This is a genomic window from Methylobacterium sp. ap11 (genome assembly GCF_900110515.1).
GTDB classification, from domain to species: domain Bacteria; phylum Pseudomonadota; class Alphaproteobacteria; order Rhizobiales; family Beijerinckiaceae; genus Methylobacterium; species Methylobacterium ajmalii.
In genome coordinates, this window is the sequence record NZ_FOEB01000019.1 from 56,614 (window position 1) to 111,441 (window position 54,828).

General features: G+C 72.3%; 50 protein-coding genes, 1 other RNA gene and 1 pseudogene (2 of these 52 cut by a window edge). 30 read left to right on the forward strand and 22 right to left on the reverse strand.

Annotated features, from left to right (window positions below; translation table 11 throughout):
* The 6 genes from BMX97_RS22995 to BMX97_RS23020 form a co-directional block, all read left to right on the forward strand.
* Positions 1-1,155 carry the 3' portion of a S41 family peptidase gene (locus BMX97_RS22995; RefSeq protein ID WP_091753564.1) on the forward strand. The gene continues 189 nt to the left of window position 1, outside the view, so the window shows 1,155 of its 1,344 coding nt (coding positions 190-1,344); its start codon lies off the left edge, out of view; it ends in the stop codon at positions 1,153-1,155.
* 148 nt (positions 1,156-1,303) lie between these two features.
* Entirely contained in the window at positions 1,304-2,515 is a 1,212-nt protein-coding gene (locus BMX97_RS23000) for a divergent polysaccharide deacetylase family protein (RefSeq protein ID WP_091753565.1), read from the forward strand.
* A 114-nt stretch (positions 2,516-2,629) separates the two neighbouring features.
* On the forward strand, positions 2,630-3,163 hold the full coding sequence (locus tag BMX97_RS23005; protein ID WP_091753566.1) for an RNA pyrophosphohydrolase: 534 nt from the start codon (positions 2,630-2,632) through the stop codon (positions 3,161-3,163).
* Between the two features lie 52 nt (positions 3,164-3,215).
* Positions 3,216-3,920, forward strand: a complete 705-nt coding sequence (locus tag BMX97_RS23010) for a DUF2939 domain-containing protein (protein WP_091753567.1) — start codon at positions 3,216-3,218, stop codon at positions 3,918-3,920.
* 151 nt (positions 3,921-4,071) lie between these two features.
* A complete protein-coding gene (locus BMX97_RS23015; RefSeq protein WP_060848394.1) occupies positions 4,072-4,506 on the forward strand; it encodes an Hsp20 family protein in 435 nt (144 codons plus the stop codon).
* 91 nt (positions 4,507-4,597) lie between these two features.
* On the forward strand, positions 4,598-4,855 hold the full coding sequence (locus BMX97_RS23020) for a BQ00720 family protein (protein WP_060848395.1): 258 nt from the start codon (positions 4,598-4,600) through the stop codon (positions 4,853-4,855).
* Positions 4,856-5,001: 146 nt separating this feature from the next.
* Here BMX97_RS23020 and BMX97_RS23025 read toward each other — a convergent pair whose 3' ends face one another.
* Positions 5,002-5,757: an alpha/beta hydrolase gene (locus BMX97_RS23025; protein ID WP_091753568.1), complete on the reverse strand. Its 756-nt coding sequence runs from the start codon at positions 5,755-5,757 to the stop codon at positions 5,002-5,004.
* A gap of 291 nt (positions 5,758-6,048) precedes the next feature.
* Here BMX97_RS23025 and BMX97_RS23030 point away from each other — a divergent pair, with 291 nt between their 5' ends.
* Both BMX97_RS23030 and infC read left to right on the forward strand, forming a co-directional pair.
* Entirely contained in the window at positions 6,049-7,281 is a 1,233-nt protein-coding gene (locus BMX97_RS23030; protein ID WP_091753569.1) for a glycosyltransferase family 4 protein, read from the forward strand.
* A 202-nt stretch (positions 7,282-7,483) separates the two neighbouring features.
* The gene (infC, locus tag BMX97_RS23035; protein ID WP_048430889.1) at positions 7,484-8,005 is read left to right on the forward strand and encodes a translation initiation factor IF-3; all 522 of its coding nucleotides are present in this window, start codon (positions 7,484-7,486) and stop codon (positions 8,003-8,005) included.
* Between the two features lie 138 nt (positions 8,006-8,143).
* Here the strand turns inward: infC and BMX97_RS23040 are convergent, their stop codons facing one another.
* Together BMX97_RS23040 and BMX97_RS23045 are read right to left on the reverse strand one after the other, a co-directional pair.
* On the reverse strand, positions 8,144-10,408 hold the full coding sequence (locus BMX97_RS23040; protein ID WP_091753570.1) for an amylo-alpha-1,6-glucosidase: 2,265 nt from the start codon (positions 10,406-10,408) through the stop codon (positions 8,144-8,146).
* A 353-nt stretch (positions 10,409-10,761) separates the two neighbouring features.
* Positions 10,762-11,892 carry a glycosyltransferase family 4 protein gene (locus BMX97_RS23045; protein ID WP_091753571.1) on the reverse strand — a complete coding sequence of 377 codons (1,131 nt, stop codon included), beginning with the start codon at positions 11,890-11,892 and terminating at the stop codon, positions 10,762-10,764.
* 348 nt (positions 11,893-12,240) lie between these two features.
* Between BMX97_RS23045 and rpmI the strand changes: the two genes are divergently transcribed.
* From rpmI to BMX97_RS23080, 8 genes and pseudogenes are all read left to right on the forward strand, one after another.
* Positions 12,241-12,444 carry a 50S ribosomal protein L35 gene (gene rpmI / locus BMX97_RS23050; protein ID WP_007561407.1) on the forward strand — a complete coding sequence of 68 codons (204 nt, stop codon included), beginning with the start codon at positions 12,241-12,243 and terminating at the stop codon, positions 12,442-12,444.
* A gap of 66 nt (positions 12,445-12,510) precedes the next feature.
* The gene (rplT, locus tag BMX97_RS23055; protein WP_048428158.1) at positions 12,511-12,888 is read left to right on the forward strand and encodes a 50S ribosomal protein L20; all 378 of its coding nucleotides are present in this window, start codon (positions 12,511-12,513) and stop codon (positions 12,886-12,888) included.
* Between the two features lie 167 nt (positions 12,889-13,055).
* Complete coding sequence (gene pheS, locus BMX97_RS23060; protein ID WP_091753572.1) at positions 13,056-14,138, forward strand: phenylalanine--tRNA ligase subunit alpha; 1,083 nt, start codon at positions 13,056-13,058, stop codon at positions 14,136-14,138.
* Positions 14,139-14,175: 37 nt separating this feature from the next.
* Positions 14,176-14,502: a hypothetical protein gene (locus tag BMX97_RS23065; RefSeq protein ID WP_091753573.1), complete on the forward strand. Its 327-nt coding sequence runs from the start codon at positions 14,176-14,178 to the stop codon at positions 14,500-14,502.
* Complete coding sequence (locus BMX97_RS34240; RefSeq protein ID WP_280142811.1) at positions 14,499-14,624, forward strand: hypothetical protein; 126 nt, start codon at positions 14,499-14,501, stop codon at positions 14,622-14,624. The genes BMX97_RS23065 and BMX97_RS34240 overlap by 4 nt, the downstream gene beginning before the upstream one ends.
* An 18-nt stretch (positions 14,625-14,642) precedes the next feature.
* A complete protein-coding gene (pheT, locus tag BMX97_RS23070) occupies positions 14,643-17,066 on the forward strand; it encodes a phenylalanine--tRNA ligase subunit beta (protein ID WP_091753574.1) in 2,424 nt (807 codons plus the stop codon).
* An 853-nt stretch (positions 17,067-17,919) separates the two neighbouring features.
* Positions 17,920-18,057, forward strand: a pseudogene (locus BMX97_RS34365) (SEC-C metal-binding domain-containing protein); the annotation flags it as partial.
* Between the two features lie 385 nt (positions 18,058-18,442).
* A complete protein-coding gene (locus BMX97_RS23080; RefSeq protein WP_177202320.1) occupies positions 18,443-20,440 on the forward strand; it encodes a methyl-accepting chemotaxis protein in 1,998 nt (665 codons plus the stop codon).
* Positions 20,441-20,458: 18 nt separating this feature from the next.
* Here BMX97_RS23080 and moeB read toward each other — a convergent pair whose 3' ends face one another.
* Positions 20,459-21,238 (reverse strand): HesA/MoeB/ThiF family protein, encoded by a 780-nt coding sequence (gene moeB, locus BMX97_RS23085; RefSeq protein WP_091753576.1) that lies wholly within the window; start codon positions 21,236-21,238, stop codon positions 20,459-20,461.
* Between the two features lie 216 nt (positions 21,239-21,454).
* On the opposite strand from moeB, the gene dapE reads away from it, so the two are divergent.
* Complete coding sequence (gene dapE, locus BMX97_RS23090; RefSeq protein ID WP_091753577.1) at positions 21,455-22,657, forward strand: succinyl-diaminopimelate desuccinylase; 1,203 nt, start codon at positions 21,455-21,457, stop codon at positions 22,655-22,657.
* A 51-nt stretch (positions 22,658-22,708) separates the two neighbouring features.
* On the forward strand, positions 22,709-23,278 hold the full coding sequence (locus BMX97_RS23095) for a hypothetical protein (protein WP_091753578.1): 570 nt from the start codon (positions 22,709-22,711) through the stop codon (positions 23,276-23,278).
* A gap of 27 nt (positions 23,279-23,305) precedes the next feature.
* Here the strand turns inward: BMX97_RS23095 and BMX97_RS23100 are convergent, their stop codons facing one another.
* From BMX97_RS23100 to ffs, 8 genes are all read right to left on the reverse strand, one after another.
* Positions 23,306-23,731 (reverse strand): coiled-coil domain-containing protein, encoded by a 426-nt coding sequence (locus BMX97_RS23100; protein WP_091753579.1) that lies wholly within the window; start codon positions 23,729-23,731, stop codon positions 23,306-23,308.
* Between the two features lie 76 nt (positions 23,732-23,807).
* Positions 23,808-24,560, reverse strand: a complete 753-nt coding sequence (truA, locus tag BMX97_RS23105; RefSeq protein WP_091753580.1) for a tRNA pseudouridine(38-40) synthase TruA — start codon at positions 24,558-24,560, stop codon at positions 23,808-23,810.
* Positions 24,560-25,492, reverse strand: a complete 933-nt coding sequence (fmt, locus tag BMX97_RS23110) for a methionyl-tRNA formyltransferase (protein ID WP_091753581.1) — start codon at positions 25,490-25,492, stop codon at positions 24,560-24,562. Before fmt ends, truA begins: the two co-directional genes overlap by 1 nt.
* Position 25,493: 1 nt before the next feature.
* Positions 25,494-26,009, reverse strand: coding sequence for a peptide deformylase (def, locus tag BMX97_RS23115; RefSeq protein WP_048461565.1), 516 nt, complete (start codon positions 26,007-26,009; stop codon positions 25,494-25,496).
* A gap of 103 nt (positions 26,010-26,112) precedes the next feature.
* Positions 26,113-26,718, reverse strand: coding sequence for a recombination mediator RecR (recR, locus tag BMX97_RS23120; RefSeq protein ID WP_091753582.1), 606 nt, complete (start codon positions 26,716-26,718; stop codon positions 26,113-26,115).
* A 252-nt stretch (positions 26,719-26,970) separates the two neighbouring features.
* Entirely contained in the window at positions 26,971-27,291 is a 321-nt protein-coding gene (locus BMX97_RS23125; protein ID WP_048431602.1) for a YbaB/EbfC family nucleoid-associated protein, read from the reverse strand.
* Positions 27,292-27,358: 67 nt separating this feature from the next.
* The gene (locus BMX97_RS23130) at positions 27,359-29,314 is read right to left on the reverse strand and encodes a DNA polymerase III subunit gamma/tau (RefSeq protein ID WP_091753583.1); all 1,956 of its coding nucleotides are present in this window, start codon (positions 29,312-29,314) and stop codon (positions 27,359-27,361) included.
* Positions 29,315-29,377: 63 nt separating this feature from the next.
* Positions 29,378-29,474, reverse strand: an RNA gene (ffs, locus tag BMX97_RS23135) — signal recognition particle sRNA small type.
* Between the two features lie 113 nt (positions 29,475-29,587).
* Between ffs and BMX97_RS23140 the strand changes: the two genes are divergently transcribed.
* Positions 29,588-30,577 (forward strand): alpha/beta fold hydrolase, encoded by a 990-nt coding sequence (locus BMX97_RS23140; RefSeq protein ID WP_091753584.1) that lies wholly within the window; start codon positions 29,588-29,590, stop codon positions 30,575-30,577.
* Between the two features lie 11 nt (positions 30,578-30,588).
* Here the strand turns inward: BMX97_RS23140 and BMX97_RS23145 are convergent, their stop codons facing one another.
* The 3 genes from BMX97_RS23145 to zapE form a co-directional block, all read right to left on the reverse strand.
* Positions 30,589-31,176 carry an NUDIX domain-containing protein gene (locus BMX97_RS23145; RefSeq protein ID WP_091753585.1) on the reverse strand — a complete coding sequence of 196 codons (588 nt, stop codon included), beginning with the start codon at positions 31,174-31,176 and terminating at the stop codon, positions 30,589-30,591.
* A 91-nt stretch (positions 31,177-31,267) separates the two neighbouring features.
* Positions 31,268-32,404, reverse strand: a complete 1,137-nt coding sequence (locus tag BMX97_RS23150) for a M20 family metallopeptidase (protein WP_091753586.1) — start codon at positions 32,402-32,404, stop codon at positions 31,268-31,270.
* 84 nt (positions 32,405-32,488) lie between these two features.
* Positions 32,489-33,688, reverse strand: a complete 1,200-nt coding sequence (zapE, locus tag BMX97_RS23155; protein WP_091753587.1) for a cell division protein ZapE — start codon at positions 33,686-33,688, stop codon at positions 32,489-32,491.
* Positions 33,689-33,900: 212 nt separating this feature from the next.
* On the opposite strand from zapE, the gene BMX97_RS23160 reads away from it, so the two are divergent.
* A complete protein-coding gene (locus BMX97_RS23160) occupies positions 33,901-34,473 on the forward strand; it encodes a GNAT family N-acetyltransferase (protein ID WP_091753588.1) in 573 nt (190 codons plus the stop codon).
* Positions 34,474-34,607: 134 nt separating this feature from the next.
* Entirely contained in the window at positions 34,608-34,805 is a 198-nt protein-coding gene (locus tag BMX97_RS23165; RefSeq protein ID WP_060848418.1) for a hypothetical protein, read from the forward strand.
* A 42-nt stretch (positions 34,806-34,847) separates the two neighbouring features.
* On the opposite strand, the gene BMX97_RS23170 is transcribed toward BMX97_RS23165, so the two are convergent.
* Positions 34,848-35,906: a phosphotransferase gene (locus BMX97_RS23170; protein ID WP_091753589.1), complete on the reverse strand. Its 1,059-nt coding sequence runs from the start codon at positions 35,904-35,906 to the stop codon at positions 34,848-34,850.
* Positions 35,907-36,080: 174 nt separating this feature from the next.
* Between BMX97_RS23170 and BMX97_RS23175 the strand changes: the two genes are divergently transcribed.
* Positions 36,081-36,674: an invasion associated locus B family protein gene (locus BMX97_RS23175; RefSeq protein WP_091753590.1), complete on the forward strand. Its 594-nt coding sequence runs from the start codon at positions 36,081-36,083 to the stop codon at positions 36,672-36,674.
* A 773-nt stretch (positions 36,675-37,447) separates the two neighbouring features.
* On the opposite strand, the gene BMX97_RS23180 is transcribed toward BMX97_RS23175, so the two are convergent.
* Together BMX97_RS23180 and BMX97_RS23185 are read right to left on the reverse strand one after the other, a co-directional pair.
* Positions 37,448-38,563, reverse strand: a complete 1,116-nt coding sequence (locus tag BMX97_RS23180; RefSeq protein WP_091753591.1) for a D-alanine--D-alanine ligase family protein — start codon at positions 38,561-38,563, stop codon at positions 37,448-37,450.
* 110 nt (positions 38,564-38,673) lie between these two features.
* Positions 38,674-39,573, reverse strand: a complete 900-nt coding sequence (locus BMX97_RS23185; RefSeq protein WP_091753628.1) for a LysR family transcriptional regulator — start codon at positions 39,571-39,573, stop codon at positions 38,674-38,676.
* A 209-nt stretch (positions 39,574-39,782) separates the two neighbouring features.
* Here BMX97_RS23185 and BMX97_RS23190 point away from each other — a divergent pair, with 209 nt between their 5' ends.
* The 3 genes from BMX97_RS23190 (at position 39,783) to BMX97_RS23200 (ending at position 44,662) form a co-directional block, all read left to right on the forward strand.
* Positions 39,783-41,069: an allantoate amidohydrolase gene (locus tag BMX97_RS23190; protein WP_210187668.1), complete on the forward strand. Its 1,287-nt coding sequence runs from the start codon at positions 39,783-39,785 to the stop codon at positions 41,067-41,069.
* Between the two features lie 166 nt (positions 41,070-41,235).
* Complete coding sequence (locus BMX97_RS23195) at positions 41,236-41,649, forward strand: DUF3830 family protein (RefSeq protein WP_048450618.1); 414 nt, start codon at positions 41,236-41,238, stop codon at positions 41,647-41,649.
* A 178-nt stretch (positions 41,650-41,827) separates the two neighbouring features.
* On the forward strand, positions 41,828-44,662 hold the full coding sequence (locus tag BMX97_RS23200; RefSeq protein WP_091753592.1) for an ATP-binding protein: 2,835 nt from the start codon (positions 41,828-41,830) through the stop codon (positions 44,660-44,662).
* Positions 44,663-44,751: 89 nt separating this feature from the next.
* Here BMX97_RS23200 and BMX97_RS23205 read toward each other — a convergent pair whose 3' ends face one another.
* Entirely contained in the window at positions 44,752-45,633 is an 882-nt protein-coding gene (locus BMX97_RS23205) for a beta-keto acid cleavage family enzyme (RefSeq protein WP_091753593.1), read from the reverse strand.
* A gap of 164 nt (positions 45,634-45,797) precedes the next feature.
* Here BMX97_RS23205 and BMX97_RS23210 point away from each other — a divergent pair, with 164 nt between their 5' ends.
* Positions 45,798-46,418: a flavin reductase family protein gene (locus BMX97_RS23210; RefSeq protein WP_177202321.1), complete on the forward strand. Its 621-nt coding sequence runs from the start codon at positions 45,798-45,800 to the stop codon at positions 46,416-46,418.
* Here the strand turns inward: BMX97_RS23210 and BMX97_RS23215 are convergent.
* Positions 46,408-47,079 (reverse strand): RraA family protein, encoded by a 672-nt coding sequence (locus tag BMX97_RS23215; RefSeq protein WP_091753595.1) that lies wholly within the window; start codon positions 47,077-47,079, stop codon positions 46,408-46,410. The two genes, BMX97_RS23210 and BMX97_RS23215, sit on opposite strands and share 11 nt — an antisense overlap.
* Before the next feature lie 161 nt (positions 47,080-47,240).
* Here BMX97_RS23215 and BMX97_RS23220 point away from each other — a divergent pair, with 161 nt between their 5' ends.
* Entirely contained in the window at positions 47,241-48,059 is an 819-nt protein-coding gene (locus BMX97_RS23220; protein ID WP_060848425.1) for an SDR family NAD(P)-dependent oxidoreductase, read from the forward strand.
* Positions 48,056-48,835, forward strand: coding sequence for a 2-keto-4-pentenoate hydratase (locus BMX97_RS23225; RefSeq protein WP_091753596.1), 780 nt, complete (start codon positions 48,056-48,058; stop codon positions 48,833-48,835). Before BMX97_RS23220 ends, BMX97_RS23225 begins: the two co-directional genes overlap by 4 nt.
* A 189-nt stretch (positions 48,836-49,024) precedes the next feature.
* Here BMX97_RS23225 and BMX97_RS23230 read toward each other — a convergent pair whose 3' ends face one another.
* Complete coding sequence (locus BMX97_RS23230) at positions 49,025-51,406, reverse strand: methyl-accepting chemotaxis protein (RefSeq protein ID WP_091753597.1); 2,382 nt, start codon at positions 51,404-51,406, stop codon at positions 49,025-49,027.
* Positions 51,407-51,543: 137 nt separating this feature from the next.
* Entirely contained in the window at positions 51,544-52,605 is a 1,062-nt protein-coding gene (locus BMX97_RS23235; RefSeq protein ID WP_091753598.1) for an SDR family oxidoreductase, read from the reverse strand.
* 190 nt (positions 52,606-52,795) lie between these two features.
* Between BMX97_RS23235 and BMX97_RS23240 the strand changes: the two genes are divergently transcribed.
* Both BMX97_RS23240 and BMX97_RS23245 read left to right on the forward strand, forming a co-directional pair.
* Positions 52,796-53,023 (forward strand): hypothetical protein, encoded by a 228-nt coding sequence (locus BMX97_RS23240; RefSeq protein ID WP_091753599.1) that lies wholly within the window; start codon positions 52,796-52,798, stop codon positions 53,021-53,023.
* A gap of 186 nt (positions 53,024-53,209) precedes the next feature.
* A protein-coding gene (locus BMX97_RS23245) for a potassium transporter Kup (RefSeq protein ID WP_244538606.1) crosses the window boundary here: on the forward strand, positions 53,210-54,828 show its 5' portion. The gene runs 232 nt beyond the window's last position; the window shows 1,619 of its 1,851 coding nt (coding positions 1-1,619); it begins with the start codon at positions 53,210-53,212; its stop codon lies off the right edge, out of view.

Below are 54,828 nucleotides of genomic sequence, written 5' to 3' on the forward strand. Positions count from 1 at the left end.
GGGAAGCTGATCGAGGCGGCCGTCAACGGCATGCTGACCTCCCTCGACCCGCATTCGAGCTACATGGACGCCAAGAGCTTCCGTGACATGCAGGTGCAGACCAAGGGCGAGTTCGGCGGCCTCGGCATCGAGGTCACGATGGAGGACGGCCTGATCAAGGTCGTGACCCCGATCGACGACACGCCCGCCGCCCGCGCCGGCCTGCTCGCCAACGACGTCATCACCCAGATCGACGGCGACCAGGTGCAGGGCCTGACCCTCAACCAGGCCGTCGACAAGATGCGCGGGCCCGTCAACTCGCCGGTGAAGCTCAAGATCACCCGCAAGGAGGCCAAGGAGCCCCTCGAGGTCACGCTCAACCGCGACCTGATCCGCATCAAGCCGGTCCGCTCGCGCACCGAGGGCGGCGACATCGGCTACATTCGCCTGACCCAGTTCAACGAGCAGACCTACGACGGCCTGAAGGCCGCCGTCGACAAGCTCTCGACCGAGCTGCCGGGCGACAAGCTCAAGGGCTTCGTCATCGACCTGCGCAACAACCCGGGCGGCCTGCTCGACCAGGCGGTGATGGTCTCCGACGCGTTCCTCGACCGCGGCGAGATCGTCTCGACCCGCGGCCGCAACCCGGACGAGACCCAGCGCTTCTCGGCCAAGTCCGGCGACCTGACCAAGGGCAAGCCGATCGTGGTGCTGGTCAACGGCGGCTCGGCCTCGGCCTCCGAGATCGTCGCCGGCGCGCTCCAGGACCACAAGCGCGCGACCGTGCTCGGCACCCGCTCGTTCGGCAAGGGCTCGGTGCAGTCGATCATCCCGCTCGGCGGCAACGGCGCCCTGCGGCTGACCACCGCACGCTACTACACCCCGTCGGGCCGCTCGATCCAGGCCAAGGGCATCGAGCCCGACCAGGAGGTGCTGCAGGACGTGCCCGACGACCTGAAGGGCAAGGACGAGACCAAGGGCGAGGCCGGCCTGAAGGGCCACCTCAAGCAGAAGGACACCGAGGAGCGCGGCGGTTCCTCGGCCTACGTCCCGCCGGACCCGGCCAAGGACAAGCAGCTGATCGCGGCGGTCGACTTCCTGCACGGCGTGCAGAAGGGCGCGGCCAACACGGTCAAGTCCACGACGCCGGCCCCGGCCGCCCCGACCCAGAACTGATCGAAGCGATCGGGCGCGGGTTCGCCGCTCCGCCGCGCCCGTCTTAACGTCGCGTTTACCACGAAGGCCCGCAATACCGGTCGTAACGACCGGTGCTGCGGGCCTTCCGCTTCTCACGCAGCCGCCCGGTCGCGGGACTGTAACGCCTGTGCCGCTCGCGTCCGACACCATCCTGACCCGTCCCCTCGGGCTGCGGGACGAGGCGACCGCCCGCGCCGCGCGCTGGCGCGCCGCCCTCACGCCCCGCACGATCGCCGCCGCGCTCCTCGGTCTCGGCGGACTCGGCCTCGCCGCCTATCTCGTCCTCGGCGACGACCCTCTCGCCGGCGAGCCCTACGCGGTCGCGACGATCGAGGTCCGCGCCCCGGTCGCGCCCCCGCCCGAGCCCGTCGTCCCGGCCCGCCCCGACTCTTCTCGCCCCGATTCGGCGAGCCGCGGCGCCGACGAGGTCGAGCGTGCCTCCGGCGTCGTGGTGAGCCGGCCCGACGGCACGTCCGCGCCCGATTCGGTGGTGATCCGGGTGCCGGGCACCGGCCCGATCCAGCTCAAGCCCGCCCCCGACCCGCGCCTGAGCGAGCGCGGCCGCTACGGCGGCGTGCTGCCGAAGATCGGGCCCGACGGCGCCCGTGCCCTCGACGTCTATGCCCGCCCGGAGGCTGCCGGCCTGGAGCGGGGCGGGGCGGTGGCGGGCCGCATCGCGCTCGTGGTCTCGGGCCTCGGCATCGGCCAGGCGGCGACCCAGGACGCGGTGCAGCGGCTGCCGCCGGCGATCACGCTCGCCTTCGCGCCCTATGGCGCCGACGTCACGCGCCTGGCCGCCCGCGCCCGCGAGGCCGGCCACGAGGTGATGGTGCAGGCGCCGATGGAGCCCTTCGACTATCCCGACAACGATCCGGGTCCCCAGACCCTGCTGGCGGGGGCGAAACCCGCCGAGAACGTCGACCGCCTCGCCTTCGTGCTCGCCCGGGTGCCGGGCGCGATCGGGGTTATGAACTTCATGGGCGCGCGCCTCACCGGCGAGGCCGCCGCCCTCGATCCGGTGCTGCGCGAGATCGGTGGGCGCGGCCTCGGCTTCGTCGACGACGGCACCTCGCCCCGCTCCCTCGCCCGCGAGGTCGGCCGCAAGGCCAAGGTGCCGGTGGCCCGGGCCGAGATCGTCGTCGATTCCGTGCCGCGGCCCGACGCGATCGACCGCGAGCTCGCCCGCCTGGAGGAGGCCGCCCGCAAGTCCGGCTTCGTGCTCGGCTCCGCCACCGCCCTGCCGCTCTCGATCGACCGCATCGCCCGCTGGGCGCGGGACCTCGAATCCCGCGGCATCCTCCTCGTGCCGGCCAGCCGGGCCCTGCGCCAGCCGTCGTGACCGGCGGGCGGCCCCGGGGCCCGGCCCCGCGCATGCCTGCCCCGCCCGGGCAAACCTCGTAATTTCCGCGGGGGCACGGTCCACAGGGCGGCAAATTGCTCTAAGGTCGCTCCCATGGCACCGCTCCACCGCCCCGAGACCGCCCTCGCCGGGCTTCCCTACCGCCCGTGCGTCGGCATCGCCCTGTTCAACCGCGAGGGCCTGGTCTTCGCCGGGCACCGGCGGCACGACTCGGCCGATCTCGGCGCCCATGCCTGGCAGATGCCGCAGGGCGGCATCGACGAGGGCGAGGCCCCCCGGGAGGCCGCCCTGCGCGAGCTCTACGAGGAGACCAACGTCGCCGCCGGCTCGGTCCGCCTGCTGGCCGAGGCGCCGGGCTGGTACTCCTACGACCTGCCCACCTTCTCCTCCGGCAAGCCCTGGAAGGGGCGCTATCGCGGCCAGACCCAGAAGTGGTTCGCCTTCGCGTTCGAGGGCGACGAGCGCGAGATCGACATCCTGCGGCCCGGTGGCGGCGCCCACAAGGCGGAGTTCGACGGCTGGCGCTGGGAGCCGCTGGCGAACCTCGCCGAGCTGGTGATCCCGTTCAAGCGTCCGGTCTACGATCAGGTGATCGCCGCCTTCGCCCACCTCGCGCGTCCGGCGTGACGGGTCGCGTGCGCCCGACCGGCCGGTTTCCCCACCCCTCGGGCGGGCCGGCATGACGCGCTGGTGGCTCGCGGGCCTGGCGGCCCTGGTCCTGTGGATCGCCTACGGCATCTCGCCCTACGTCGCGCTCTACCGCCTGTCGCAGGCAGTGCAGGCGCACGACGCCCAGGCCGTGGCCCAGCGGGTGAACTTCCGCACCCTGCGGCTCTCCCTGACCCGGCAGGCGTCCGCGGCGGCCCTCGACGCCATCACGGCGCGGCGCGACCTCTCGGCCCGGGACCGCGCCATCCTGACCGAGGCAAGCGGGGCCCTGGCCGAGCCGCTGGTCGAATCCCTCGTCACGCCCGAGACCCTGATCGACCTCCTCGACGACGGCTGGCCGGTGCGCGCCGGCCTCGCGCGCCAGCCGGGCCCCGGCAAGCCCGCGCCCGACGCGCCGCCCGCCGGCGAGGCCGCGCCCGACCAGGCCGCCCACGACCCGGACGTGCCGGCGACGACCGGGGAGGCGGGGCGGCGCGGCGCGGGCCTCGGCCTGCACGCCTCGACCCTGTCGCAACTCTTCTCGCTCTTCCGCTCGTCCGAGCCGCGGGGATTTCGCGGGATGGTGGTGAGCTACCCGCCCGACCGGCCGCTCGAGAACCGCTTCCGCCTGCGGCTGCGCCTGCGCGGCTGGACCTGGCGCCTCGTCGACCTCGAGCTGCCTTCGGCCCTGCGCGAGCGCATCAGCCAGCGGCTCACCGGCGCGATGCAGCGCTGAGGCTCACGGCCGGCGCATGCCCTTGATGCGCCCCCCGCCCCTCCTCATATCTGATCCCGGGCCGGCGGAGTTGCGGTCGGCCTCGACGGGTGCTGCGCTGGCGGGCCCGGATTGACCGAAGTGCCTCTCGCAACAGGGCTTCGCCGAGACCATGACGCGTCCTTCGCCGTTCGGGCATCCGTTCCTCCTGGGCTTCGACGAGATCGAGCAGGCGCTCGACCGCGTCGCCAAGGCGGCCAACGACGGATACCCGCCCTACAACATCGAGCGCCTGCCCCGCACCGAGCGCGAGCCGGAGCGGCTCAGGATCACGCTCGCGGTGGCGGGCTTCACCCGCGACCAGCTCGACGTGACCCTTGAGGAGAGCCAGCTCATCGTCCGCGGCCGCCAGGCCGACGACAAGAGCCGCACCTTCCTGCACCGGGGCATCGCCGCCCGGCAGTTCCAGCGCGCCTTCCTGCTCGCCGACGGCATGGAGGTGCTGGGGGCCGACCTGTCGAACGGCCTCCTGTCGATCGACCTCGCCCGGCCCGAGCCCGAGCGCATCGTGCGACGGATCGACATCGGCGCGCGCGACGGCGACTAACCGTCCCCATATCGTCTTCATCGTACCGGCCAGCCGCTTCGGGGCTCTCTCGGCCGGTACCGTCCTGCTGCCTTTGAGAGGAGGGCGCATCATGTCCGACACCACCCTGAATCCCGACCTCGACCCGTCGGCCCTCGCGGCGCTCGGCGAGGGCCATGTCGCCTATGTCCGCGCCATGCGCTCGGAAGAGGTCAAGCGCCTCTTCCCCGAGGCGCCGGACCTCACCCCCGGCCTCGACCTGTTCGCCCTCCTCTCCGCGAGCGGCGCGCCGATCCTGCTCACCGACAGCCGCGACGCGGCCTTCGCCAATGCCTGGGCGCACGACCTCCAGGCGATGAGCGTCCATTAGCGAAGTCCGGGAGGCCGTCGCGGGCGCGACGGCCTCCCGCGCGGGCTGGAGAGCTTCACGATCGCGTTGCAGTCGCGAAGCTCTCTAGGTTTCGATTTTGCCGCATTTTCTTCGACGAACCGGAATCCACCTCGTCGGACAAGGCTCTAAGCGGTCCGCGGCGCGATCCCCTCGACCGCCGCGACCAGGCGGTCGAGGTCGGCCGGGCCGGAGAGGCGGTGGTCGCCCTCCTTGATCAGGGTCACCACCACGCCCGTCTCGGGCAGCCGCTCGACGAGGCGCATCGCGTGGGTCCAGGGCACGTCCGGGTCGGCCATGCCCTGCAGGATGTGGACCGGGCAGCCCGGGTCGATCGGCCGGTCCAGCATCAGGTGGCGCCGCCCGTCCTCGATCAGGGCGCGGGTCACCGGCGTCGGCTCGGGCGAGTATTGCGACTCGCGCTGCCACACCCCGTCCTCCATCACCTGCCGGCGGATCGCCTCGGGGAACTGCGCCCACATCAGCGCCTCGGTGAAGTCGGTGGCCGGCGCGATCAGCACCAGCCCGGACGGCTTCACCCGGGCGGCGGCGAGCAGCGCGATCCAGCCGCCCATCGAGGAGCCGACCAGGATCGGGCGCTCGGGCGCCAGGGCGGCGACGACGCCCTCGGCGTCGGCGAGCCAGTCCGAGATCGTGCAATCGGCGAAGGCGCCGTCCGACTCGCCGTGGCCGGTATAGTCGAAGCGCACGAGGGCCCGGCCCCGCGCCGCCGCCCAGGCGTCGAGCGCCTCGGCCTTGCTGGCGCGCATGTCCGAGCGGAACCCGCCGAGCCACACCACCGGCGGCCCGGCGCCGGGGCGCGCCAGGGTGGCGAGGCGGCGCCCCCGCACGCTCAGCATCGTGGCGGGGACGCGCGCCGGCATCCCGGGGGGCGCCTCCGACGTCGATCCCGGAATGGTTCCCGGCGCGGTTCCCGATTTGGCGTCCTGCATCGGCGTTATCCCCGTTATTCCGGCCGCCGCCCTGGTCACGGACGGGCGGCGCCCAAGGTTTACCGATCCGCAACGGGGTCGGGCGACTTTGACCCATCGTCCCGGTGCGGATCGTGTCCGGCGGCTTCTACACCGGCGGCCGTCGGCGCACCCTCACTTCCTGCGTGGAGCAGGCACCGTCATGCCGCGAGCGCTGCGATCAGAACCCTGACCCGGAGTCCCATGCCGTCGAGCCAGGCCACGCCGTTCCCGGCCGCGAGCCATCCGTTGGCCGGCCGCACCGTGCTGCAGATCATCCCGGAGCTCGACGCCGGCGGCGCCGAGCGCACCGCCGTCGACGTGGCGGCGGCCCTCGCCGCGGCGGGCGCCCGGGCGCTGGTCGCCACCGAGGGCGGCCGCCTCGTCGGCGAGCTGCAGGCCAAGGGCGGCGCCTGGGTGCCGTTCCCGGCCCGCAGCAAGAACCCGTTCGCGATGGCGCTCAATGTCGGACGGCTCGCCCGCATCTGCCGGGCGGAGGGGGTCGAGCTGATCCACGCCCGCTCCCGCGCCCCGGCCTGGGTCGCGCTCGGGGCGGCCCGGCGCCTCGGCCTGCCCTTCGTCACCACCTATCACGGCAGCTATGCCGGCCGCTCGCCGGCCAAGCTCCTCTACAACTCGGTGATGGCGCGGGGCGACGTGGTGATCGCCAACTCGCACTTCACCGCCGACGCGATCCGCCGGCTCTTCCCGCAGGTCGCCGGCGACCGGGTGCGGGTGATCCATCGCGGCACCGACCTGTCCGCCTTCACGCCCGGCCAGGTCGCGCCGCAGCGGGTCGAGGCCCTGCGCCGGGCCTGGGGCGTCGCCCCGCACGAGCGGGTGGTGCTGCTCGCCGCCCGGCTCACCGCCTGGAAGGGCCACCGCGTGCTGATCGAGGCCGCGGCGGCGCTCCGGGCCCAGGGCCTCGGCGACTTCACGGTGGTGCTCGCCGGCGATCCCCAGGGGCGCACCGGCTACCTGCGCGAGCTCGACGCGATGATCGCCGCCCACGGCCTCTCGGGCCAGGTCAGGCGCGTCGGCCATTGCAGCGACATGCCGGCGGCCTACCGGGCCGCCTCGGTGGTGGCGGTGCCCTCGACCGAGCCGGAGGCCTTCGGCCGTGCGGCGGTCGAGGCCCAGGCGCTCGGCACGCCGGTCGTGGTCTCGGATCTCGGCGCCGTGCCCGAGACCGTGCTCGCGCCCCCGGAGGTGCAGGCCTCCGAGCGCACCGGCTGGCGCGTGCCGGCCGGCGATGCCCAGGCGCTCGCCGGCGCCCTCGCGGATGCCCTGCGCCTCGGCGCCAGCGCCCGCGACGCCCTGGTGCGCCGCGCCCGCCGCCACGTCGAGGCGCATTTCTCGCTGGAAATGATGCTCGCCGACACCCTGGCGATCTACGCCGACCTCCTCGGCGCGACGCCGGCAGGGGAGGGGAGGTAACCGCGGTCGGCGGGGTACCGGGCCGCAACCAAGTCCGCCTGCCGCGAGTTGACAAACCGGGCGATCTCGCCAAGGTGGTAGTGTACACCCGAGTATGCCCGCGCGGTGGTTCGGGGCCGGCCCTCAAGGGTAAGCGGCCCGCGGGCCGCCGCCGGACGACGTGATTGAGGAGATTGAAGCCATTCGCAGACCTATGAGAGCCATGCCGGCCCCGCAGAAGGACGGGCCGCGCGCGAACCGGGACATCCGCGGCGTCCGCGAGGTGCAGCTCATCGACGACACCGGGCAGAACCGTGGCGTCATGGGCTTCTTCGAAGCGCTGCAGGTCGCCGAGGAAGCAGGCCTCGACCTCGTCGAGATCGCGCCGAACTCCGTGCCTCCGGTCTGCAAGCTTCTCGACTACGGCCGCTTCCGCTTCAACGAGCAGAAGAAGCAGGCCGAGGCGCGCAAGCGGCAGAAGACCGTCGAGGTCAAGGAGATCAAGCTCCGGCCCGGCATCGACAAGCACGACTACGAAGTCAAGATGAAGGCCGTGCAGCGGTTCTTCGAGGAAGGCGACAAGGTCAAGGTGACGCTCCGCTTCCGCGGTCGCGAGATGGCGCACCAGGACCTGGGTCTGCGCCTGCTCGAGCGCGTGAAGTCCGAGACGCAGGAGATCGCCAAGGTGGAGAGCGAGCCGCAGCTCGAAGGCCGCCAGATGATCATGATCCTGGCGCCGCGCTAGCCAGCGCACGGCGCCTCGCCGCGCGTCTCGCGCGGACGGGGTCGATTGACCGCTCCGGGCGCGGGCGTCTCCTCCGGAGAACCCGCGCGGGGAGCATCGAAGGGCCGGGCATGTCCCGGCCCATCGCTTTTTTGCGGGCTACTTCAGCAGGATCACCTGCGCGTCGCCGGTCCGGCGCACCACGTTGACGGTCACGTCCTGGCCGTGGCGGTGGATCAGCAGGTCGACGTGGCTGTCGCCGAGCTTCAGGTTGCGGATCAGCACGTCGTCGAGGAAGGCCGGCAGGATCGGGTCGCGGAAGCGGATCCGGTTGCGGTCGTGGCGCAGCTCCAGCCCGAGGCAGGCCGCCAGGAACGCGAAGGGTGCGGCCGCCGCCCAGGCCTGCGGGCTGCAGGCGACGGGATAGTTCGTCGGCCCGCGCTGCTTGCGCTGGATGAAGCCGCAGAACAGCTCCGGCAGGCGCCGTCCCTCCTGGTAGAGCGAGGCGCCGTGCTGGCCCTCGAACACCCGCGCGGCTTCCGCCTTCAGGCCGTAGCGGGCAAGGCCCAGCGCGACGAGCGCGTTGTCGTGCGGCCAGATCGAGCCGTTGTGGTACGACATCGGGTTGTAGCGCGCCTCGCCGACCGCGATGGTGCGCACGCCCCAGCCGTTGAACCCGTCCTTCGACATCAGCACCGCGGCGACGCTCTCGGCCCGCTCCGGGTAGGCGATGCCGGTGAACAGCGCGTGGCCGGCATTCGAGGAGCGCACCGCGCAGGGACGCTTCTCGCCGTCGAGCGCGATGGCGTAGGTGCCGATCTCCGGCAGCCAGAACTTCTCGTCGAAGGCCTTGCGCAGCCGCTCCGCCTCGCCCTTCAGCCGCTCGGAGAGCGCCTGGTCGCCCATCAGCGCCGCGAGCTTGGCCGCACCCTTCTTGGCGGCGTAGACGTAGCCCTGGACCTCGCACAGCGCGATCGGGCCCTGCGCCATCCGGCCGTCGGCGTGGAAGATCGAATCGTGGCTGTCCTTCCAGCCCTGGTTGGCCAGGCCCTTCTCGGTCTCGCGGGCGTATTCGACGAAGCCGTCCTTGTCCCGGTCGCCGTACTCGTCGATCCAGTTGAGCGCCGCCAGAAGGTTCGGCCAGATCGTCCGGATCGTCGCCTCGTCGCCGGTCTGCTCGTAGTACTGGCCGGCCAGCATCACGAAGAGCGGCGTCGCGTCGATGGTGCCGTAATAGAGCTTGAACGGCACCTCGCCGAGGATCGCCATCTCGCCGTTGCGGGTCTCGTGCAGGACCTTGCCGGGCTGGGCGTCGGCGGCCGGATCGATCGTGGTCGCCTGCGTCGCCGCGAGGTGGCGCAGCACGCCCTTGGCGATCTCGGGGTCGATCCACAGCGTCATCATGGCGGTGATGATGCCGTCGCGCCCGAAGACCGTGCTGTACCAGGGGATGCCCGCATAGGGGTAGACGCCGTTCGGCGTGCGGCTCAACAGCATGTAGAGGTCGGCCGTCGCCCGGCAGGCGGCCTCGTTGAACTGGTCGTTCGAGCTCTCGATCGTGGTGATGTTGGCGGTGGCCTTACGCAGGTCGCGCCGCGCGTCGCGGTAGGCGAGCGCGAAGGTCATGCCCTCGCCCTTCGGGTGGCCCTCCTCGCGGCGCGGGTTGGGGTAGGCCGCGTGGGTGAACGGCAGCGCGCTGCCGATCACCGCCTCGCCCTCGCGGCCGAGATCGACCGTGTCGCAGATCGCCCGCACGAAGATCGAGGCGCGCCCGCCCGGGGCGAGCCTGACCTCGAACTCGGCCTTGTTCGCCTCGAGCCGCGCGGGCTTGGGGCCGAATCTCAGGCGGGTGGTGCGCCGCCGCGCGTCGAGCCCGTCATAGGTGAACGTCACCTCGTTGGCGGCCGTCACCTCGACGCTGCGCTTGCCGCGATGCGCCCGGTCGCTGCCGCGGACCTCGAACAGATCGCGGAAATCGGCGTCGAAGCTCAGGGACACGCGCAGGTGGCGGGGCTTGGTGTCGTAGTTGCGCAGGCCGATGCGGTCGTAGCAGGTGCCGCGGAAGAGAAACTTGGTCCGCTCCAGCGCGATGATCTCGCGCGGGATGCTGGTCTCGTCGTTGGCGTCGAGCCGGATGTCCGGCGTCGTCAGGTCGACCGAGAGGGCGCCGTTGTCGTCCTGCACCACCGAGCCGAGCAGCATCGGCCGCTGGCCCTCGACCGTCAGCTCGAGGCGCGACAGGAAGCGGGTGTCCTGGAAGTACAGCCCCTCGGGGCCCGGGAAGACGCCGATGTCGCCGTAGCTGTCGAGCACCGCGAAGGCGTCGCCGTGCTTGAGCGAACGCAGCTGGCGCTCCACCAGCGAAGTCTGGGCCTCGATGTGGTATTGCGGCAGCGTCTCGTCGTCGGGGGCGGTCGCGACCATCGGCACGGCTTCACTCCTGGGGTCTTCGCTGCGCGACGCGGGGCGGGGCGGGGCGTCGCGGGGATCGGGGCGAGGTCTCGGGGCTCCGGGCGGAGCGCCCGGACGGCAGCGGGAGGCGGGACCCGCGGCGATTCGCGGGTTGGACCCCACGCTAGAGCGAATGTGGGCCATCGTGCGGCGGGCGCCAGGGGGATGCGGCCCGGGTTCGGCACGGATTTCGGGCAGCACGCTCCCGTCCCGGGCAGTCGTGCGGAAAACGCTCCGGCCGCATCGGCCGGCGATGCATCGCGCAAGACAAAGGCCCGGCCCCCTCGCGGGGACCGGGCCTCGTCGTCAGAATGCGGCCGGGCGGATCAGACCGCGCGCAGCACCGGGTGGGAGACGCCGTTGGTCGCCCCGTTGAGGGCCGCCGGCGCACCGATCGCCAGGCCCGGGATCTTGATCGCGTCGAGGTCGCCGGCGAGCAGCGACTCGTAGGCGGCGACGTAGGAGCGGGCCATGACGCTCGCGGTGAAGCGGGTCTCGAAGTAGCGGCGCACGCCCTCGCGGCTCATCGCCTTGCAGGTCTCGACCGCCGCGATGGCCTCGTCCATCGACTCGACCACGACGCCCGACACGCCGTCCTTGATGACCTCCGGCACGGAGCCGTTGCGCCACGCGATCACCGGGGTGCCGGCCGACATCGCCTCGATCATCACCAGGCCGAAGGGCTCCGGCCAGTCGATCGGGAAGGCGAGCGCCAGGGCGTTGCCGAGGAATTCGTGCTTCTGATCCTCGTTGATCTCGCCGATATACTCGATCAGCGGGTGATGGGTCATCGGCTCGATGACCTCATCCCAGTATTCCTGGTCGGCCTTGTCGACCTTGGCGGCGATCTTCAGCTTCACGCCGGAGGCCTTGGCGATCTCGATCGCGCGGTCGGGGCGCTTCTCGGGCGAGATGCGGCCGAGGAAGGCGAGGTAGCCGCCGTCCTTCGGGTTGGGCGAGAAGCGGCAGTTCTCCGCCGGCAGGCCGTGATGGATGGTCTGGAGCCAGTTGGCGTTCCCGGGCATCGGCCCGCGCTGGTGGTCGGAGATCGACACGAGCGGCATGCCCGTGAAGGTGCGGTAGACCGGCATGAAGTCCGGCACGTCGAGCCGCCCGTGCAGGGTGGTGACGCACTTGTGGTTGAACTCCTCGAACAACGGGTACTGCAGGAGGTCGATGTGGAAGTGGATGACGTCGAACTCGTCCGCGCGCCGGCGCAGGTGATAGAGCATGGCGAGGTGGCTGGCGACGTGGTCGCGGATGCCGGCGAGCCGCAGGCCCTCCGGGCAGCAGGCGACCAGCTTGGCGCTCGTCTCCGAGTCGCCGCTCGCGAACAGCGTGACGTCGTGGCCCTGGCGGACCAGCTCCTCGGTGAGCCACGAGACGACACGCTCGGTGCCGCCGTAGAACTTCGGCGGAACGGCCTCCGCGAGGGGGGCTACCTGGGCAATGCGCACGAGGAAATCTCCTGAGACGCCAAACGGGCGGATCAACGTTGGCGGGGACTAAGCAGGATGGGGCCTGAGCGGGACATGAACGAAACCGCGCACCCGAGCTTATTGTTCCGGTGCAGCGCACAACGCCAGGGCGAGCCGGGCTCTGTTCCCGCCACACACAGGAGACGATCGTCGCCGCTGCGACGATTGCGTGACGCCGCCGTCCCTGCTATGGCACGCGCCTCGCTGAACCGCCCGGCCGTGAGGGCTGCCGTGGCGGTTCGTGTCGCTCCACCATCGATCGTGACGATCGTCGGGATCCGCCCCGTGGCGGGACTCGGGAGGTGGAGTTCGCGTCAGGAGAGCAAAATGCCCAAGCTGAAGACCAAGTCGGGCGCCAAGAAGCGCTTCAAGATCACCGGGACCGGCAAGGTCATGTACGCCCAGGCCGGCAAGCGCCACGGCATGATCAAGCGGACCACGAAGCAGATCCGCAACCTGCGCGGCACGACCACCCTGTTCGAGGGCGACGCCGCCAACGTGAAGAAGTACTTCCTGCCGAACGCCCGCTAAGAACCGGCTTCGACCAAGAAGACGCTTCGTCCCGCATCTGTTTCGTAGACATCCCAGGAGATCACCATGGCCCGCGTCAAGCGCGGCGTGACCAGCCACGCCAAGCACAAGAAGGTTTTCAAGGCCGCCAAGGGCTATTACGGCCGGCGCAAGAACACGATCCGGATCGCCAAGCAGGCGGTCGAGAAGGGCATGCAGTATGCCTACCGCGATCGTAAGAACAAGAAGCGCAACTTCCGCGCCCTGTGGATCCAGCGCATCAACGCCGCGGTCCGTCCGCACGGCCTGACCTACTCGCGCTTCATCGACGGCTTGGCCAAGGCCGGTGTGCAGGTCGACCGCAAGGCGCTCTCCGAGCTCGCCATCCACGAGCCGGCGGCCTTCGTCGCCGTGGTCGAGAAGGCCAAGTCGGCCCTGCCGGCCGAGCTCGTCAAGGCGGCCTAACGCGGTCGCGTCCCGGGCCCGCACCCTCGCGCGGGCCCTTCGAAGAGACCACCATCACGGCCCGCCCGCGCGGGCCGTTTTGCGTTGCGCGGGCCGTTTCCGGCGCTCCGGGTTGACGGGGCGGGGCGGCGCGTTGCAGGGCATCCGCGAGCCCGATTGAGCAGACCATGACCGATCTCACCAGCCTCGAAACCGATCTCCTCGCCCAGGTGACTGGCGCCGCCGACGAGGCCGCGCTCGAGGGCGTGCGCGTCGCCGCCCTCGGCAAGAAGGGCGCCGTCTCCGAGCTGCTGAAGACTCTGGGCGCCATGTCGCCCGAGGCCCGCAAGGAGCAGGGCCCGCTGATCAACGGCCTGCGCGACCGGGTCCAGGGCGCGATCCAGTCGCGGCGCGAGACGCTGGCGGAGGCCGCGCTGACGGCACGGCTCTCCGCCGAGCGGATCGACGTGACGCTCCCGGTGCGCGAGGGCCCCGAGACGCGCGGGCGCATCCACCCGATCACCCAGGTGATGGACGAGATCACGGCGATCTTCGGCGACATGGGCTTCTCGATCGCGGAAGGGCCCGACGTCGAGACCGACGACCTCAACTTCACGGCGCTCAACTTCCCCGAGGGCCATCCGGCCCGGGAGATGCACGACACCTTCTTCCTGCGGCCCGACCGGGACGGGAAGCGCAAGCTCCTGCGCACCCACACCTCGCCGGTGCAGGTCCGCACCATGCGCTCCGTGCAGCCGCCGATCCGGGTGATCTGCCCGGGCCGCACCTACCGGCACGATTCCGACCAGACCCACACCCCGATGTTCCACCAGGTCGAGGGCCTGGTGATCGACAAGCAGGCCAACATCGCCCACCTGAAGTGGGTTCTGGAAGAATTCTGCAAGGCGTTCTTCGAGGTCGACAGCGTCAAGATGCGCTTCCGGCCATCCTTCTTCCCCTTCACCGAGCCGTCGGCCGAGGTCGACATCCAGTGCTCGCGAAAAGGCGGCGAGATCCGCTTCGGCGAGGGCGACGACTGGCTCGAGATCCTCGGCTGCGGCATGGTCCACCCGAACGTGCTGCGCAATTGCGGCCTCGACCCGGACTCGGTCCAGGGCTTCGCCTGGGGCATGGGCATCGACCGGATCGCGATGCTCAAATACGGCATGCCGGACCTGCGCCCGTTCTTCGAGGCGGATGTCCGCTGGCTCGATCATTACGGCTTCCGCCCCCTCGACATCCCGAGCCTGGTCGGCGGCCTGACCGGCTGAGAGACTCTCCCCGAGAGACGCTTGCGCGAGGCGCATCATGACCGTGGACGAGATCACGACGATCGCCGACGAGATCCTGACCCGGCATCTCGCAGCCTCCGGCTACGAGCGGGTCGAGGTTCGTCCGGGCTACAACCAGTCCGACGTGCCGTCGCTGTTCGTCCTCGCCCACATGAAGCCGGGCTCGGGCGTGACCGGGGGCAAGGAATCCAACGCTGCGAACGCGGCGCTCTGGCTCGCCCTGCGCGAGAAGGGGGAAGAACGTTTCCCCTATCTCGATTTCGATTACCCGGATGACGAGATCTTCGGCGACGACGAGGATGATCGAGAGTTGGGTGATCGCGACTCGGGATTAAGCGCGTGATGGCGCGTCTCGGCAATCCCCTCGTCTACGATCTTCTCGCCGTCGCCGACCTCGAATCTCTCGACGACGACCAGTGCCGCCGCCTGGCCGTCCTTCTCATCACCAAGTCCCGGCTCGCCTGAGCCGAGAGGTTTAGCCCCATGAAATTCACCCTCTCCTGGCTCAAGGACCACCTCGATACCGATGCCTCCCTCGACGTGATCGTCGAGACGCTGACCCGCATCGGGCTGGAGGTCGAGCGCGTCGAGGACAAGGCGGCGGCGCTCGCCGCCTACCGCATCGCCGCCGTGCTCACCGCCGAGCAGCACCCGAACGCCGACCGCCTGCGGGTCTGCACTGTCGATACCGGCGAGGGCGCGCCCGTGCAGGTGGTCTGCGGCGCTCCGAACGCGCGGGCCGGCATGAAGACCGTGTTCGCTCCTCCCGGCACCTACGTGCCGGGCAAGAACATCACCCTGTCGGTCGGCGTGATCCGCGGCGTCGAGAGCCGGGGCATGCTGTGCTCGGGCTCCGAGCTCGGCCTGTCGGACGACCACGACGGCATCCTCGACCTTCCGGCCGACGCGGCCGTCGGCCAGGCCTACGCGGCCTTCGCCGGGCTCGACGACCCGGTGATCGAGATCAACCTGACGCCGAACCGGCCCGACTGCACCGGCATCCACGGCATCGCCCGCGATCTCGCGGCGGCCGGCATCGGCACGCTCAAGCGCGGGCAGCTGGCGCCGGTCAAGGGGGAGGGGGCCTGCCCGGTCGCCGTCACCCGCGACTTCGCGCCGGAGGACGCGCATCTCTGCCCGCTCTTCGGCCTCCGGCTGGTCCGCGGCGTCAAGAACGGGCCGTCGCCCGAATGGATGCGCCGGCGCCTGACCGCGATCGGCCTGCGGCCGATCAATGCGCTCGTCGACATCACCAACTACGTCACCTTCGACCGCGGCCGGCCGCTCCACGTCTTCGACGCCGCCAAGGTGAAGGGCGCCCTCACCGTGCGGCGCGCCCGCGAGGCTGAAGAGATCGTGGCCCTCGACGGGCGGACCTATCGGCTCGACGACAACGCGATCGTCATCGCCGACGAGGCCGGCGTCGAGTCGATCGCCGGCATCATGGGCGGCGAGCATTCCGGCTGCGACGAGGGCACGACCGACGTGCTGATCGAGTCGGCCCTGTGGGACCCGCTCACCATCGCCCGCACCGGGCGGCGCCTCGGCATCGTGACCGACGCCCGCTACCGGTTCGAGCGCGGGGTCGATCCGGCCTTCGCCCTGCCGGGCCTCGACCTGGCGACCAAGCTCGTGCTCGACCTGTGCGGCGGCACCCCGAGCCAGGCCACCGTCTCGGGCGAGGTGCCCGACACCGACCGCATCATCGACTTCCCGTGGACGGAGGTGCGCCGGCTGTCCGGCCTCGACCTGCCGCGGCCGGAGATGAAGGTGACGCTGGAATCGCTCGGCTTCCACGTCGCCGGCTCGGGCGACCGGGCCAAGGTGCTCTCGCCGTCCTGGCGTCCCGACGTCGAGGGCAAGGCCGACCTCGTCGAGGAGATCGTGCGCATCGCCGGCCTCGACCGGATCGAGCCCAAGCCCCTGCCGCGGATCGAGGCGACGGTGATCCGCCCGGTGCTGACGGTGATGCAGAAGCGCACCCGGCAGGCCAAGCGCGAATTCGCCGCCCGCGGCCTCGTCGAGGCGGTGACCTGGTCGTTCATCGCCCATGACGACGCGACGCTGTTCGGCGGCGGCAAGCCGGAACTGGCGCTGGCCAACCCCATCGCCGCCGACCTCTCGGACATGCGCCCGAGCCTGGTGCCGGGCCTCGCCCGCGCCGCGCAGCGCAACGCCGACCGCGGCACCGGCGACGTCGCGCTGTTCGAGGTTGGGCAGTGCTTTTCCTCCGACCAGCCCGAGAGCCAGACCACCAAGGCGACGGCTCTGCGCCGCGGCTCCGCCCGCCACGGCGGCGCCGGCCGGCACTGGGACGGCGCGGTGAAGCCCGTCGACGCCTTCGAGGCCAAGGCCGACGCGCTGGCGCTGCTGACGAGCCTCGGCGTGCCGACCGGCGGCCTCCAGGTCGTGGCCGGCGGGCCGGACTGGCTGCATCCCGGCCGCTCCGGCACGCTCCAGTTCGGGCCGCGCAACCCCGTCGGGTTCTTCGGTGAGCTGCACCCGCGGGTGCTCAAGGCCCTCAACGTCAAGGGCCCGGTGGTGGTCTGCGAGATCACGCTGGACACCCTGCCGTTGCCCAAGCACCGGCCGACCAAGATGAAGCCGGCCGCCACCCTGCCGGACTTCCAGCCGCTCACCCGCGACTTCGCTTTCGTGGTCTCCCGGAGCGTGGCGGCGGGCGACATCCTCAAGGCGGCGCAAGCCGCCGAGCGCAATCTCGTGACGGGCATCGAGGTGTTCGACGTCTACGAGGGCGCGGGAATCGGCGAGGACCAGAAGTCCGTCGCCGTGGCGGTGCGGCTCCAGCCGACCGACCGCACCCTCACCGATGCCGAGATCGAGGCGGTGAGCCAGAAGATCGTCGCCGAGGTGACGCGCAAGACCGGCGCGACGCTGCGGAGCTGATCGCGATCAGCCCGGCGGCGCGCGCCCCGCGCCGCCGGGCGGCAGGAACGAGGAGACGGGCGTGGTGGACACCGATCTGGTCCGGGAGCTCTCGGCGGCGACCTACCTGCCGGAGAAGGCGATGGAGCGGGCGCTGGCGGCGCCCGGCTCGATCGCCGAGCCGGTCCTGGCGATCCTCGGCCGGGCCGCCGACGGCGAGGGCGAGGGCGAGGCGCTGACCGAGCCCGAGCGCAGCCTGCTGTTCTGGGGCATCCACGTCCTGGCCTCGGCCCGCGACACCCGGATCCATGCGCCGCTGATGCGCCTCCTGCGCCGCGACGACGACGCGATCGCGGCGGCGCTCGGCGGGGATTACCCGAACACCCTCGCGAGCCTCGTCATCGGCTCGTTCGAGGGCGACGCCGAGGGACTGCTGGCGGCGATCGGCGGCGAGGCGCCGGTCGGCATCGCCCGGATGCAGCTCTTCCACGCGCTGGCGCTGCTCACCTCCGACGGGCGCATCGACCGCGAGGCGGCCAAGGCCTTCCTGGTCCGGTTCGATACCGAGCGTCTGGCCCCGCCCGAGGCCGAGGAGGTCTGGCAGGGCTGGGAGGACGCGGTCTCGCTGATCGGCTTCGACGACCTCGTTCCCCGCCTCAAGGCGGCGCGCAAGGACGGCCGCAACACCGGCAACGTCATCGACTGGGAGACGGTGCAGGAGACCCTGAAGGAGGCCCGCCTGCGGCCGAAGAGCCGCGCGCGCTTCGACGACCTGCTGATCGGCCATCTCGACGATCCGATCGGGGCGCTCGCCCACACCCGCGAGGGCGCGCACGACCACCTGCCCGACCTCGACGAGGACGGTTTTCCGATCCCCGAGCGCAATCCCTACCGCGACGTCGGCCGCAACGATCCCTGTCCCTGCGGCAGCGGCAAGAAGTTCAAGAAGTGCTGCCTCGACAAGGTCGAGCAGGGATTCGCGGCCCTGCCGCCGCTGCCGCCGGGGCGCTGACCGCCGCCGGGTCCGAGCTGTCTTTACGCCCCGGCGGAACCCCGCCGGCGCCGCGCGACGCGGGCCGACCGGTCTTGCCATGTGACGACAACCGCTGCGGGAATGACTTGCTCCGGCGGCGGATCATATTTTATGCATTCTGCCCTGATACGAGGCAGGGCCGTGACTGGCGGATATCCGTTCTCATCCCGTAGATGCTCGGTCTCGCGCGCCGTGCCGGTCGCCTCGTCGGGCGAATTGATGTCGCAGCAGTCTTGCGCGATGATTTAGTCACGGGTTGAAACGTCTCTGCTCATTTGTTGCAACTTGCGACACATTTACGAAACGTTCCGGAATGTACCGTAACGTCCGTTCGATTGTAGTGGTCGATGGGACGGACGATCCGATGAGAATTCCCCTGCGTGCGCGACTGTACGGCGGTTTCGCGCTCCTGGCGGTGCTGGTCGCGGTGATGGGCGGCTTCTCGTACCGGCAGACCGACAGCCTCGACGACCTGTTCACGCAGAAGGCGCAGCTCGAGCAGGCGGCGCGCGAACTCTACACGCTGAACGGCCTGACCGACCGCTTCGCGGCCCAGAGCCTGAAGTACCGCACGACCCAGACCGACGAGATGGCGGCCGGGATGCAGGCGAGCCTGTCGGACGTCGTGCAGCTCGCCGAGGGGCTGATGCAGCGGGCGCTCTCGGAGGATCGGCGCGTCCTCTATGCCGGCCTGCGAGAGCAGGCGAGCCGCCTCGTCGCCGAGATGCCGCGGTTCGCCGCCCTCGGCGTGCAGATCCGCGAGAACAAGGCCGGCGTCTACACCTCTGGCGACGACCTGACCAAGGCCTCGGGCGCCCTCGTCGCCCAGCTGCGCGCGGGCGGCGACGATGCGGTCCTCGCCCAGGCGGTGGAGATCGAGCGGACCCTGCTGCTGTTCCGCGTGATGAACTGGCGCTTCCTCGCCACCACCGACCCGAAGACCCGCACGCTCTCGGCCGCGCAGTTCACCAGCGCCGAGGCGACGATCGCGAAGCTGAAGACCCTCGACCTCAGCCCGGCGCAGCGGCGCGACCTCGGCGCGGTGGAGGAGACGCTCCATCGCCTCAACCGCCACATCACCGCGGCGTCCGCGGCGATCCTCGAGAGCGAGGCGCTCTACGAGCGGACCCTGAAGCCCCAGGCCGAGGCGATCGCCGCTGCCGGCGCCGTCGTGCGCGGCAAGCTCGATGCCGCGCTCCAGGAGGTCGCGGCCCGCAGCAGCGAGACGATGGACTCCGCCAAGCGGGTGCAGGCCGGGCTCCTCGCCGTGATCCTGGCGATCAGCCTCGCGCTCGCGATCCTGATCGCCCGCGGCATCACCCGCCCGATCTCCGGCATGACCCGCGCGATGAGCCGCCTGGCCGCCGGCGAGACCGCCGTGGCGATCCCGTCCCGGGACGCGACCGACGAGATGGGCGAGATGGCCCGCGCCGTCGAGGTGTTTCGCCAGAACGCGATCGCGCGGCTCGCGCTCGAGGCCGACCAGGCGGCGCAGGCCTCCGCCCGCCAGCGCCGCGCCGACCGGGTCGACGCCCTCGTCGCCGCGTTCCAGCAGCGGGTCGCCGGCTCGCTCGGGATCGTGACCTCGGCCGCCACCGAGCTCGACGCCACCGCCCGCTCGATGAACCAGGTCGCCGACGGCACCAACGCCCAGGCGGTCGCCTCCAGCGCCGCCGCCGAGGAGACCTCCGCCAACGTCCAGACCGTCGCGGCGGCCGCCGAGGAGATGGTCGCCTCCCTGCGCGAGATCGAGCGCCAGGTGATCCAGTCGCGCGAGGTCGCCGGCCACGCCGCCCACGAGGCCGCGGCCACCAACGGCGCCATGGCGAGCCTCGGCAATGCCGCGACCCAGATCGGGGCCGCCGTCACCACGATCTCGGCCATCGCCTCGCAGACCAACCTCCTGGCGCTCAACGCCACCATCGAGGCGGCCCGCGCCGGTGACGCCGGCCGCGGCTTCGCGGTGGTCGCCGCGGAAGTGAAGGAGCTCGCCGGCCAGACGGCGCGGGCGACCGAGGAGATCGGCGGCCAGATCGCGGCGATCCAGGCCGCCACCGATCAGGCGACCACCGCCATCCGGCAGATCGGCGGCACGATCGCGGCGTTGAACGAGATCGGCGGCGCCATCGCGGCGACGGTGGTGGAGCAGACGGCGGCGACCGCCGAGATCTCCCGCAACGCCTCCGAGGCGGCCCGCGGCACCCAGGACGTCTCGTCGAGCGTCGCCCGCGTGCGGTCGCTCGCCGACCAGACCGGCGGCGCGGCCTCCCAGGTGCTCTCGGCCGCCGCCGAGCTGGCGACCCAGTCGCTGACCGTCAAGCAGGAGGTCGACGGCTTCCTGGGCGAGATCCGGGCGGCGTGAGGACGGCGCGGGGCGGACCTACCGGTCCGTCCCGCTCAGCGGATTGCCCGGGTCCCAGGCGTAGGACAGGGTCTCGAAGCGCAGGGAGCGGGCGTCGACCATCAGCAGGCGCCCGACCAGCGGCTCGCCGAAGCCCGCGACGGCGCGGATCACCTCGAGCGCCATCAGCGATCCCATCAGGCCGGCGAGCGCGCCGAGCACCCCGGCCTCGGCGCAGGTCGGCACCGAGCCGGCGGGCGGCGGGCTCGGGAAGAGGCAGCGATAGGTCGGGTTCGGCCGGCCGTCGGCGCCGGTCTCGTGGGCCCGGATCGTGGTGAGCGAGCCGTCGAACTGGCCGAGCGCCGCGGTCACCAGCGGCCGGCCGGCGCGGTAGCAGGCATCCGAGACGGCGTAGCGGGTGGCGAAGTTGTCCGAGCCGTCGGCGACGAGGTCGTAGGCGGCGATCAGCCCCTCGGCGTTCTCGGGGTTCAGCCGCAGGGCGTGGGTCTCGACCCGGACGTTCGGGTTGAGCCGCGCGATGGCATCTGCCGCGCTCTCGACCTTCGGCCGGCCGAGATCCGGCGTGCCGTGGATCACCTGGCGCTGCAGGTTCGAGAGCGAGACCGTGTCGTCGTCGACGAGCCCGATCGTGCCGATGCCGGCGGCGGCGAGGTACTGGATCAGCGGCGCGCCGAGGCCGCCGGCGCCGATCACCAGCACCCGGGCCGCCTTGAGGCGGACCTGGCCGGGGCCGCCGACCTCCCGCAGCACGATGTGGCGGGCGTAGCGTTCGATCTCGTCGGGGGTGAGCGCGGTCATGGGCCCTGGTTAAGCGAGAGGCGGGGCGCGGGGAAGGCCCCCGGGATGCGCGGTTCTCACGCGCGGCGTTCGGCGCTAGAGCATTTTCCGACGAAGTGGACACCGGTTCGTCGATAGAAAATGCGGCAAAACCAATAACCTAGAGCAGCGCCCGGTTGCAGAGCGATCGGGCGCTGCTCTAGGGCTCGCGGCGACCGACTCCTCGCCTTCCTGCGGATGCGCCCCGTGACCGTGACCGATGCCCATTCTCCCCTCGCCCTGGCCCAGGGGCTGATCCGCTGCCCCTCCGTGACGCCGCAGGAGGGCGGGGCGCTCGCCTACCTGGCGGAGATCCTGGCCGCGGCCGGGTTCACGGTCGAGCGGCCGGTCTTCTCGGAGCCGGGCACGCCCGACATCGAGAACCTCTACGCCCGCCTCGGCGAGGGCCCGTGCCTGCTGTTTGCCGGCCACACCGACGTGGTGCCGCCGGGCGACGCCTCGGCCTGGCGCCACGGCCCGTTCGAGGGCGTCATCGAGGGCGGCGAGCTGTTCGGCCGCGGCGCGGTCGACATGAAGGGCGGCATCGCCTGCATGCTGGCGGCGGTGCTGGCCTTTCTCGGCCGACGCGGGCCGGATTTCGGCGGCGCCATCGCGTTCCTGATCACCGGCGACGAGGAGGGGCCGGCGGTGAACGGCACCGTCAAGCTCCTCGACTGGGCGCGGGCGCGGGGCGAGCTTTTCGCCCACTGTCTGCTGGGCGAGCCGACCAACCCGGACACGCTCGGCGAGATGATCAAGATCGGCCGGCGCGGTTCGCTGACGGCCAACCTCACCGTGCACGGGGTCCAGGGCCACGTCGCCTATCCGCACCGGGCCGAGAACCCGATTCCCGGCCTCCTGCGCCTGGCGCAGGGGCTGCTCGCCGAGCCGCTCGATGCGGGAACGGCGCATTTCGACGCCTCGAACCTCGAATTCACCACGATGGATGTCGGCAATCCGGCGACCAACGTGATTCCGGCCGAGGCGCGGGCGACCTTCAACATCCGCTTCAACGACCTCTGGACGCCCGAGACCCTGGCCGCCGAGCTGGAGCGGCGCCTGGCCGCCGCCGCCGGCAACGCCGTGCGCTACAGCCTCGACGTCCGCCCGACCAACTCCGTCGCCTTCCTCACGCAGCCCGACGCCTTCGTCGAGCAGGTGGCGGATGCGATCGAGGCCGAGACCGGCCGCCGGCCGGCCCTCTCGACCACCGGCGGCACCTCGGACGCGCGCTTCATCAAGGATGCCTGCCCGGTGATCGAGTTCGGCCTCGTCGGACGGACGATGCACCAGGTCGACGAGCGGGTGGCGGTTGCCGATCTCGACCGGCTGGCGGCGATCGTCGGGCGGGTGCTCGACGCCTATTTCCCCGCCGATGGTGCGACGCAGCGACAGGCTTGACCGGTCTTAGACGAAAGTTGAATCTGGCGGCCTCGATCCCGGAGGCCGCCGATGTTCCTGAGTGCTGACGAGGTGGCCCGCTCGCTGCGCGGCACCGCCGGGCTGATCGGCCGCCGGCCCGACGCCCTGCGCCATTTCGACGTGAGCGAGCGCGGCTTCTGGCGCTCCTTCGGGGCGGTCTGGCTCACCGCCCCGGCGGTCACGGTGGCGCTCGCCCTGGAGCGCGGGACCGGCACCGCGCTCTTTCAGCTCGACCACGTCACCCTGGCGGCGGTCGCCGGGATCGCCGCGGGGTTCCTCGCGGTGCCGGTGGCGATGATCGCGGTCCTGCGCCGGCTGGGCCGGACCCGGGCCTACGTGCCCTTCGTGGTCGTCACCAACTGGTGCCTGGCGGCGGGGCTGACGGTGCTGGCCCTGCCGGGCTGCCTGCTGCTCCTCGGCCTCGCCACGCCGGGCCTCGCGGAGCTCTACGCCGCCGCCTTCGGGGTGGTGGTGCTGTGGCTGCACGCCCGCGCCGCCCGGGTGATCCTCGGCCTGCCGGGGCCGGTCGCGGCTCTGGTCACGCTCGCGTGCTTCGGGCTCGTCCTGGGCTTTGCCGGCGGGGCGCACGCGCTGGTGTGATCGCCGCCTGGCCCTGCGGCGGACCGCTCAATGCCCGGCGGGCGGCAGGTATCGGATCGCGGCGATCAGAATACCGACCCCGGCGGCGGCCAGCGTGCCGAGCTTCACGACCATCCGTTGTTCGAGGAGCTTCAAGTCGGCGCGGCCGGCTGCCAGGCCGAGATCCATACGATGGGAGAGGTCCGCGAGCTTGTGGGAAAGGTCCGAGATCTTCGCATCCAGGCGATCTTTGGTCTCCCGAAGATCCGTCTTCAGCCGATTCTCGGTCTCTCGGAGATCCGACCGCAGCGCGACTTCGCTTTCCCGTAGATCGACCTTGGTCGCCAGCGACGCCAGATCCGATTCGCGCCCGTCCCTCAGCACGCCCGTGATGGCTTCGGCCTGATCCTCCGACAGGCCGGAGGCCTTGAGACGGCGGACCAGGGCATAGGTATCGAAGGCAACGGCGGTCATGGTCGGGCGCCCGGCTCTCGTATCGCCGACGATGTCAGAAACGCATGACCCGGACAAGCGGTTCGATGACGTTGGGTCAGGCAAGGTCCGCCGGGTAATCCACCCCGATCAGCGTCAGCCCACCCGAGGGCGCCAGCGGCCCGCAGCGGGTGCGGTCGCGGGAATCGAGCACGTCGCGCACGCCCTGCGGGGTGAGCCGGCCGCCGCCGGCGAGCATCAGGGTGCCGACCATGCCGCGGACCTGATGGTGCAGGAACGAGCGCGCCGCCGTGACGACGACGATCTCCTCGCCCTCCCGCGCCACGTCGAACCGGTCGAGGGTGCGCACCGGGCTGTTGGCCTGGCACTCCGCCGCCCGGAAGGCGGAGAAATCGTGCCGGCCGAGCATCAGCTGCGCGGCCTCGTGCATCAGGCCGGCGTCGAGCGCCCAGGGCACGTGCCAGACGAAGCCGCGGGTGAGCGCCGGGGGTGAGCGGCGGTTGAGGATGCGGTAGCGGTAGTGGCGCTTGATCGCCGAGTGGCGGGCGTCGAAGTCCGGCCCGACCTCTTCCGCCGAGATCACCGCCACCGGCTCGGGGCGCAGATGGGCGTTGGCGGCGTCGCGCACGGTGTCGGTGCGCCACGGCTTGTCGAGGTCGAGATGGACGACCTGATGCGTGGCGTGCACGCCGGCATCGGTGCGCCCGGCGCAATGCACCCGCACCGGGCCGCCGACGAAGCGGGCGATGGCCTCCTCCAGCGCCTGCTGCACCGAGCGGTCGGCGGCCTGGCGCTGCCAGCCGGCGAAGGCGGTGCCGTCATACTCGACGACGAGCTTGTAGCGGGGCATCAGGCGAGGCGGGCGCCCGGGGCGAGCTGCCGGCCGCGGGAAAAATCCTCGAACGGCATCGCACCCTTGCCGGCCGGCTGGACCGTGACGAGCCGCAAGGCCCCCTCGCCGCACGCGACCGTGCCGGCGGCGTCGAGCAGCGTGCCGGGCTCGCCCGACCCTTCCGCCCGGCGCGCCCGCAGCACCTTCACCCGCTCCGGCCCGCGGCCGAGATCGGCCATCAGGTAGGCACCCGGGAACGGCGACAGGCCGCGGATCCGGTCGTAGAGGTCCTTGGCCGGCCGCGAGAGATCGAGCCGTGCTTCCTCGTTGGTGATCTTGTGGGCGTAGGCGATGCCCTCCGGGCTCTGGGCCCGGAACTGCAGGTTGCCGCGCTCGAGCGCACCGAGCGCCCGCGCCATCAGGTCGGCGCCGAGCGGCATCAGCCGGTCGTGCAGCTCGCCGGCGGTCATGTCGGGGGTGATGCCCACCCGCTCCAGCATCCCGACCGGGCCGGTATCGAGGCCCGGCTCCATCTTCATCACGGCGACGCCGGTCTCCTCGTCCCCCGCCATCACGGCGCGCTGGATCGGCGCGGCGCCGCGCCAGCGCGGCAGCAGGGAGGCGTGGAGGTTGAGGCAGCCCAGGGCCGGCGCGTCGAGGATCGCCGGCGGCAGGATCATGCCGTAGGCCACCACCACGGCGACGTCGGCCCCGTGGGCGCGAAACGTTTCCGCCGCCTCCTCGGTGCGCAAGGTCGTCGGCGTCAGCACGGGGAGCCCGAACTTCTCGGCCAGCGCGTGGACCGGCGAGGGCCGCAGGGCCATGCCGCGGCCGGCAGGAGCCGGCGCGCGGGTATAGACCGCCGCGACCTCGTGGCCGCCGCCGACGATCTCGGCCAGCGTCGGCACCGCGAAATCCGGGGTGCCCATGAACACGACCTTGAGCGGCATGTCAGGCGGCTTCGCGCTTGGCCGCCTTGGCGAACTTCTTCATCACCCGGTCGCGCTTGAGCTTCGACAGGTGGTCGATGAACAGCACGCCGTTGAGGTGGTCGATCTCGTGCTGGAGGCAGGTGGCCAGCAGCCCGTCGGCCTCCTGCTCCACGGTCTCGCCGTCGAGGGTGCGGAATCGAACCCGCACCCGGTCGGGCCTGATCACCTCGGCATAGTAGTCCGGGATCGACAGGCAGCCCTCCTCGTAGGGGCGGGTCTCCTCCGAGGTCCAGACGATCTCGGGATCGAGGAGGACGAGCGGCTTGCGGTCCTCCTTCTCCTTCGAGGTGTCGATGGTGACGATGCGCACCGCCTCGCCGATCTGGATACCGGCCAGCCCGACGCCGGGGGCGTCGTACATCGTCTCCAGCATGTCCTCGGCGAGCTTCCGCACGTCGCCGGTGATCGTGCCGACCGGCGCCGAGATCTCGCGCAGGCGCGCGTCCGGCAGGATGACGAGGGGACGGATGCTCATTCGGGTGCCAGCAAAGTCGGGGAACCGGGCGCCGAGGGGCACCCGCAAGTCCTCGGGAAATAAGGAGTCGCGTCCGCCGGGTCAAACCCGATGATGGCCGACGCTAGAACGCGGTGCGCTGCCGGATCGCCGCCGACAGGGTCCCCTCGTCGAGGTAGTCGAGCTCGCCGCCGACCGGCACGCCGTGGGCGAGCCGCGTCACCTTGATCTGAAGGTGGGTCAGGAGCTCGGTGACGTAATGGGCGGTGGTCTGACCGTCGACGGTGGCGTTGAGCGCCAGGATCACCTCGCGCATCTCGGGCGCGCTCACCCGCTCGACCAGGCGGCCGAGGTTCAGGTTCTCGGGCCGCACCCCGTCCAGCGCCGAGAGCACGCCGCCGAGTACGTGGTAGCGCGCCGTCACGGCGCCCGAGCGCTCCAGGGCCCAGAGGTCCGACACGTCCTCGACCACCACCAGCATCGAGGGGTCGCGGCTCTGGTCGCGGCAGATCGTGCAGGGATCCTGCGTGTCGACGTTGCCGCATTCGTGGCAGACGACGATCCGGTCGGAGGCGACCTTCATGGCGTCGGCGAGGGGCGCCAGCAGCGTCTCGCGCTTCTTGATGAGCTGGAGGGCGGCCCGCCGGGCCGAGCGCGGCCCGAGGCCGGGCATGCGGGCCAGGAGCTGGATCAACCGCTCGATTTCCGGACCCGCGACGGCCTGGGGCATGGGGTGTGGGACTTTCGTATCCGCCGGACGATCGAATCAAAGGCGCGGGATCCCCTCTCCCGTATGGGAGAGGGGTAGGGGCGATCGAAGATCGCGCAGGGTGGCTCGGCTTCAGCAATGACCCTGAACCGTCGAGCTGCGCAGCTCGACGCTCTGCGACTCACACTGAACCGCGGCACCCTCACCCCCGACCCCTCTCCCACACGGGAGAGGGGGGAGTGCCCCTCCGATCGAACGGCAAGAGGCTGGAGGCTAGAACGGCAGCTTCATGCCGGGTGGCAGCGGCAGGCCCTTGGTCAGATCCTGCATCCGCTCCTGGGCGGCCCGCTCCGCCTTGGCCTTGGCGTCGTTGAGGGCGGCGACGATCAGATCCTCGAGGATCTCCTTCTCGTCCGGCACCAGCAGCGCGGGATCGAGGGTGAGGCCCTTCACGTCGCCCTTCGCGGTCATCGTCACCGAGACGGAGCCGCCGCCCGACGCGCCCGTGACCTGAACGCCGTCGAGCTCGGACTGAAGGTCGGCCATCTTCTGCTGCATGGCCTGGGCCTGCTTCATCAGTCCCATGATGTCCATGGCGGCGTCCTCGCGGTGTGAGAGAGAAGTTCGTCGAACGGGATGTGGGGCGCCGAGGGCCCGCCGGCTACAGGTCCGGGTCGTCGGAATCCGGCGGCGGGATGTCGTCGGGCTCCGACGGGTCGGCGGCCTTGTCGCGCACGTCGACGATCTGTGCGCCCGGGAAGCTCTTGAGCACCGCCTGGACCAGCGGGTGGCTCGCCGCGCCCTGGTGGCGGCTCGCGACCGCGGCCTTGGCCCGGGCGTCGAGCGTCGCCTCGCCGGTCTCCTGCGACAGGGCCACCACCCAGCGCCGGCCGGTCCAGGCATGGAGCGCGTTGGCGAGGTCGGTGGCCAGCGTCGCCCGTCCGCCTTCGGCGAGGCGCAGCTCGATCCGGCCGTCCTCGAACCGGACCAGATGCGCCTCGCGCTCCAGCGCCATCTTGAGGCCGATGTCGCGGCGCTCGTCGGCGAGCGCCACCACGTCCTCGAACCGGCGCAGGCGCGGGCCGGACTCGGCCTTCGGCGCCACCTGCGGGGCAGGCCGGGACTCCGGCGCCGACGGCACCAGGGTCGGGCGCGGCATCGCCGGGGCCGGGGCGGGCGCGGGCGGCATCTCGGCGCGCACCTCCGGCAGGGCGCGCAGGGCCGGCGCGGCCGAACCCGCGGCCCGCAGGGCGGTGACCGGTGCGGGGGCCGCCGACATCACGGGCGCCGCCGCCCGGACGGGCGCGCCCGCCGTCGCGGAGGCACCGGACGGGGCCGGGCTCGGCGCCCGGGCCGGCAGGGCGAGGCTGCCGCCGTCGCGGATCTGGCGCAGGGCCTCGTCGGGGGTCGGCAGGTCGGCGGCGTAGATCAGGCGCACCAGCGCCATCTCGGCCGCGGCGAGCGGCCGGGCCGCGGCCTGTACCTCGGGGATGGCCTTGAGCAGGATCTGCCAGGCGCGCGACAGCGCCCGCACCGAGAGCCGGTCGGCGAAGTCGCCGCCGCGCACCCGCTCGACCTCGCTGAGCGAGGTGTCGGAGCGCGCGGAGTCGGGCGCCAGCTTGAGGCGGGTGACGAGATGGGTGAACTCGGCGAGGTCGGCCAGCACCACCGCCGGGTCGGCGCCGGATTCGTGCTGGGAGCGCAGCTCCGAGAAGCTCGCCGGCACGTCGCCGCGCATCGCCGCCTCGAACAGGTCGACGACCCGGGCGCGGTCGGCGAGCCCGAGCATGTCGCGCACCGTCTCGGCGGTGACGTGGCCGGCGCCGTGGGCGATCGCCTGGTCGAGGAGCGATAGCGAATCGCGCACCGAGCCCTCGGCGGCCCGGGCGATGGCGGCGAGCGCCTCGGCCTCGGCCGAGACGCCTTCCGCGTCGCAGATTTTTTGCAGGTGGGCGATCAGGGCCCCGGCCTCGACCCGGCGCAGGTCGAAGCGCTGGCAGCGCGACAGGATGGTGACCGGAACCTTGCGGATCTCGGTGGTGGCGAAGACGAACTTCGCGTGCGGCGGCGGCTCCTCCAGCGTCTTCAGGAAGGCGTTGAACGCCTTCTCGGACAGCATGTGGACCTCGTCGACGATGTAGACCTTGTAGCGCGCCGAGACCGGGGAGTAGCGGATGCCGTCGATGATCTGGCGGACGTCGTCGATGCCGGTATGCGAGGCGGCGTCCATCTCCAGCACGTCGATGTGCCGGGATTCCATGATGGCGGCGCAGTGCAGGCCGAGCGTCGGCAGCCGGATCGTCGGCCCGGCATTCGGGTCGTCGGGGAGCGCGTAGTTGAGGCCGCGGGCGAGGATCCGGGCGGTGGTGGTCTTGCCGACCCCGCGCACGCCGGTGAGCATCCAGGCCTGCGGGATGCGGCCGGCCTCGAAGGCGTTCGCCAGGGTGCGCACCATGGCGCCCTGGCCGATCAGGTCGTCGAAATCCTTGGGGCGGTACTTGCGCGCCAGAACCCGGTAGGCGGGGGCCGGCGGCTGGCCGGCGCTCTGCTTCGGCGCGGCGCCGAACCCGGGGAGACCCGGCTCGTCGATCGAGGGCGTGCCGGAGGTCTCGTCCATGCGCTCGCAGGGTCGTGAGGGCGGCCCCCGGAGAGGGGGCGCACGCGCTCCTGAAAGGGGAGGGGTGGGAGGCTGGACGAAAACCCGCTCGGTCTCGTTAGGGCTGCTTCCTTCCGGACCTGACCCGGTTGGCGAGTGAAACGTCCCTCGCCAACCTCCCGAGGCCTATATGGCGGGACGTCGCCGGAAACGCAAGCGCGGGTCGGACCCGGTGCATGACTCTCCCGGGGCGGCGCGTTGTAAGAGCCTCACCGTCACCGGAGTCTCCGCCGCATGCGCCTTTCGCTCCTCGCCCTCTGCCTCCTGTCCGCGACCGCCGCCGCGGCCGCCCCCTCCTACGGGCCCGAGCTCGAAGGGTTCGACTATCCCTATCCGGTGAAGCGCCACGCCGTCGCGTCGCAGGGGCAGGACCTGTCGATGGCCTACATGGACATCGTGCCGGAGCGCCCGAACGGCGGCACGATCGTGCTGCTCCACGGCAAGAATTTCTGCGCCGCGACCTGGGGCGACACGGCCGGCGTCCTGGCGCGCGCCGGCTACCGGGTGCTCGCCCTCGACCAAGTCGGCTTCTGCAAGTCGTCGAAGCCCGCGGGCTACCAGTTCAGCTTCCAGCAGCTCGCCACCAACACCCACGGGCTGCTCGCCTCCCTCGGCATCGCCAAGGCGACGATCGTTGGGCATTCGATGGGCGGGATGCTGGCCGCCCGCTACGCCCTGATGTTCCCCGAGGCGGTCGACCAGCTCGTGATGGTCGATCCGCTCGGGCTCGATGACTGGCAGGCCAGGGGCGTGCCCTACCAGACGATCGACGCGGCCTACGCCGCCGAGCGCAGGACGAGCGCGGCGAGCATCAAGGCCTACCAGCTCAAGTTCTACTACGACGGCCAGTGGAAGCCGGCCTACGACCGCTGGGTCGACATGCAGGCCGGGCTCTATGCGGGACCGGGCGCGGAGCGGGTGGCCCTCAACCAGGCCCAGACCTCCGACATGGTGTTCACCCAGCCGGTGGTGCACGAACTCGACCGCCTGCGCGTGCCGACGGTGCTGATGGCCGGGACCAAGGACCGGACCGCGCCGGGCGCCAACCGGGCGACGCCGGAGGTCGCCGCCACCCTCGGGCGCTACGACCGGCTCGCGCCGGAGGTGGCGGGACGGATCCCGGGCGCCCGGCTGGTGATGTTCGAGGGGCTGGGCCACGCGCCGCAGGTCGAGGCGCCGGACCGGTTCCACGAGGCGCTGCTGCGGGAGCTGGCGGCGCGCTGAGCCTCCCCGCTCTACCCTCGCAGCAACGCCGACAGATCCTCCGGCAGGTCGCCCCGCCGGGCCCGCTCGGCGAGGCACAGGAGCAGGGCCACGCTCGGCCCGTCGGTGATCGCGCCCGACAGGGCCTCGTCCAGGGCCGCGGCGAAGGGCAGGCGGCGCAGGCGCAGGCTCTCCTGCGGGTCGGGATGCGAGGGGCCGCGCGTGAGGTTCCAGGCAACGAAGCCCGGGACCCGCTCGCTCGAGATGCCCGGTGAGGCGTCGAGGCGCAGCAGTTCGAGCCAGGATCCGGCCTCGTCCCCGGTTTCCTCCGACAGCTCGCGGCGGGCCGTGGCCAGCGCGTCGTCGGAGACCGAGCCCGAGCCGCGCGGCAGCTCCCAGGTGAAGCGGTCGAGGACGTAGCGGTACTGCCCGATCAGGGTGACCCGCCCCGCGGGGTCGACCGGCAGCACCGCGACGCCGAACACCTTGAAGCGCAGCGCGACGTGCGGGTGCTCGCGGCCGGATTCGTGGCGCAGCTGGTCGAGGTCGACGCCGAGGTAGCGGTCCTCGTAGCGGCGCTCGCGCGAGAGCGTCACCCAGGGGTTGGTGCGGTCGGTCATGCGCGGGTGTCATCCGTGGCGGTCCCGCATCCGTGCAGGATGCGGGCCGGCAACGCGGGGAGGGCGCGAAAGATCGCCGTCCCGGGCGCGCTCACAGCGTCTCCAGCAGCCGCTGCATCAGCCGCAGGCGCGGCGCGATCGAGGAGATCAAGCCGTATTCCTGGAGCGTGTGCGCGCCGTCGCCGTCGATGCCGAGGCCGTCGAGGGTCGGGATGCCGAGCGCCGCGGTGAAGTTGCCGTCCGAGCCGCCGCCGGTGAGCGGCACCGCGCCGAGGTCGAGCCCGAGCTCGTCGCGGGCGAGCGCCTTGGCGTGGGCGTAGAGGCCGGCGCCGGCCTCGGCGTCGTAGGGCGGCCGGTTCATGCCGCCGGTCACCGTGACGCGGAAATCCGGCGTGGCGGCGAGCCCGAGGATCCGGCCGGCATAATTCTCGCCGTCGGCGGCCGTGACGACCCGCAGGTCCACGGCGAAGCGGCAATGCTGGGGCACGACGTTCTCGGCGGTGCCGCCGAGAATCGTCCCGACCGTGGTGGTGACGCCGCGGGCGTAATCGGTCAGCCCCTCGATCTCGAGGATCAGCCGGGCGGCCTCCCGGATGGCGTTGCGGCCGTCGGCGTGGCGGGTGCCGGCATGCGAGGGACGGCCCTCGACATGGACGTCGAAGCGGCCCACCCCTTTTCGCCCGGTCACCACCTTGCCGCCGTCGCGGCCGGGCTCGGTGACGAGCACCGCGGCGCTCGTCCGGCCGAGATCCTCGATGAGGCCACGGGTCGATTGCGAGCCGGTCTCCTCGTCGCTGCTGAACAGGAAGGTGAGCGGGCGCCGCGCGAGGCCGCCACGCGCCGCCGCCGCGAAGGCCTGGAGCGCCAGCCAGGCGCCGCCCTTCATGTCGTAGACGCCCGGGCCGTAGAGCCGGTCGCCCTCGACCCGCACCGGCAGGTCGTTCGCGAGCGTGCCGACCGGGTGCACGGTGTCGAGGTGGGACAGGACCAGGATGCCGGGCTCGCCCGTCCGAGGGCCGGCCCGCAGGATCAGGTTGTCGCCGAAGCCGTCACGGCCCGGCACCCGCTCGGCGGCGAGCCCGAGGCCGGCGGCCTCCCCGGCGACGAGGTCCATCATCCGGTTGACGCCCTCGACCGAGTCCGTCGGGCTCTCCACCGCCAGCCAGCGCGAGATCGCCGCGACGGCATGCTCGGGCGATAGGTCGGTCGGATGCGGGGAGGGGGTCATCGGGGGCCTCGGCAGGAATGATCTAACAGCGCGGACGCGCCACCGCTTCGGCGCGCAGATTGCGGCGCAATCAAGAAACGCGTCTCAGGTCTCCACCAGCCCGGTCGTGCTGCCCGAGGCCTCGGAATCCGGCCGTCCGTGCGGCAGGGCGAGGTATTCCTCCGAGCGCATCTCGATCAGGCGCGAGACCGTGCGCTCGAACTCGAACGCCTCGCGGCCGGAATCCGCCAGGTACAGCCCGGTCGGCTCGGCGGCGGCGGAGGCGAGTAGCTTGGTGCGGGTGTCGTAGAGCGCGTCGACCAGGATGATGAAGCGCTTGGCCTCGTTGCGCTGCGCCAGGTCCATCACCGGGATGGCGTCCACGATCACGGTGTGGAAGCGCTCGGCCAGAGCCAGGTAGTCGGCCGCACCGAGCGGACGGGCGCAGAGATCCGGGAAGGTGAAGCGGGCGACGCCGCCGGCGGCCTCGGGGATCGCCACGTCGTGGCCCTTGACCTGGATCGCCGTCGGCCGGCCCTGGGCCTCGCCGGACAGGGCCCGGAACGCGCCCGTGAGGGCGGCCGCCGCCGCGTCGTCCGCCGGCACGTGGTAGACCGGGCTGCCGCCGAGCTTCTCCAGGCGGAAATCGGTGCGCGAATCGAGCCGCACGACCGCGACCCGCTCCTTGAGCTGGTCGATGAAGGGCAGGAACAGGGCGCGGTTGAGGCCGCCCTCGTAGAGGCGGTCGGGCTCGACGTTCGAGGTCGCCACCATCACGGTGCCGCGGGCAAACAGCGCCGTGAACAGCCGCCCGAGGATCATCGCGTCGGCGATGTCGGTGACCGTGAACTCGTCGAAGCAGAGGAGCCGCGCCTCCGCCGCCAGGGCCTCGGCCACCGGCGCGATCGGGTCGTCGCCCCGTGCCGTGCCCTGCTTCACCGCCTGGCGGTGGCGGTGGATGCGCTCGTGCACGTCGCCCATGAAGGCGTGGAAATGCACCCGGCGCTTCGGGGCCGGGGCCTCCTCGTGGAAGAGGTCCATCAGCATGGTCTTGCCGCGGCCGACGAGGCCCCAGACGTAGAGGCCGCGCGGGCCCGCCACGGGCTCGGGCTTGCGGCCGAACAGCCGGCCGAGCACGCCCGGGCTCGCCGGCGGCGGCACCGCGGCGAGGTCGCGGATCACCCCGTCGAGGCGGGCGACGAGGTCGGTCTGGGCGGGATCGCGCTCGATCGCGCCCGATGCCACCAGGGCGTCGTAGCGGGCGGCGACCGGGCCGGCGGCGGCGGAAGCGGGGCTTTGGGTCACGGGATGGGGCTTATCCCGCGGGGCCGGCCCGCGCAATGCGGTGAGATCATGGCGGCCGCATGCGCCCGGGGCACGGCCGTCGTGCCGTGCGGCCCCGGAACGGCGTCCCTATCTGCTGCATTGCACAATCCCGGTTTCGGCCGGGCCCGGTTTCGGCCGGGATGGGGAAACGCTCGAGATCGTGCCGTCCTTGTCCGGAGTGCACCTCGAGAATGCCAGACACCCGAACCATCCCCGCCGGCACCCTGGTCCGGCGCCTCTGGTCGAGCGACCGCGACGCGGTCGTCACGCTGTTTCGCGACCTCGACCCCGAATCCCGCTTCGACCGCTTCATGGGCACGGTGAGCGAGGCGGCGGCCGCGGCCTACGCCTCGCACGCCGTGTCCGCCGAGGGCCTGGTCTTCGGCGCCTTCGCGGACGGAATCCTGCGCGGCGTCGGCGAGCTGCGGCCGACGGGCGCCTCCGCGGAGGCCGAGATCGCCTTTGCGGTGGCGCCCGGCCATCGCGGCCGCGGCCTCGGCGGCGCCCTCGGCGCGCGCCTGGCCGAGGCCGCCCGCAACGCCGGCACGCGGAGGATCCACCTGCGCTGCCTGCCGGGCAACCGGCGGATGCGAGCGCTCGCCCGACACCTCGGTGCCGAGTTCCGCCTCGGCGGCCGGGAGGTCCATGCCGTCCTGGCGCTGAGCCCGCCGACACTGTTCTCGCTCTGGCGCGAGGGCGTCGAGGGCCTGTTCGACGCGGCCGCCGCGGTCTCGGCCGCGTGGCCGACGGTGCCGCTCGCCTGACGGCCGCACGCCGCGGCTCCGGGACGTGCTGAACGAAATCCGAAATCAAGGCCGGATGCCGCCACCATCCGGCCCCGCCCGCGCCGGATTGTCCGGGTCAAACCGGATCCGAGACAGCAGGAGGGGAGATCCCGATGCAGCCCGTCCGATCCACCCGCGGCGACGAGACCGCCGCGCTCGAACGCTCCGTCGCGGCGGCGCTCCGCACCATCGCGGCGGTCCAGGCCGAGCGCAGCGCGCCGCAGGTCCGCTCCGCCCGCCTGCGGCTCGCGACGATCTACGGCGTCACCCGCCTGCAGCGGCGGCGCGAGCGCGAGCGCGCCGCCGGCTGAGTTCGGCCGGCGGTAGGCGCGCGACCCCGCGGCCGCCCTCCGTCAAGCCTGGCTGCGCGCCAGCTCCCAGCCCCGCTCGGCGAGCGCGATGCCGAGCGCGCCCTTCTGGCTCGCCTCGTCGCTCGACGCGTTGCCGGCCTTCGAGCGCGCGAGCACGCCCTCCAGGATCACCGCCAGGCGAAACAGCGCGAAGGCGACGTGGAACGGGGTGATGCCGTCCTTGCGCCCGGTCCGCTCGCAGTAGCGGCGCACGTACTCGTCCTGGGTCGGGATGCCGAGCGCCGGCAGGTCGCGCCCGAGCATGCCCCGGTAGGCGGTCGGGTCGGTGTTGTAGGCGATGCAGTTGTAGCCGAGGTCGGCGAGCGGGTGGCCGAGGGTGGCGAGCTCCCAGTCGATGATGCCGATCACCCGCGGCTCGGTCTTGTGGAAGATCATGTTGTCGAGCCGGAAGTCGCCGTGGACGATCCGTGTCTCGTCGCTGTCGGCCGGGATGTGGGCCGGCAGCCACTCGGCGAGGCGGTCGATCGCGGCGTTCTCGCGGGTCTTCGAGGCGGTCCATTGCTTCGACCAGCGCTCGACCTGGCGCTGGAAGTAGTTGCCGGCGCGCCCGAAATCGGAAAGTCCGATCGCCGCCGGATCGACGAGGTGGAGCCGCGCCAGCGCCTCGTTCATCCCGTGATAGATTCCGGCCCGCTCCTCGCGCGGCAATTCGGGCAGCATCGGGTCCCAGAACACCCGGCCGTGCAGCCGCTCCATCAGGTAGAACGGCGTGCCGATGACGGACGGGTCGGCGCAGAAGGCGACCGCCTGCGGCACCGGCACGTCGGTGCGCGACAGGGCCTGCAGCACCCGGAACTCCCGGTCGACCGCGTGGGCCGAGGGCAGGAGCTTGCCCGGCGGCTGCTTCCTCAGCACGTACTCGCCGGCCTCTGCCATCACCAGGAAGGTCGGGTTCGACTGCCCGCCGCGCATCTGCCGCAACTCGTGCAGGGCGCCCAGCCCCTGCTCCCGCAGGAAGGCCTCCAGGGCCTCGGTCGGGAAGCGGTGCGCCTCGCGCACCGGAATGGTCTCGGGCAGGTCCGACGGGGATGGGGCAGTCATGCGACCTTCGCGGCCTCTCGCGTGCGTTTCCGGGGCGGGACCTTGCCCCACCGGCGCGGCGGGGTCATTCCTGCACCGCAGCAATTCGGCGAAGCGGCGGTGTAGCCCACTGATTTCGCCGCATTTTCCGGCAATCGGGTGGGCAAGCGCACCGCCCGCGACTAGAGTTCCCGCATGATTCGCGCATTCCTCCTGGCCGCCGCCGGCCTGTCCCTCCTCGTCCTGCCCGCCGCGGCCAAGCCGAAGCCCAAGGCCGAGGCCGCCCCCGCCAGCCTTCAGGCGAGCCCGATCGGCACCTTCGGCGACTGGAACGTCTTCGCCGCCGGCGAAGGCAAGGCGCGCCTCTGCTACGCCATCAGCCAGCCGCAGGTGCGGCTGCCCAAGAGCCTCAAGCGCGATCCGGCCTATCTCTTCGTCACCGTCCGCAAGGGCGAGAGAGTCAACAACGAGGTCGCAGTGATGCTGGGCTTCGCGCCCAAGCCCGGCAGCGCCCAGGCCACCACGGCGGCGGCCAACGGCGCCGTGCCGAGCCCGAGCGCCGCCGACCCCAGCCTGACGATCGGCGCGGCCCGCTACGCGCTGGTAGTGAAGGGCAGCAACGCCTGGGTCCAGAACCCCGCCGACGAGAGCAAGGTCGTCTCCGAGATGGGCCGGGGCAAGAAGGTCGTCGTCAAGGCGGTCTCGCAGCGCGGCAACGCCTCGATCGACGAATACGCCCTCGACGGCTTCGGCGAGGCGATGAAGCGCACCCGCGAGGAGTGCAAATAATCCCGCAAGCAATACCGACGGCCGTTTGAGGCCCCGGTGGTTCTGTTCACGGGACGGGACGCGGGAGGCTGGGCGGGACGGCCGAGAGCGTGACCCCTCCCCTCTGCGTGCGCGGGGCGGGAGAGGGGAGCCCGCTTCCGGAAAAGACTGAACCGTTCTGACGGGCGCCCTCTGGATCAGCGTCGCGCTGCCCCTCTCCCGGCCTGCTCCGCAGGCCACCCCGCGGAGGGGGAGGGGTCTTGCGCGGCAGCCGTCGCACCTGCTCCGCACAATCCGTCATGTCACAGACCCTGGGTTCGGTTTTCGAATGCTCGCCAAATCTTGACTTGGCCTCGAACATCCGAGATGGGTCAACATTCTAATGCATCGGCGTCTCAGCGCCTGTTTGACCGATCGACATACTCTATCCCATCAGCAACCTCATCCTGAGGTGTTAGTCGATCAACGATCGACTGGCCTCGAAGGAGGGCTCCAGAAGTCTCCGAGATCACTGGATCCCTCCTTCGAGGCTCACTGCGTTCACACCTCAGGATGAGGTGGAGGGTTAGGATAGAAAATTCTCTTGCGATTGCGTCGTCACAAGTCAAACAGGCTTTTAGGCTGTTGGTATGTGACGTCCAAAGTCATCCATCCCACGAGGCGGGCCAGCCGGACCCGCCCGAATGAGCGTCTTAGAGCGCTTCACGATCGCGTTGCAATTGCGAAGCTCTCTAGATTTTTGATTTTGCCGCATTTTCTTCGACGAACCGGTTTCCACTTCGTCGGAAAATGCTCTAGTCGGCGAGTTCCCGCTTCAGCCCGCGCCGCGTCCGGTGGCGCTCCAGCGCCAGGTCGATCAGGCGGGTCAGCAGGTCCGGATAGGGGATGCCGGAGGCCTCCATCATCTTCGGGTACATGCTGATCGAGGTGAAGCCCGGCAGGGTGTTGACCTCGTTGAGGTAGAACTCGCCGCTCTGGCGGTCGAGGAAGAAGTCGATCCGGGCCATGCCGCTGCATTCGAGGGCCTCGAAGGCCAGCAACGCCAGCGCGCGGACCCGCTCCATCTGCTCCGGGCCGATCCTGGCCGGCAGGTCGACGCTGGCGCCCTCGGGGTCGAGGTACTTGGCGGCGTAGGAGTAGAAGTCGTGGTGGGCCTGCGGGTTCAGCTCGCTGGCGACGCTGACGAAGGGCGGGGCGCCGTCGAGCACCGCCACCTCGACCTCGCGGGCATCGATGCCCTGCTCGACCAGGACCTTGACGTCGTACCGGAACGCGTCGGCGAGGGCCGCCGGCAGGTCGGCCCAGGCCTTCACCTTATGGATGCCGACGCTGGAGCCCATGTTGCAGGGCTTGACGAAGACCGGGAGCGTCATGGCGCGCGCGATGTCGTCGAGGGAGACCGCCCCGCGCTCGTAGGCGCTGCGGGTGAAGGCGCGGTAGGGGGCGATCGGGATGCCGGCGAGGCCGGCCAGCCGCTTGGTGACGTCCTTGTCCATGCCGACCGCCGAGGCCAGCACGCCCGAGCCGACATAGGCCGTCTCGGTCAGCTCGAGCAGGCCCTGGAGCGTGCCGTCCTCGCAGAGCGGCCCGTGCAGGACCGGGAACACCACGTCGATCTCGGCGCGCTCCGGCGCGCCCGCGAGGTTCGCCACGGCGGCGCGCCCGTCCGCGGCGGCGGCGAGGCGCACCTCGGGGCTCTCCGGCGGGATCGCCAGGGATTCGTCGCCGGTCTGGGTGATCCGGCGCAGGTCGTGGCGCTGCCAGCGCCCGGCCTTGTCGATGCTGACCGGGATCACCTCGAACCGGTCCCGGTCGAGATGGCGGATCACGGAGGCCGCCGAGCGCAGCGAGACCTCGTGCTCGCCGGATCGGCCGCCGTACAGGACGGCGACTCGGGTCTTCTCGGTCATGCGCACACCCTCGGTCACCTGCAACCACGCCTGCCCGCCGCGGGGGATCGCGGGCGGGGGCCTGATTATCGCTCGGGGAAGATTTCAGAAACCCGAAGATTTCAGAAACCCTACGAAGCGCCCGCCCCGGCCGGCGGGCCGATCTCGTCCCGCATCAGGGCCAGGATGTTCTCCGTCACGGTCCCGGCCCGGGCCCGGTACAGGGCGCAGACGTCGGCGGTCGGGGCCGGACCGGCGAGGGGCCGGTAGGCGACGTCCGGCCGCGTCACGGCGCCGGCCGATTCCGGCACCAGGGCGACGCCGAGGCCCGCCGCCACCAGGTTCACGAGCGAGGCCGATTCGATCACCTGCTGCACCAGGCGCGGCTCGAACCCCGCATCCCGGCAGGCCTCCCACAGGTCGGTGGCGAAGCGCGAGTCGCGCAGCCGCAGGGACACGAAGGGCTCGTCGCGCAGGTCGGCCAGCGCGATCGCGGCGCGGGCCGCGAGGCGGTGCCCCGCCGGCAGGGCGACGCCGACCGCCTCGGGCCAGGCCCGCACCACCGTCAGGGACGGATCCTCCGGCGGCCGGCGCAGGAAGCCGAGATCGATGCGCCGCGCGTGGAGCGCCGCCGGCTGCTCGCCGGGCGGCATCTCGTGCAGGCGCACCAGCACGCCGGGATAAAGCTCGCCGAAGAGCCGGATCAGCCGCCCGAGCGGGCCGGCCAGGATCGAGCCGGTGAGCCCGATATCGAGGGTGCCGGTGCGCCCGGCCCCGACGGCGCGGGCCTCGGCGCAGGCCTCCTCGACCTCGCCCAGGATGCCGCGCGCCCGGGCCAGGAAGGCGGTGCCCGCGGGGGTGAGGGCGACGCTGCGGCTGGTGCGCCACAGGAGCGGCGTGCCGAGCTCGGCTTCGAGGTCGCGGATCTGCTGGCTGAGCGGCGGCTGCGACACGCCGAGCCGCTCCGCCGCGGCGGTGAAGCTCAAGGATTCGGCGACCGCCACGAAGTAGCGCAGGTGCCGTAGCTCCAAGGCGACCGCTCTGGCAGCAAGGGGGAGGATGCTTCGGCGGACGGCCCGGCGGCCGATCGAGACGCGAAACGACTGGATCATACGCAACGCGATATTGGACGTCCAGCACGGGCGGGGGCAGGGGTTGGCGGCGCGGCCCCGCCGGAGCGCGAGGCTGGACAGGCCCGCGGACCGGCCATACCCGGGGGCCTCGATCGGAGCCCACCGCCATGCAGCACGACCGGCCGCCCGCCGCCTCCGAGAGCCCCGGGACCTCCGAGACCTGCAGCGGCGCCGTGATGGCCCGCCTCGCCGAGCTTGCCCGCACGAGCGCCGATCCCGACGGGCTCACCCGCCTCTACCTCACCCCCGCCCACGCGGCGGCGGCCCGGCAGGTCGCCGCCTGGATGGAGGAGGCGGGCATGAGCGTCCGGCTCGATGCCGCCGCCACGGTGGTCGGGCGCTACGAGGCCGCCACTCCCGGCGCCCCGACGCTCCTCGTCGGCTCGCACATCGACACCGTGCGCGATGCCGGCCACTACGACGGCAACCTCGGGGTGGTGGTCGGCATCGCCGCCGTGCGGGCGCTGCACGAGGCCGGCGAGCACCTGCCCTTCGCGGTCGAGGTGCTGGCCTTCGGCGACGAGGAGGGCGTGCGCTTCCCCGTGACCCTCACAGGCTCGCGGGCGCTCGCCGGCCTCGTCCGGCCCGACTTCCTCGACGCCCGCGACGGCGACGGCATCACCCTGGCGCAGGCCCTGCGCGACTTCGGCGGCGATCCCGACGCGCTGCCGGCGCTCGCCCGCGACCCGGCCTCGGTGCTGGGCTACCTCGAGGTCCATATCGAGCAGGGGCCGGTCCTCGAGGCGGCGGACCTGCCGGTCGGGATCGTCACGGCGATCTCGGGCGCGAGCCGCCTCGTCGTCACGGTCGAGGGCCGGGCGGGCCATGCCGGCACCGTGCCGATGCCCCTGCGCCGCGACGCGCTCGCGGCGGCGGCCGAGATGGTGCTGGCGGTCGAGGCCGAGGCGAAGGCCACCCCGGACCTCGTCGCCACGGTCGGCCGGATCGAGGTGCCGCGGGGCGCCGTCAACGTCATCCCGGCCACGACCCGGTTCAGCCTCGACCTGCGCAGCCCGAGCGACGCGGTACGCCACGCCGCGCTGGCGCGGCTCGGCGCCGCCTTCGCGGCGATCTCCGAGCGCCGCGGCGTCGCGGTCACCACGGAATCGAGCTACGACGAGCCCGCCGCCGCCTGCGCGCCGGCCTTCCGGGACGCGCTCGCCGAGGGCATCGCCCGGCTCGGCCTGCGGCCTCTGAGCCTGCCGAGCGGCGCCGGCCACGACGGGCTGGCGCTGGCGGGCCTGTGCCCGATCGGCATGGTGTTCGTGCGCTGCGCCGGCGGGCTCAGCCACTCGCCCGCCGAATCGGTCGCCGAGGCCGACGTCGACACGGCGGTGCGCCTGCTCGTCGACGTGCTGCGCCACCTGCGGCCGGAGGCCCTGGCCCGGTCCTGAGCGGACTTGCGTCGGCAGGCCAGCGCTTCGCCCGCTCGGGTTCTCGTGCTGCAGCAGATCTTCGGCGCCGAACCGGTAACCAATTCGGCGAGATCCGCTTAGCTTGGCGGGTCCCGTCCCCCGAACGCCCCCGTCCCTCTCTCCCCACCAAACCAGGAGATCCCCCGTGAAGGAACTGAAGATCAAGGCCGGCCCGTTCGACCTCGTCGGCCGTCTCGAGCTCGAGAAGGCGCCCCAGACCTGCGCCGCCTTCCTCAAGGCGCTGCCGTTCGTGAGCGAGGTCATCCACGTCCGCTGGAGCGGCGAGGGCGTGTGGATGCCCCTCGGCGACCTCGATTTCGGCGTCGGCTACGAGAACCACACCAGCTACCCGGCGCCCGGCCAGATGATCCTCTATCCCGGCGGCATCAGCGAGACCGAGATCCTGCTGGCCTATGGCGGCGTCCACTTCGCCAGCAAGGTCGGCCAGCTCGCCGGCAACCACTTCCTCACCATCACCACGGGCATCGAGCACGTCTACGACCTCGGCCGCATGACCCTGCTCAAGGGCGCCCAGCCGATCCGCTTCGAGGCGATGTGACACGCCCCACTCCGGCCGCTTCGGCGGCCGGAGGGGGTGGGGCCGGCTTTCGCTAAAAAGGCCGGCCGGGCGCCGGCAAGAAACCCTTGCGGCGGGCCCGCCCGCCCCGTACCCCTTCAGGCTTGCGGCCCGCCCGGGATGCCCGAAGGGGTGCCGGGCGGAGCGTGGGGCGCGAGAGATGAACCTGAAGCGGTCCTACCGCAGTCTCATCGGCGGCGTCTGGGCGGGCGTGCTGACGACCTGCCTCGGGCTCGCCACGGTCACGGTCTGGACCGATACCCGCGACTACGAGCGCACGATCCGCGACGCCCGCAGCACCGCCGAGGCGGTGGTGCAGGCCCTCGGCCAGGAGGCGAACCGCCTCGTCTCCTCGGTCGACATGCTGCTCAGCGCCGCCGCCGCCCGGGTCGACGCCCACACCTTCGGGGCGAACCCGAGCTACACCCGCCAGCTGCTCTCCGGCCTGATGGCCCACGTCCCGGCGGTGATGGGCGTGCGGGTGCTCGACGGCACCACCGCGGGCGTCCTGTACGGCCAGGGCGGCGTCGGCACCGAGGGCCGCCCGTCCGACGCCGAACTCGTGCGCTCAGCCCTCGCGATGGGCCAGTCCGAGCTCGCGGTCGGCTGGCCGACCCGGATCGGCCCGGCCGATTCCTGGTTCGTGAGCGTCGCCCGCCTGGTGATGCCGCGTCCAGGCGAGACCCCGCTCGTCGCGGTGGCCGACCTCTCGCTCACCGAGCTGCAGCGGCTCTACGGCCGGCTCGACCTCGGTCCGAACGGCGCCATCGGGCTCCTGCGCAGCGACGGCGTGATCCTGGTGCGCCACCCCTACGCCCCCGACAAGGTCGGCCTGAGCGTCGCGGGCGGGGCCCTGATGCGCGCGGCCGCCGGCGTCGCCGGCGGCACCTACGACGGCAGCGCTTCGCCGATCGACGGCGTCTCGCGCTACGGCAGCTTCCAGCGCGTCGCCGGCGCCCCGCTCCTCGTCACCACCGGCGTCTCCAAGGACGAGACCCTATCGGCCTGGCGCGAGGGCGTGCGCCAGGACGCCGCGGTGGTGCTCGGCATCAGCACCGTGCTGGTCGGCCTCGGCTTCGGGCTGACCCGGGCGATGCTGCGCCACCGCGACCTCGAGGCGGAGGCGAGGCGCGCCGCCGGCATGCTCTCGGCCGGGGAGGCGCGCTACCGGCTGCTCGCCGAGAACACCAGCGAGCTGATCGTGCTCGCCCACGACGACGGCCGGCGCAGCTACGTCTCGCCGGCGGTGCGGCGCCTCCTCGGCTACACGCCCGAGGAGGTCGTCGCGATGCGCCTGCGCGACTGCGTCCACCGCGAGGACCTCGCCCTCCTGGTCACCCAGGCCCGCCGCCTCGCCGCCGGCGAGCCGCAGGTCAGCGTGGTCTGCCGCGCCCGCCACCGGACCGGGGCGTGGATCTGGGTCGAGGGGGCGTTCCGGCGCATCCCGGGGGCGGCGCCGGGCGAGCCTGCCATCATCGCGACCTTCCGGGACGTCGGCGAGCGCCAGCGTCACGCCCGCGCCCTCGAGGAGGCGCGGATCGCCGCCGAGCGGGCGAGCCAGGCCAAGAGCGACTTCCTGGCCTCGATGTCCCACGAGATCCGCACGCCGCTCAACGGCGTCATCGGCTATGCCGACCTGCTGCTGGCCGACCGCACCCTGCCGGGCCGGCACCGCCGCTACGTCGACCGGATCGCCGCGGCGGGCGGGGCGCTGCTCACCGTCGTCGACGACATCCTCGACTTCTCGCGCATCGAGGCCGGCGGCATCGCCTTGTCCGAGGTGCCCTTCGCCCCGGCGGCGCTCGTCGACAACGCCGCCTCGATCGTGCGCGGCCTGTCCGAGCCCAAGGGCCTCGCCCTCGACGTCGCGCTCGATCCCGCCGTGCCGGACTGGGTCCGGGGCGATCCCGACCGCCTGCGCCAGATCCTGCTCAACCTCCTCAACAACGCCGTCAAGTTCACCCCCGCCGGCCGGGTCGCCGTGCGGGTCGAGGCGGAAGGGGGGAGCCTGCGCTTCTGCGTCAGCGATACCGGCATCGGCATCGCCCCCGAGCAGCACGGCCGGCTGTTCCAGCGCTTCAGCCAGGTCGACGGCTCGATCCGGCGGCAATACGGCGGCAGCGGCCTGGGGCTCGCCATCTGCAAGGGCCTGGTCGAGCTGATGGGCGGCACGATCGGCGTCGAGAGCCGGCCGGGCGCCGGCTCGACCTTCTGGTTCCGGGTGCCGCTGCCGCCCTGCCCGGCTCCGGCCGCGGAGGCCGCGGAGGGCCGGCCCCGGCCGGTGCACCCGGCCCGCCTACTGCTGGTCGAGGACGTGCCGATCAACCAGGACCTCGCCCGGGCGGTGCTCGAGGCGGAGGGCCACGGCGTCGACGTCGCGGGAGACGGCACGGCGGCGATCGAGGCGGTGCGGGCGAAGACGTACGACCTCGTGCTGATGGACGTGCAGATGCCCGGCATGGACGGGCTCACCGCCACCCGGACGATCCGGGCGATGCCGGGCCCCGCCGGCACCGTGCCGATCGTCGCGATGACCGCCAACGTGCTGCCGGCCCAGATCGAGACCTTCCGGGCCGCCGGCATGGACGGCCATGTCGGCAAGCCGTTCAAGCGCGCCGAGCTCGCCGCGGCGATCGCCCGCCACCGTGCCGACGGCGGCGAGACCGCCCCGGTCCCGACGCTGGTCGACGTCGAGGCCTTCGCGGCGGCCCGCTCGCTGATGGGACGCGAGCGGATCGACGGCCTGCTCGGCATGCTGGCGAGCGAGCTCGATCGGCGCTTCCGCTCCCGCAGCAGCGACCGCGCCGGCCTCGCCCACGACGCCCACGCGATGATCTCGGCCGCCGGCCTCCTCGGCTTCACCGGCCTGTCCGACCTCTGCCGCGAGATCGAGGAGGCCTGCCTCTCGGGCGCCGACTTGCCCGACCTGCAGCGCCGGATCGACGCGGCGCGGGCGGCGGCGCTCGACCAGATCGAGACCTTGCGGGCGGCCTGACCGCGAGCCGCGCCCCGCGGTTCCTCCGCGCCCTCCCTCGGATGCCGACGCGGCCGCCGTCCGGGAAACAGCAGGGTGGAGCGGGGCTTTCAGTCCGCTCCGTCCCGCACCGCCAGATCGTGACGCACCGCCGCGGCATCGGCCACCCGGCCCCCCGCCTCCTCGATCGCCCGGCGCGCCGCCGCCACCCAGGCCCGGTTGCCCTGCGGGCTGCCCCAGGGCGCGTCCTCGAGCCCGACCCGGACATGCCCGCCCCGCGCCACCGCCGCCGGCACCAGCGGCAGGATGTCGACGCCGAGCCCCGCCACCATCCAGGGCGCGCCGGGCGCGCATTCGGCGAGCAGGGCCAGATGCGCGTCGAGATAGGCCGGCCGCGGCGGGAAGCCCCAGGCGAACTCGTCCGAGAACATGAAGCGGTAGACCGGCACCGGCGGGCGCGGCTCCAGGGCGGCGAGCGCCGCGCCCAGGCGGGTGAAGCCCGGCTCGTAGATGGCGTAGCCAGGCCGGATCCGGTGCGTGCGGGCGATGCGCAGGCCCTCGCGGATGTCGGGCATCGGGTTCTGGTAGAGGAAGCCGCTCTCCGGGGCCGACGCCTCGTCGTAGCGCAGGAAGGTGGTCGAGCCGGGATCGCACACCGCCCACTCGATCAGGCCGCGGCGGGCCAGCTCCTCGGTGTGGGCGTAGCGGCTCGCCGCGCTCGCGGCGTAGTCCGAGCCCGCCAGCGGGATCGTCGGGTAGACGATCACGTCGGCCTTCGCCCGGATGCCCTCGATGATGCGGGCATAGGTCTCCCAGGCGTCGTTCTGGCGCCCGGTCGCGGGATCGTAGGCGTGGACGTGGACGATCGCGGCGCCTTCCGCGGCGGCCGCCAGCCCGTCGGCCACCACCTCCGCGACGGTGATCGGGATGCCGGGCTGGCGCTCGCGCCCCCACGGCCCGTTGAGCGCCGCCTCGATCCAGATCTGCGCCATCGCGCGCCTCCCCCGCTTTTGCCGGCATCATGCGCCGGCGGCGCGCCGCTGTCTCCCGTGACGGCTCGGCTCTTGCAGACGATAAGGAGCTAACAACCCCGGGAGGATTCCGATGCCGACGCACCGCGCAAGCGCCACCTCGTTCGACGGGACGCGGTGAGCCGATGGACCTGCGCTTCGACGACCTCTCCCCCCGCGACCGCTACCGCCTGCTCACCGCCCTGGTGACGCCCCGGCCGATCGCCCTCGTGACCACGCGCTCGGGCGCCGGCCTCGACAACGCGGCGCCGATCAGCTTCTTCCAGGTGCTCGCCGAGGAGCCGCCGGTCGTGGCGCTCAGCTTCAACCTGCGCTCCGACGGCACGCTCAAGGACACGCCCCGCGCCATCGCCGAGACCGGCGAGTTCGTGGTCAACCTCGTCGACGAGGCGCTGATCCCGGCGATGACGGTCTGCGCCGCCGAGTTCCCGCCCGGGGAGAGCGAGATCCCGGCCGCGGGGCTGACGCTCCTGCCCTGCACCGGTGTCGCGCCGCACCGGATCGCCGAGGCGCCGGCGAGCCTCGGCTGCCGCACCCACACGGTGATCGACCTCTCGCCCGAGCGCCGGATCGTCCTCGGGCAGGTCGTGTCGCTGCATGCCCGGGACGACCTCTTCACGCCGGACGGGCGCCACCTGCGCGACGGCGCCTTCCTGCCGGTGGGGCGCCTCTACGGCGACCTCTACGTCCGCACCGGGGACCGCGTCGCGGTGCCCCGGATCGCCTACGAGGACGTCACGCCCTGACCGCGTCCGGCACGCCGAACACCGCGAGCGTGGTCTCGCCGGCCGAGAGGCGCTTCTCCCAGCCGATCTCGGCCCGGGCCCGCTCCTCGGCCCTGGCGATCAGGCCCTCGGCGGCGTCCCGCGGGATCACCACGACGCCGTCGTCGTCGGCGAGGATCAGGTCGCGGGGATGGACCGTGGCGCCGCCGATCGTCGCGACCGCGTCGACGGTGCCGCCGTCCTTCGAGGCCGGGCCGCGGGCGGTGACGTGGCGGGTGAACACCGCGAAATCGCCCCAGCCGCCGAGGATGCCGGTGTCGCGCACCGCCCCGTCGGCGACGAGCCCGACGATCCCCTTGCGGCGCGCCGCCGTCGAGAGCAGGTCGCCGATCATCGCGACGTCGCTCCGTCCCCCGGCATCGATCACCACCACGTCGCCGGCCTGCGCCACCGCGATGGCGTGGTGGACGGCGCCGTAATCCTTCGGATCGCACACGGCCGTCACGGCGCTGCCGAGGAGCGCCGGCCCGCCGGCGATGCGCCGCAGCGGCCGGATCGCCGGATCGACCTGGGTGCGGCCCTCCAGGAGGTCGACCACCACCGCCACCGGCACGGCGGCAAAGCGCGCGATCAGGTCGGCGTCGAGGCGGGGCGGGGTTCTCGCGATGATGCGGGTCGGCATGGCGTCTCCTCCTCGGCCGTCCTCGGCTGCGCGGCCGTTTTCGGCCGCGCGGGCGTCTTGGCTTTGCGGCCGGTGCCCGATCTCTATAGGCTGCCCGTCAACGCGCCGACAGGCGCGACGACACGAGGGCCCCCGCGCGAGGGGCACCGGGGAGGAATGCGATGGGGGAGGGCGGATACGCCCCGGGCGTGCGGCGGCTCGAGGGCAAGGTCGCGCTGCTGTTCGGCGCCGGCTCGTCCGGGCCCGGCTGGGGCAACGGCAAGGCCGCGGCGGTGACCTTCGCGCGCCACGGCGCCCGGGTGGTCTGCGTCGACCTGCGGCGCGAGGCGGCCGAGGAAACCGCCGAGATCATCCGGCGCGAGGACGGGGCCGCCACGGCCGCTGCCTGCGACGCCACCGATTCGGCCGCGGTCGCCGCCCTCGTCGCCGAGGTGATGGCCGCGCAGGGGCGCATCGACATCCTGCACAACAATGTCGGCTACGCGCAGATGGGCGGGCCGATCGAGCTGACCGAGGCCGAGTGGCACCGCGCCCTCGACCTCAACCTCACCACCTGCTTCCTCACCTGCAAGCACGTCCTGCCGCACATGCTGGCGCAGCGCGCGGGCAGCATCGTCAACATCTCGTCGACGGCGGCGATCCGCTACACCGGCTATCCCTACGCGGCCTACTACGCCGCCAAGGCGGCGGTGAACAACTTTACCCTCGGGCTGGCGCTGCAATACGCGGGCGACGGCATCCGGGTGAACGCGATCATGCCCGGGCTGATGAACACCCCGCTGATCCACCATCAGATCTCGGGCCAGTACCGGGATGCCGACGAGATGGTGCGGGCCCGCGACGCCGCCTGCCCGATGGGCCGGATGGGCACCGCCTGGGACGTCGCCAACGCGGCGCTCTTCCTCGCCTCCGACGAGGCGGCCTACATCACCGGCGTGGCTCTGCCCGTCGACGGCGGCCTGACCGGGAGGGCGGCATGACGCAACAGGCCGCCTCCGACCTGCTCTGGCACCACTGGCGCGAGGGCCGCCTCCTCGCCGCCCTGCCGCCGGACCTCGCCCCCGCCGACCGCGAGGCGGCCTACCGCATCCAGGCCCTGCTGGAATCGCGCAGCGCCGAACCCCTCTACGGCTGGAAGATCGCCGCGACGAGCCTCGCCGGCCAGCGCCATATCGGCGCCGACGGGCCGCTCGCCGGGCGGCTCCTCGCCGAGCGGGTGCTGCCGGCGGACGCTCCCGTCCCGCTCGCGGGCAACCAGATGCGGGTGGCCGAGCCCGAGATGGCCTTCCGCATGGGCGCCGACCTGCCGCCCCGCGCGGAGCCCTATACCGTCGCCGAGGTGATGGCGGCGGTGGACACCGCCCATCCGGCGATCGAATTTCCGGATTCGCGCCTGGAGGCGTTCGAACGGGCCGGGGAGGCGGCGCTGATCGCCGACAATGCCTGCGCCCACCTCTTCGTCCTCGGTCCTCCGGCGCCGGAAGGCTGGCGCGCCCTCGACCTCGCCGCGATGCCGACCCGGATCGGCGCCGAGGGGCGGGCGCCCTATGAGGGCCGCGGCGGCAACGCCCTCGACGACCCGCGGCTCGCGCTGACCTGGCTCGCCAACGCCCTGTCGAGGCAGGGGATCACCCTGCGCCGGGGCGAGGTCGTGACCACCGGCACCACCACGGTGCCGCTGCCGGTCGAGGCGGGGGATGTGGTGCGGGCGGAACTCGGGGGATTGGGGGAGCTGACGGTGCGGGTCGGGGTGTAGTCTTGGGCGCGCGAGGGTTGCAGCGGTGCTCGACCCTCGATCGGTCATCCGCTGGCGCCCCGTGCCGCGCTAAGATCGAACATTGTCCTCTGAAGCGATCCGAAGCCCGGCATCTATCGCAATAAAAAAAGGGGGGATGCGGGCTTGCCCGCATCCCCCCTGCTTCATCCCCTCCGGTCAGAACCGGCCTTAGGCCGCCTTCACCCCCTTCAGGAACACCGCCACCTCCCGCTCCAGCTCGCCGGCATAGCGCCCGAGCCGGTCGGCGGCGCCGAGCACCTCGGCGGCGGCGGCCCCCGTGCTGCCGGCCTCGCGCTGCACCGCGCCGATGCCGGTCGTCACGGCCTGCGTCCCTTGTGCCGCGTGCTGGACGTTGCGGGCGATCTCCTGGGTCGCCGCGCCCTGCTGGTCGACGGCGCCGGCCACGCCCTCGGCGATCTCCGACATCCGCTCGATCACGCCCGAGATCTCCCGGATCGCCTGCACGACGCCGCCGGTGGTGTCCTGGATGTGGCCGATCTGCTGGGCGATCTCCGCGGTGGCGCGGCTCGTCTGGCTGGCGAGTTCCTTGACTTCCGCCGCGACGACCGCGAAGCCGCGGCCCGCCTCGCCGGCCCGGGCCGCCTCGATGGTGGCGTTGAGCGCGAGCAGGTTGGTCTGGGAGGCGATCGAGGAGATCAGCGCCACGATGTCGCCGATCTGGTCGGCGGACTTCACCAGCCGCTGCACCGTCTCGTCGGTGCGGCGCGCCTGGTCGACCGCGTCGCGGGCGATGTCGGAGGACTGGGCCACCTGGGCGGCGATGCCGCCGATCGAGACCGAGAGCTCCTCGCTCGCCGCCGCCACCATCTGGACGTTGGCGAGCGTCTGCTCGGCGGCGCCCGCCACCTCGGCCGAGCGGCCGTTGGTGGTCTCGGCGGCCTCGGTCATCGCCCGGGCGGTCGCCTCCATGCCGGTGGCGGCCTCGCCCAGCGTCTCGGTCATCGCCACCACGTTGGCCTCGAACGAACGGGTCACGGCGTCGAGGCGTGCGGCGCGCTCGGCCTTGGCGGCGGCCTCCTCGGCGGCTGCCCGGTCGGCGTCCCGCTTGGCGAGCAGGGCCTCGCGGAACACCCGCACGGTGGCCGCCATGGCGCCGATCTCGTCGCGGCGTCCCTGCGCCGGCACCTCGGTGGCGAGGTCGCCGTCGGCGAGCTTGCGCATCGCGCCCGAGAGCTGGTCGATCGGTCGGGTGATGCCGCGCCCGATCAGGAGGGCCAGCGCCGCCCCGATGGCGCAGGCCAGCGCCACGCCGCCGGCGAGCAGCCACAGCGCCCGGTCGCGCTCCGCCGCGAGCTGGGAGAGTTCGCCGGCACCGATGCCCTCGGCGGCCGAGACCAGCTCGCCCGAGCGCCGGTCGAGGTCGGCAAGGATCGCCGCCTGCGCGGCGTTGGCCTTCACGATCTCCGGGATGCTGTCCTTGAAGCCGCGCACCTTGGCGCCGAGGTCGCGCAGGACGGCCTGGGCGGCGGCGTCGATGTCGCCGTACAGGATGGTCTCGGCGTGGTCGATGAGGGCGGCGGCGGTGGTGTCGAGGTCCTTGGCGGCCGCGGCATCCCGGGCGAGGATCAGGCGCTGCTCCAGGACCTGCGCCTCCTTGGCGGCGGTGATCGCCTTGCCGCTCGCGGTGAGCAGGCCGGTCGCGGAGGCGACCCGGTCCTGCTGGGTGCGCAGGGTGACCTGGGCGGCCGTCTGGGCGTTGTTCTGGGCCTGCTCGATCTGGCGCAGGCCGACGATCAGGCTGCCGAACAGCGGCGCGAGCTCCTCGGCGCGCTCGGCCTTGCCGCCCGGTCCGATCGGGCTCTCGATCTTGGCCTTGTACTCGTCGAGGGCCACCAGCGCCGGCTCGACCGCCTCGGTCGAGGTCATCGCGCCGAGGCGGCGCAGCAGCACCGCGACGGAATTCACCTTCGATTGCAGCTCCAGCGCGCCGTCGTCGCCCTCGCCCGACAGGAAGCCGACCTGCAGCACCTGCATCTCGAGGGCCGAGCGGATCGCGAAGGCGACCACGACGCCGGTGCTGGTGGCGCTCTTCTGGTCGGTCAGGGCGCGGTCGAGGGCCTTGCCGGCATCCGCCAGCTGGCGCTCCTGCGCCGCGCCGATGCCGGCGGCGGTCGCCTGCAGCTCGGCGATCAGGGCGGCGTGGCGGTCCTGGAGCGAGCGCGTCTCGGTCTTCTGGCTGCCGAAGGCCTTGATGGCGGCCTCGAACCCGTCGAGGGCCGTGCCGATGCCGGCGGCGGAGGCGGCCGCCTTCGGATCGCCCGCGAGGCGGCCCGCGAAGGCGACCGCGCTCTCCCGCACCCGCGCGATCGCGGCCCGCAGGGCCTCCTCCCGGCGCGTGTCCTCGCTCTTCAGGGCCCGGTCGGTGGCCAGCGCGAGATCGCCGATCTCGCTCGCCAGCATCTGGGCGGCATTGGCCGTGTCGACCCGCCGGGCGAAGCCCGTCAGGGTGTGCCAGCCGGTCGCCGCAACCGCGACCGTCAGCAGGAGGATGAGGCCGAATCCCCCGAATACGCGCGCCCTGATGGACATTCTTTTGTATCTCCACGTCGCGGAAACGCTAACGGGGAGTCCTGAAGCAATCCCTACTATACGGGCGCAACCATGGGTTGATCCCATGGTTCTCGATTTGTCGTCGCCAGGCCGCATCGCGGCCGAGCGACCGTTCTTCAGGGAATGAGCCGGTCGGCCCGCAGGCGCTCGAACAGATCGCGGAAGGCGTCGTCGGTGGGTTGGTAGTCGAGGAAGCCGAGGCGGCGGCTCTTGCCCATGTCGGTGACGACCTCGATCGGCCGGCCGAGATCCGCGTCGGTGTGCCAGGGCGAGGCGAGACGGTCGAGCCGTGGCTCGGCGAGGCCGTGCCTCTCCGCGATCTTAGCCCAGAGCGGGGCGTCGCCCTCCATCTGCCGCTCCAGCGGCCGTACGGTCCCGTCGAAGGGCGCCGGTTCGATCCCGAACCAGGCCGCGATCCGGCCCCACATCCAGCTCCAGCGGAAGACGTCGCCGTCCACCACGTTGAAGTCCTGGTTCTGCGCCTGCGGCGCCGTCGAGGCCCAGAGCAGGTGGCGGGCGAGGAGCCGCGCGTCGGTCATGTCGGTCAGGCCGTTCCACTGCATGGCCGAGCCGGGGAAGCGGAACGGCCGCCCGGTCTCGCGGCAGAGCGTGGCGTAGACGGCGAGCGTGGTGCCCATGTTCATCGCGTTGCCGACCGCCTTGCCGATGATCGTGTGCGGGCGATGCACGCTCCACGAGAACCCGTCGCGCCCGGCCGCGGCGAAGACCTCGTCCTCCTGCGCGTAGTAGAAGTTCTCGACCGGCAGCCGTCCCTGCTCCTCGCGGAACGGGGTCTGGGGCACCGCGCCCTTCCCGTAGGCCTCGAACGGCCCGAGATAGTGCTTGAGGCCGGTCACCAGGGCGGCGTGGCGCAGGGTGCCGGCCGGCCGCAGGGCGTCGAGGAGGTTGCGCACCATCGCGCCGTTGACCCGGATCATCTCGGCCTCGGTCGGCCGGCGCATCCAGGTCGACAGCACCAGGCGGGTCGGGCGGTGCGGGGCGAGCGCCGCCCTCAGGCTCTCCGGGTCCTGCAGGTCGGCGACCACGGGCGTCACGCCCTCCTGCGCGGTCGGGCTGCGAGCGAGCCCCAGCACTGTCCAGCCAGCCTCGCGCATCACCGCCGCGGCAGCGCTGCCGACGATGCCGCTGGCGCCGGCGATCAGCACGGTTTCCGTCATGTCCACGTCCTTTGTGAGAGCCTTCTCGCCGGGACAACGCGGGCGGGGCGGATGGGTCCCTTCGGGCCGTCCGGCCGGCGGCTCTCCCATCAATGACGGTGGCCGGGGAACGGATCGCTCGAATGCGAGCGATGTCCTGAACCATGTCGCCATGCATCCGCGGTACGCTCGCGGCCTCGGGAGACTTCCGATGAACGACGCCCTCCGTACCGCGACCTCCGGCCTCCTGGCCGCATCCCGCCGGTTCGACATGGCCGCCGGGCGCCTCGCCCGGGCGGGGACCGGCCCCGATCCGGCCGGAAACGACCTCGCCACTGCCGCAGACTTGGTAGGCGCTCGCATGCAGGTCCGCCTCAACGCCGCGACCTTGAGGGCTGCCGACGACGTCGCGCGCCGCCTTCTCGACGTGAGGGCATAACTTCCTCGCCTAAGCCGCGGAGGGGGTGGAGCCCCGCGCCCCGAGCCGCGTTCCTCGATGCGGCAGCGGGGCCCGAGGCGCCCGGACGTGCCGGCGGAGGCGCCCGTGGGTCAGCTCGTCACGGCGGATGAAGACACCGCATCGAAGCCGGCGGCGCAGGAGCCGGGCGGGCGCCTGAAGCCCGCCCTGGTGCTCGGCGCCCTCGGGGTCGTCTACGGCGACATCGGCACGAGCCCGCTCTACGCCTTCAAGGAGGCGGTGCGGGCGGCCGGCCACGGCCAGGCCGAGCCCGCCGCGGTGATCGGCGCGGTGTCGCTGATCCTGTGGGCGCTCCTCGTCGTCGTGTCGCTCAAATACGCGGTGCTGATCCTGCGCGCGGACAACCACGGCGAGGGCGGCATCGTGGCGATGCTGGCGCTGCTCGGCGCCCGCCACGCCGAGCCGCACAGCCGCGCCGGGCTTCTCCTGGTGGTCGGCCTCGTCGGCGCCGCGCTGCTTTACGGCGACGGGGCGATCACCCCGGCGATCTCGGTGCTCAGCGCCGTCGAGGGGCTGAAGGTCGAGGCGCCGGGCCTCGCCCGCGCGGTGGTGCCGATCACCCTCGTCATCCTGGTCGGGCTCTTCGTGATCCAGAGCAAGGGCGCGGCCTTCATCGGGCGGATCTTCGGGCCGGTGATGCTGGTCTGGTTCGCGGTCCTGGCGCTGCTGGGCCTCGGCGGCATCCTGCACGCGCCGCAGATCCTCGCCGCGCTCAATCCCCTGAAGGCGGTCGAGTTCCTGACCCATGCGGGCTGGCACGTCAGCTTCGCGATGATCGGCGCCGCCTTCCTGGCGGTCACCGGCGGCGAGGCGATGTATGCCGATCTCGGCCATTTCGGCGCCCGGCCGATCCGGCTCGCCTGGTTCGGCCTGGTGCTGCCGGCCCTGGTGATCAACTATTTCGGGCAGGGCGCCGTGCTGCTGGCCGAGCCCGACGCGATCGAGAATCCATTCTATCACCTCGCCCCCGACTGGGCGCACTATCCCCTGATCGGGCTGGCGACCGTTGCCACCGTCATCGCCTCGCAGGCGATCATCTCGGGCGTGTTCTCGCTGACCCAGCAGGCGATCCAGCTCGGCTTCCTGCCCTTCATCCGCATCGTCCACACCGCCCGCGACGCGCAGGGCCAGATCTACGTGCCGGCGGTGAACTGGCTCCTCGCCGCCGCCACCCTGAGCGCCGTCCTGATCTTCGAGACCTCGGACGCGCTCGCCGGCGCCTACGGCATCGCGGTCTCGCTGCTGATGGCGATCACGACGTTGCTCGCCGCCCTCATCGCCCGGCGTTGGGGCTTCAACCCTCTGCTGGTCCTCGCGGTCAACGGCGTGTTCCTGCTGATCGACCTCGTGTTCCTGGCCGCCAACAGCGTGAAGGTGTTCGAGGGCGGCTGGTACCCGCTCGTGCTCACCGCCATCGTCGCCGTGACGATGCTGACCTGGCTCCAGGGCACGCGGCTGATCGAGGCCCACCGGGTCGGCGCCCGCCAGGACGAGGGCGCGTTCCTGGCAGCCCTTCAGGCGCAGCCGCCGATCCGCCTGCCCGGGGCGGGGGCGTTCCTGTCGGCGGCCACCAAGGGCATCCCGCTCCACATGACCCGGTTCCTGGAGCGCAGCCATGCCCTGCCGGCCCGCTGCACCATCGTCACCGCGCTCTACGAGGAGAAGCCGGTGGTGCCCGCACCTGAGCGCGCCGAGGTGACCCGGATCGCCCCCGACCTCTACCGCGTCACGCTCCGCTACGGCTTCATGGAGGACGCTTCGATCCC

What these genes read in the sequence shown, in the direction of transcription:
- BMX97_RS23165 (WP_060848418.1), top strand. Translation starts at nt 34,608, where the DNA reads ATGCAGCCCGTCCGATCCACCCGCGGCGACGAGACCGCCGCGCTCGAA.
- BMX97_RS23180 (WP_091753591.1), bottom strand. Translation starts at nt 38,563, where the DNA reads ATGACCGAGAAGACCCGAGTCGCCGTCCTGTACGGCGGCCGATCCGGC.
- BMX97_RS23210 (WP_177202321.1), top strand. Translation starts at nt 45,798, where the DNA reads ATGGACCTGCGCTTCGACGACCTCTCCCCCCGCGACCGCTACCGCCTG.
- BMX97_RS23170 (WP_091753589.1), bottom strand. Translation starts at nt 35,906, where the DNA reads ATGACTGCCCCATCCCCGTCGGACCTGCCCGAGACCATTCCGGTGCGC.
- BMX97_RS23100 (WP_091753579.1), bottom strand. Translation starts at nt 23,731, where the DNA reads ATGACCGCCGTTGCCTTCGATACCTATGCCCTGGTCCGCCGTCTCAAG.
- BMX97_RS23215 (WP_091753595.1), bottom strand. Translation starts at nt 47,079, where the DNA reads ATGCCGACCCGCATCATCGCGAGAACCCCGCCCCGCCTCGACGCCGAC.
- BMX97_RS23200 (WP_091753592.1), top strand. Translation starts at nt 41,828, where the DNA reads ATGAACCTGAAGCGGTCCTACCGCAGTCTCATCGGCGGCGTCTGGGCG.
- BMX97_RS23160 (WP_091753588.1), top strand. Translation starts at nt 33,901, where the DNA reads ATGCCAGACACCCGAACCATCCCCGCCGGCACCCTGGTCCGGCGCCTC.
- fmt (WP_091753581.1), bottom strand. Translation starts at nt 25,492, where the DNA reads ATGCCGCTCAAGGTCGTGTTCATGGGCACCCCGGATTTCGCGGTGCCG.
- BMX97_RS23015 (WP_060848394.1), top strand. Translation starts at nt 4,072, where the DNA reads ATGACGCGTCCTTCGCCGTTCGGGCATCCGTTCCTCCTGGGCTTCGAC.
- BMX97_RS23010 (WP_091753567.1), top strand. Translation starts at nt 3,216, where the DNA reads ATGACGCGCTGGTGGCTCGCGGGCCTGGCGGCCCTGGTCCTGTGGATC.
- infC (WP_048430889.1), top strand. Translation starts at nt 7,484, where the DNA reads ATGCCGGCCCCGCAGAAGGACGGGCCGCGCGCGAACCGGGACATCCGC.
- BMX97_RS23205 (WP_091753593.1), bottom strand. Translation starts at nt 45,633, where the DNA reads ATGGCGCAGATCTGGATCGAGGCGGCGCTCAACGGGCCGTGGGGGCGC.
- BMX97_RS23220 (WP_060848425.1), top strand. Translation starts at nt 47,241, where the DNA reads ATGGGGGAGGGCGGATACGCCCCGGGCGTGCGGCGGCTCGAGGGCAAG.
- BMX97_RS23005 (WP_091753566.1), top strand. Translation starts at nt 2,630, where the DNA reads ATGGCACCGCTCCACCGCCCCGAGACCGCCCTCGCCGGGCTTCCCTAC.
- BMX97_RS23080 (WP_177202320.1), top strand. Translation starts at nt 18,443, where the DNA reads ATGAGAATTCCCCTGCGTGCGCGACTGTACGGCGGTTTCGCGCTCCTG.
- BMX97_RS23040 (WP_091753570.1), bottom strand. Translation starts at nt 10,408, where the DNA reads ATGGTCGCGACCGCCCCCGACGACGAGACGCTGCCGCAATACCACATC.
- BMX97_RS23225 (WP_091753596.1), top strand. Translation starts at nt 48,056, where the DNA reads ATGACGCAACAGGCCGCCTCCGACCTGCTCTGGCACCACTGGCGCGAG.
- pheS (WP_091753572.1), top strand. Translation starts at nt 13,056, where the DNA reads ATGACCGATCTCACCAGCCTCGAAACCGATCTCCTCGCCCAGGTGACT.
- rpmI (WP_007561407.1), top strand. Translation starts at nt 12,241, where the DNA reads ATGCCCAAGCTGAAGACCAAGTCGGGCGCCAAGAAGCGCTTCAAGATC.
- BMX97_RS23145 (WP_091753585.1), bottom strand. Translation starts at nt 31,176, where the DNA reads ATGACCGACCGCACCAACCCCTGGGTGACGCTCTCGCGCGAGCGCCGC.
- BMX97_RS23130 (WP_091753583.1), bottom strand. Translation starts at nt 29,314, where the DNA reads ATGGACGAGACCTCCGGCACGCCCTCGATCGACGAGCCGGGTCTCCCC.
- BMX97_RS23030 (WP_091753569.1), top strand. Translation starts at nt 6,049, where the DNA reads ATGCCGTCGAGCCAGGCCACGCCGTTCCCGGCCGCGAGCCATCCGTTG.
- moeB (WP_091753576.1), bottom strand. Translation starts at nt 21,238, where the DNA reads ATGACCGCGCTCACCCCCGACGAGATCGAACGCTACGCCCGCCACATC.
- def (WP_048461565.1), bottom strand. Translation starts at nt 26,009, where the DNA reads ATGAGCATCCGTCCCCTCGTCATCCTGCCGGACGCGCGCCTGCGCGAG.
- BMX97_RS23240 (WP_091753599.1), top strand. Translation starts at nt 52,796, where the DNA reads ATGAACGACGCCCTCCGTACCGCGACCTCCGGCCTCCTGGCCGCATCC.
- recR (WP_091753582.1), bottom strand. Translation starts at nt 26,718, where the DNA reads ATGCCCCAGGCCGTCGCGGGTCCGGAAATCGAGCGGTTGATCCAGCTC.
- rplT (WP_048428158.1), top strand. Translation starts at nt 12,511, where the DNA reads ATGGCCCGCGTCAAGCGCGGCGTGACCAGCCACGCCAAGCACAAGAAG.
- BMX97_RS23125 (WP_048431602.1), bottom strand. Translation starts at nt 27,291, where the DNA reads ATGGACATCATGGGACTGATGAAGCAGGCCCAGGCCATGCAGCAGAAG.
- BMX97_RS23235 (WP_091753598.1), bottom strand. Translation starts at nt 52,605, where the DNA reads ATGACGGAAACCGTGCTGATCGCCGGCGCCAGCGGCATCGTCGGCAGC.
- truA (WP_091753580.1), bottom strand. Translation starts at nt 24,560, where the DNA reads ATGCCCCGCTACAAGCTCGTCGTCGAGTATGACGGCACCGCCTTCGCC.
- BMX97_RS23175 (WP_091753590.1), top strand. Translation starts at nt 36,081, where the DNA reads ATGATTCGCGCATTCCTCCTGGCCGCCGCCGGCCTGTCCCTCCTCGTC.
- BMX97_RS23025 (WP_091753568.1), bottom strand. Translation starts at nt 5,757, where the DNA reads ATGCCGGCGCGCGTCCCCGCCACGATGCTGAGCGTGCGGGGGCGCCGC.
- dapE (WP_091753577.1), top strand. Translation starts at nt 21,455, where the DNA reads ATGCGCCCCGTGACCGTGACCGATGCCCATTCTCCCCTCGCCCTGGCC.
- BMX97_RS23065 (WP_091753573.1), top strand. Translation starts at nt 14,176, where the DNA reads ATGACCGTGGACGAGATCACGACGATCGCCGACGAGATCCTGACCCGG.
- pheT (WP_091753574.1), top strand. Translation starts at nt 14,643, where the DNA reads ATGAAATTCACCCTCTCCTGGCTCAAGGACCACCTCGATACCGATGCC.
- BMX97_RS23095 (WP_091753578.1), top strand. Translation starts at nt 22,709, where the DNA reads ATGTTCCTGAGTGCTGACGAGGTGGCCCGCTCGCTGCGCGGCACCGCC.
- BMX97_RS23140 (WP_091753584.1), top strand. Translation starts at nt 29,588, where the DNA reads ATGCGCCTTTCGCTCCTCGCCCTCTGCCTCCTGTCCGCGACCGCCGCC.
- BMX97_RS23230 (WP_091753597.1), bottom strand. Translation starts at nt 51,406, where the DNA reads ATGTCCATCAGGGCGCGCGTATTCGGGGGATTCGGCCTCATCCTCCTG.
- BMX97_RS23150 (WP_091753586.1), bottom strand. Translation starts at nt 32,404, where the DNA reads ATGACCCCCTCCCCGCATCCGACCGACCTATCGCCCGAGCATGCCGTC.
- BMX97_RS23020 (WP_060848395.1), top strand. Translation starts at nt 4,598, where the DNA reads ATGTCCGACACCACCCTGAATCCCGACCTCGACCCGTCGGCCCTCGCG.
- BMX97_RS23190 (WP_210187668.1), top strand. Translation starts at nt 39,783, where the DNA reads ATGCAGCACGACCGGCCGCCCGCCGCCTCCGAGAGCCCCGGGACCTCC.